Annotated in this window: 38 protein-coding genes (1 of these 38 running past the window's edge); 6 read left to right on the top strand and 32 right to left on the bottom strand. The window is 34.7% G+C overall.

The features are described from left to right. Together I5M32_RS11585 and I5M32_RS11580 are read right to left on the bottom strand one after the other, a co-directional pair. A protein-coding gene (locus I5M32_RS11585) for a glycoside hydrolase family 3 N-terminal domain-containing protein (protein ID WP_200586465.1) crosses the window boundary here: on the bottom strand, positions 1-1,792 show its 5' portion. It extends 494 nt beyond the left edge of the window; the window shows 1,792 of its 2,286 coding nt (coding positions 1-1,792); the start codon lies at positions 1,790-1,792; its stop codon lies off the left edge, out of view. Positions 1,793-1,968: 176 nt separating this feature from the next. Beyond that, positions 1,969-6,099 (bottom strand): hybrid sensor histidine kinase/response regulator transcription factor, encoded by a 4,131-nt coding sequence (locus I5M32_RS11580; protein ID WP_200586463.1) that lies wholly within the window; start codon positions 6,097-6,099, stop codon positions 1,969-1,971. A gap of 379 nt (positions 6,100-6,478) precedes the next feature. Between I5M32_RS11580 and I5M32_RS11575 the strand changes: the two genes are divergently transcribed. The 3 genes from I5M32_RS11575 (at position 6,479) to I5M32_RS11570 (ending at position 8,859) form a co-directional block, all read left to right on the top strand. Continuing rightward, positions 6,479-7,249, top strand: coding sequence for a DUF1961 family protein (locus I5M32_RS11575; RefSeq protein ID WP_200586461.1), 771 nt, complete (start codon positions 6,479-6,481; stop codon positions 7,247-7,249). A gap of 380 nt (positions 7,250-7,629) precedes the next feature. Further along, on the top strand, positions 7,630-7,797 hold the full coding sequence (locus I5M32_RS16945; protein ID WP_317193130.1) for an Arm DNA-binding domain-containing protein: 168 nt from the start codon (positions 7,630-7,632) through the stop codon (positions 7,795-7,797). Positions 7,798-7,962: 165 nt separating this feature from the next. Further along, positions 7,963-8,859 carry a site-specific integrase gene (locus tag I5M32_RS11570; RefSeq protein ID WP_317193129.1) on the top strand — a complete coding sequence of 299 codons (897 nt, stop codon included), beginning with the start codon at positions 7,963-7,965 and terminating at the stop codon, positions 8,857-8,859. Positions 8,860-8,950: 91 nt separating this feature from the next. Here I5M32_RS11570 and mobC read toward each other — a convergent pair whose 3' ends face one another. The 3 genes from mobC to I5M32_RS11555 are packed head-to-tail and all read right to left on the bottom strand — an operon-like array spanning position 8,951 to position 12,525. Next, on the bottom strand, positions 8,951-10,870 hold the full coding sequence (gene mobC / locus I5M32_RS11565) for a conjugal transfer protein MobC (RefSeq protein ID WP_200586459.1): 1,920 nt from the start codon (positions 10,868-10,870) through the stop codon (positions 8,951-8,953). Positions 10,871-10,885: 15 nt separating this feature from the next. Continuing rightward, positions 10,886-12,145 (bottom strand): relaxase/mobilization nuclease domain-containing protein, encoded by a 1,260-nt coding sequence (locus I5M32_RS11560; protein ID WP_200586451.1) that lies wholly within the window; start codon positions 12,143-12,145, stop codon positions 10,886-10,888. Beyond that, positions 12,133-12,525 carry a plasmid mobilization protein gene (locus tag I5M32_RS11555; protein WP_200586445.1) on the bottom strand — a complete coding sequence of 131 codons (393 nt, stop codon included), beginning with the start codon at positions 12,523-12,525 and terminating at the stop codon, positions 12,133-12,135. The genes I5M32_RS11560 and I5M32_RS11555 overlap by 13 nt, the downstream gene beginning before the upstream one ends. Before the next feature lie 346 nt (positions 12,526-12,871). Here I5M32_RS11555 and I5M32_RS11550 point away from each other — a divergent pair, with 346 nt between their 5' ends. Further along, entirely contained in the window at positions 12,872-13,870 is a 999-nt protein-coding gene (locus tag I5M32_RS11550; protein WP_200586444.1) for a transposase, read from the top strand. 318 nt (positions 13,871-14,188) lie between these two features. On the opposite strand, the gene I5M32_RS11545 is transcribed toward I5M32_RS11550, so the two are convergent. Together I5M32_RS11545 and I5M32_RS11540 are read right to left on the bottom strand one after the other, a co-directional pair. After that, positions 14,189-14,479: a hypothetical protein gene (locus tag I5M32_RS11545; RefSeq protein ID WP_200586443.1), complete on the bottom strand. Its 291-nt coding sequence runs from the start codon at positions 14,477-14,479 to the stop codon at positions 14,189-14,191. Beyond that, the gene (locus I5M32_RS11540; RefSeq protein ID WP_317193128.1) at positions 14,469-14,756 is read right to left on the bottom strand and encodes a helix-turn-helix domain-containing protein; all 288 of its coding nucleotides are present in this window, start codon (positions 14,754-14,756) and stop codon (positions 14,469-14,471) included. Before I5M32_RS11540 ends, I5M32_RS11545 begins: the two co-directional genes overlap by 11 nt. Positions 14,757-15,172: 416 nt before the next feature. On the opposite strand from I5M32_RS11540, the gene I5M32_RS11535 reads away from it, so the two are divergent. Continuing rightward, the gene (locus I5M32_RS11535; protein ID WP_200586442.1) at positions 15,173-16,537 is read left to right on the top strand and encodes an SGNH/GDSL hydrolase family protein; all 1,365 of its coding nucleotides are present in this window, start codon (positions 15,173-15,175) and stop codon (positions 16,535-16,537) included. Between the two features lie 98 nt (positions 16,538-16,635). On the opposite strand, the gene I5M32_RS11530 is transcribed toward I5M32_RS11535, so the two are convergent. The 18 genes from I5M32_RS11530 to I5M32_RS11445 form a co-directional block, all read right to left on the bottom strand. Further along, positions 16,636-19,953, bottom strand: coding sequence for a DUF5107 domain-containing protein (locus I5M32_RS11530; RefSeq protein WP_200586441.1), 3,318 nt, complete (start codon positions 19,951-19,953; stop codon positions 16,636-16,638). Positions 19,954-20,165: 212 nt separating this feature from the next. Continuing rightward, positions 20,166-20,471, bottom strand: coding sequence for a hypothetical protein (locus tag I5M32_RS11525; RefSeq protein WP_200586440.1), 306 nt, complete (start codon positions 20,469-20,471; stop codon positions 20,166-20,168). A gap of 19 nt (positions 20,472-20,490) precedes the next feature. Further along, entirely contained in the window at positions 20,491-21,501 is a 1,011-nt protein-coding gene (locus I5M32_RS11520; protein ID WP_200586438.1) for a family 43 glycosylhydrolase, read from the bottom strand. Positions 21,502-21,516: 15 nt separating this feature from the next. After that, complete coding sequence (locus I5M32_RS11515; RefSeq protein WP_200586436.1) at positions 21,517-23,058, bottom strand: sialate O-acetylesterase; 1,542 nt, start codon at positions 23,056-23,058, stop codon at positions 21,517-21,519. Further along, complete coding sequence (locus I5M32_RS11510; RefSeq protein ID WP_200586434.1) at positions 23,025-24,344, bottom strand: acetylxylan esterase; 1,320 nt, start codon at positions 24,342-24,344, stop codon at positions 23,025-23,027. The genes I5M32_RS11515 and I5M32_RS11510 overlap by 34 nt, the downstream gene beginning before the upstream one ends. A 170-nt stretch (positions 24,345-24,514) precedes the next feature. Continuing rightward, positions 24,515-26,590, bottom strand: a complete 2,076-nt coding sequence (locus tag I5M32_RS11505; protein WP_200586432.1) for a T9SS type A sorting domain-containing protein — start codon at positions 26,588-26,590, stop codon at positions 24,515-24,517. 25 nt (positions 26,591-26,615) lie between these two features. Next, on the bottom strand, positions 26,616-28,058 hold the full coding sequence (locus I5M32_RS11500) for a hypothetical protein (protein WP_200586430.1): 1,443 nt from the start codon (positions 28,056-28,058) through the stop codon (positions 26,616-26,618). A gap of 79 nt (positions 28,059-28,137) precedes the next feature. Continuing rightward, on the bottom strand, positions 28,138-29,661 hold the full coding sequence (locus I5M32_RS11495; RefSeq protein ID WP_200586428.1) for a CBM96 family carbohydrate-binding protein: 1,524 nt from the start codon (positions 29,659-29,661) through the stop codon (positions 28,138-28,140). Positions 29,662-29,669: 8 nt separating this feature from the next. After that, positions 29,670-31,214, bottom strand: a complete 1,545-nt coding sequence (locus I5M32_RS11490; protein WP_200586418.1) for a RagB/SusD family nutrient uptake outer membrane protein — start codon at positions 31,212-31,214, stop codon at positions 29,670-29,672. Between the two features lie 3 nt (positions 31,215-31,217). Next, a complete protein-coding gene (locus tag I5M32_RS11485) occupies positions 31,218-34,295 on the bottom strand; it encodes a SusC/RagA family TonB-linked outer membrane protein (protein WP_200586416.1) in 3,078 nt (1,025 codons plus the stop codon). Between the two features lie 517 nt (positions 34,296-34,812). Beyond that, positions 34,813-37,155 carry a hypothetical protein gene (locus tag I5M32_RS11480; RefSeq protein WP_200586415.1) on the bottom strand — a complete coding sequence of 781 codons (2,343 nt, stop codon included), beginning with the start codon at positions 37,153-37,155 and terminating at the stop codon, positions 34,813-34,815. A 234-nt stretch (positions 37,156-37,389) separates the two neighbouring features. Further along, complete coding sequence (locus I5M32_RS11475; protein WP_200586414.1) at positions 37,390-38,193, bottom strand: glycoside hydrolase family 16 protein; 804 nt, start codon at positions 38,191-38,193, stop codon at positions 37,390-37,392. Further along, positions 38,193-39,257, bottom strand: a complete 1,065-nt coding sequence (locus tag I5M32_RS11470; RefSeq protein ID WP_200586413.1) for a family 43 glycosylhydrolase — start codon at positions 39,255-39,257, stop codon at positions 38,193-38,195. The genes I5M32_RS11475 and I5M32_RS11470 overlap by 1 nt, the downstream gene beginning before the upstream one ends. Then, positions 39,257-41,869 carry a glycosyl hydrolase gene (locus I5M32_RS11465; protein WP_200586412.1) on the bottom strand — a complete coding sequence of 871 codons (2,613 nt, stop codon included), beginning with the start codon at positions 41,867-41,869 and terminating at the stop codon, positions 39,257-39,259. The genes I5M32_RS11470 and I5M32_RS11465 overlap by 1 nt, the downstream gene beginning before the upstream one ends. A 2-nt stretch (positions 41,870-41,871) precedes the next feature. Then, positions 41,872-44,835 carry a glycosyl hydrolase gene (locus I5M32_RS11460; RefSeq protein ID WP_200586410.1) on the bottom strand — a complete coding sequence of 988 codons (2,964 nt, stop codon included), beginning with the start codon at positions 44,833-44,835 and terminating at the stop codon, positions 41,872-41,874. A 51-nt stretch (positions 44,836-44,886) separates the two neighbouring features. Continuing rightward, complete coding sequence (locus tag I5M32_RS11455) at positions 44,887-45,522, bottom strand: hypothetical protein (RefSeq protein WP_200586404.1); 636 nt, start codon at positions 45,520-45,522, stop codon at positions 44,887-44,889. 150 nt (positions 45,523-45,672) lie between these two features. After that, positions 45,673-48,219: a glycoside hydrolase family 2 protein gene (locus I5M32_RS11450; protein WP_200586402.1), complete on the bottom strand. Its 2,547-nt coding sequence runs from the start codon at positions 48,217-48,219 to the stop codon at positions 45,673-45,675. 20 nt (positions 48,220-48,239) lie between these two features. Further along, entirely contained in the window at positions 48,240-50,522 is a 2,283-nt protein-coding gene (locus tag I5M32_RS11445) for an FAD-dependent oxidoreductase (RefSeq protein ID WP_200586400.1), read from the bottom strand. Positions 50,523-50,905: 383 nt separating this feature from the next. Here I5M32_RS11445 and I5M32_RS11440 point away from each other — a divergent pair, with 383 nt between their 5' ends. Then, positions 50,906-51,544, top strand: a complete 639-nt coding sequence (locus I5M32_RS11440) for a DUF6266 family protein (protein WP_200586398.1) — start codon at positions 50,906-50,908, stop codon at positions 51,542-51,544. A 189-nt stretch (positions 51,545-51,733) separates the two neighbouring features. Here I5M32_RS11440 and I5M32_RS11435 read toward each other — a convergent pair whose 3' ends face one another. The 7 genes from I5M32_RS11435 to I5M32_RS11405 form a co-directional block, all read right to left on the bottom strand. Next, entirely contained in the window at positions 51,734-52,654 is a 921-nt protein-coding gene (locus I5M32_RS11435) for a M23 family metallopeptidase (protein WP_200586396.1), read from the bottom strand. Positions 52,655-53,038: 384 nt separating this feature from the next. Beyond that, positions 53,039-53,524: a hypothetical protein gene (locus I5M32_RS11430; protein ID WP_200586392.1), complete on the bottom strand. Its 486-nt coding sequence runs from the start codon at positions 53,522-53,524 to the stop codon at positions 53,039-53,041. 100 nt (positions 53,525-53,624) lie between these two features. Beyond that, the gene (locus tag I5M32_RS11425; RefSeq protein WP_200586391.1) at positions 53,625-54,110 is read right to left on the bottom strand and encodes a hypothetical protein; all 486 of its coding nucleotides are present in this window, start codon (positions 54,108-54,110) and stop codon (positions 53,625-53,627) included. Between the two features lie 11 nt (positions 54,111-54,121). Next, positions 54,122-55,198 (bottom strand): hypothetical protein, encoded by a 1,077-nt coding sequence (locus I5M32_RS11420; RefSeq protein WP_200586390.1) that lies wholly within the window; start codon positions 55,196-55,198, stop codon positions 54,122-54,124. Then, entirely contained in the window at positions 55,198-55,563 is a 366-nt protein-coding gene (locus I5M32_RS16870; RefSeq protein ID WP_262895600.1) for a T9SS type A sorting domain-containing protein, read from the bottom strand. The genes I5M32_RS11420 and I5M32_RS16870 overlap by 1 nt, the downstream gene beginning before the upstream one ends. 23 nt (positions 55,564-55,586) lie before the next feature. Then, positions 55,587-56,519: a hypothetical protein gene (locus I5M32_RS11410; RefSeq protein ID WP_200586386.1), complete on the bottom strand. Its 933-nt coding sequence runs from the start codon at positions 56,517-56,519 to the stop codon at positions 55,587-55,589. A gap of 11 nt (positions 56,520-56,530) precedes the next feature. Continuing rightward, entirely contained in the window at positions 56,531-57,451 is a 921-nt protein-coding gene (locus I5M32_RS11405; protein WP_200586384.1) for a hypothetical protein, read from the bottom strand. Between the last annotated feature and the right edge of the window lie 220 nt (positions 57,452-57,671).

The raw sequence follows: 57,671 nt of genomic DNA, 5'->3' as shown, positions 1-57,671 counted from the left end.
ATTTTCCTGATGGATTGATTAGCCCGAAAATTGCTTTAGCAATGGCTTCGTCCCCAAATTCGCTAGCATCCCAACAATCTAAAATGGCATCTGCAGTTTTAGAAATTTCATTGATAGACAACGTTCTTCTGTGTTTTAAAACTACAATTATTGGTTTACCCAGTGCTTTAACCTGTCTAATCAGTTCGTCTTGTGGGGCAACCGGATCAATGCTAGCCCTATCGCCTAATGCGTTATTAAAAAAACCCTCTTTTGCGGTAAATTCGTCTCCTCCTAAAAACAGCACACATAAATCTGCCTGCTTTGCCATTGCTATCAATTTATCGAAGCCTGGTTTTGTATTGGTATTTAATTTAGGGACATCACCTTCCCTATTGGTTAGATCAAATCCTTTTTCTGCGCTAAAAACAAAACGGTTACCGGCAATTTTTTCAAAATCAGCTTTTGCGCCATCAGTTAAAACTGGGCCTAAAAGTGCAATCTTATTGTATTTTGTGTTAGATAAGCCTATGGGTAGAATTGAGGAGCTATCGGCCGATTTATTTTTTAATAATATCATAGACTCTTCGTCCATTTTTTTTGCGATCGCAAGCGCTTTATCTGTTCTTACATTTTCTTTTACACTTTCTAAATTGACGTAGGGACTATCAAACAATCCCAATATAAATTTGGTCCTTAGCATTCGAGATGCGGCTGCATCAATATATTTTATTAGCTCGGGGTGGGTTTTAACCAATTTAGGCAATAAGGCATAAGCTTCATCACTATACAGATCCACATCCATCCCAGCTTTTAAAGCCATCATTGCGGCATCTTCTGGTGTTTCGGCTACTTTCATAAAAAAATTTAACCGGGCAATATCATTAGCATCAGAAACTACGTAGCCCTTAAAACCCCATTGGTTTTTTAAAACTTTGGTCAATAAATCGTAATTGGCATGACTGGCAATTCCGTTTAGATCGCCGTGTGAAGCCATAATTCCTAACGTTTTAGCTTGTTGCACCGCTGCTTTAAAAGGTGGGTAAATTTCATCGATCAAGGTGCGGGGCGAAATCTCTATCGCTGCAAAGTTTGTACCGCCTAAAACCTGCCCATAACCCGCAAAGTGCTTTGTTACCGCACCAATATGTGTACTTTTTAATCCTTTAAAGTCTCCCTGAACGCCAGTTACGGCACTTATTATCATTTGAGAGGTTAGATAAGTATCTTCTCCAAACTCTTCGCTCATACGCCCAAACCGTGGATCGCGAGATAAGTCTGCCTCTGGCGAATGGCACATGTGCAACCCTCTGATTCTTGCCTCCCTACCAATAATATCCCAAGTTTGATGTACCAAATCGCGATTAAAACTAGCAGCCATGTTTATAGGCCGGGCAAATTTTGTACAGCCTTGCGCATCTACACCATTGTAAGATTCTGTGATAAATAATGCTGGGATGCCTAGCCTATTATGCGTTACTATATATTTTTGCAATTGATTATTGAGCAATGCAGCTTTCACAGGCTCTAAAAATTCTCCTGGATTTTTGATCCCCGCTATGCCATATCTTAGTCTTTCCGCAATTCCGCTTTTTAACTCCAATTTATTATCGGTACCTAAAGCGATCCCCAAATTGGCATGGAAAATACGCATCTGCGCTACCTTTTCTTCAAGGTTCATACGTGAGAGCAAATCTTTTACGCGAGCATCTGTAGAAGCATTTTTATTTTTATAAACTAGTTTTACAGACTGCGCAAAAGTTATATTGATCAACAGGCAAAACCCGACTGTGCTTAAATATATTTTATTCATTCTAACGTAGGTTTTTATGATCTAAACCTTAGAAAAGGTTTGGTTAGTAATAATTGGTTATTGTTTTATTTAAGACCTAAAATTATGGAAATGGGAAAGCAGAATAGTCCAAGAGACTGGTAATATAGTTTATTTTAAAAAACCCGAATTGATATAATAAACTATCAATCAATATATTAGCAATTTTTAAATTTCTCTGAATATATTTTCGGGCTAATGTTTAAATGTTTTTTAAAAATCTTGGAGAAATAGCTTGGGTCTTTAAAACCCACTTTATACCCAATTTCTGCTATGCTGTACCTGCCTTGTTCGATCATCTTTGCGGCGTGTTTCATGCGGATGCTCAAAATAAATTCATTAGGTGTTTGGTTAGCCCAGGCTTTTATTTTAGTAAATAGTAAAGATCTGCTCAGGCCCAGCTGTTCGCTAAATTGATCTATCCCAAAAAATTCATTAGAGATGTTTTTATTTACAACTTCATAGGCTTTATACCTTAAGGTTTCATCTAAGGTGTTATTTGAAGGGTCTGAAATAGTGATATTTGAATTAAGAAATCTTTCTTTTAAGTGATGATAAGTGCTAAGAATGTTTTTACATTTCAGGATCAGTTCGTTAACCTCAAAAGGCTTAAACAGGTAATCATCGGCACCAGATTTTAACCCGTCAAATTTATAGACTAAGGATGTTCTGGCAGATAATAAGATAAAAGGTATGTGGCTGGTTCTGATGTCGTTTTTGATTTTTTGGCAAAACTCTAAACCATCCATTTCGGGCATCATCATATCGCTAACTATTAAAGATGGTTGCTTAATAATGGCATTTTGAAAACCTAATACCCCGTTTTCTGCCAACACAACATTATAATAATCAGAAAGTATGTTTTGAATAAATTTTCCTACTTCCAAGTTGTCCTCAACCACCAAAACACATTCTTTATCAATATCTTCTTCCCACTCAAACTCCTTAATAATTTTGCTGCTTAAAGGTTCTGTTATGCTATATAATGAAAGATCATTTTCTTTAAATTCTGTTACTATTTCACTTTCTGAGAGATGGTTTTTACCCAGTGGTAAATAAGTGATAAAAACACTTCCTTTACCGCCTTGGCTACTAACTTTTATTTTCCCTTTATGCAGATCAATAACGCTTTTAACAATAGCTAAACCAATACCCGATCCGTATCTAAAGTGCCCGTAATGTTTTTGCCCTTGTATTTCATAAAACTGATCAAATATTTTTTCTAATTCTTCAGCTTTCATTCCATCACCGGTATCTTTTACAGAAACTACTACCTCGTTTTCTTTTTTTGAGATTTCTAAACAAATGCTGCCCTTTTCTGGCGTATGTTTGAAAGCGTTAGAAATTAAATTGTAAAATACTTTTTCTAGTTTATCTGGATCAAAATAGACCAAAATATTTTCTTCCTCTGCCTTAAAATTGTAGGTATAATTATTGAGTTTTGCCTGCGGTAAAAAAGACAGAAATATCTCTTTTAAAAATTCAACGATATTACCCTCAGCAGCTTTTAGAGCGAGGCGGTGATCTTCGAATTTCCTAAAATCAAGCAATTCATTGATCAATTTAGTAAGCTGATCGGTATTTTTTTTAATGGTTATCAGCGGCGCATAATATTGATAGGGGCCTTTATAATCTTCGATAAGTTTTTGTAAAGGCCCAGAAATAAGTGTTAAGGGTGTTCTAAATTCATGAGATACATTTGTAAAAAACTGAAGCTTTTGTTGATTCAGTTTTTGCTGATTGTCTAACTCTATGGTCTCTAAATTTAATTTATGCTGTAATATAAGCTTCGATTGAAAAAAATAAATAAATAAGCCAAAAGCACCCAAAATAATCATCATATAAAAAAGATATGCCCACCAAGTTTTCCATGGCGCACTGTTAACCACAATTTCTAAGGCGGTAGTACCTGCGGTTTTATAACCGTCACCGTTTATACCTTTAACCTCAAAAATATAAGTGCCGCCTTGCTGTATGGTAAATGAAACAGACGGATTATTAGTTGTTGCCCACTTATCATCTAACCCTTTTAAGCGGTATTGATACACCTTTTTACCATGGATAATATAATTTGGCATCGAAAAATTGATGGTAAAAATATTTTGGTCATAATCCAGCTTAATCTTTTTTGTATCTGCTATACTTTTTTTAAGGATTGCTGTACTATCGCCAACTTCGATATCTTTATCAAATAATTTAAAGTTTGTAATAACAATGTTGGGGGCATATTTATTTATGGTTCCTAATTCTTTTGGATTAAATGAAGTTACCCCAGAGGCTCCGCCGAAATATATCCGCCCGTCTTTTGAAAACAATTTTGAACCTCTTGCAAAAGCATTTGCAGCAATACCATCATTAAGGTTGTAAATTTTTGAGCTTGCTTTTTTGGGGTCGTATCTTAATATACCTTTGTCTGTACTTAACCAAAGCTTGCCATCATGATCTTCGAGAACAGAAAAAACAGCTATATCTTTATCAATGGCAGCATTGTAGAGCTTGCCGTTTTTCAAATACAACAGCCCCATATTTAGGGTAGCAACCCATATTTGCCCATTGCTCGCTTTCAGAATATCTTGTACGCTTACCTTCTGTTTGTTTTGCTGATTAAAAAGTGGGAGTTTATCAAATATAAATTTACCGTTTGCTGTTTGGTTGGCTTTTTTAACCATGTAAAAATTAACAGGCGTACCCATGTAAACATCGCCGTTATCATCTACCAATAAATCTCTAATGGTGTTGCTTGGGATAGAAGTACCATCGGCATCGTTATGTTGTAACCTTATAACTCTTCCTGTATTAGTATCTAATATATTTAAACCCGAATTTAAAGTACCGGCCAAAATTTTACCGTTAGAAATTTTTGCAATAGAAATAATTTTGTTAGAACTCAAAGAATGATCATCATCTGGCCGTGATTTATAAACTATACTCGCTTTGCTTTTAACGTTATAAAAAATAAGGCCCGAGTTAAATGTCCCGATCCAGATGTTATCCTTTCCACTAAAGCACATGGTTTTAATTGCACCAATCTTCTCATTGCTATTAAGCTTATTAACGTATTGGTATTTATTGGTTTTAGCATCCAAAACAGAAATTCCCTCGCCCTCTGTTCCAAAATAAATCTTTTCAGCCCCGTCTTGCAAGATTGAGCTTACCACTTTAAAACCTAATTTATGGCCATTGCCTTCGTCTATTTTAGAAAAATTGAGCTGTTTTTCGTTCCAATAGTTTATCCCCCCATAATAACTCCCTATCCAAACAGAACCATACTTGTCACTATATAAAAACTTTATTTTGTTATCCACTAAACTTAAAGGAGAATCTGGATCGTGTTTGATATGGTTGGTCACTCTAAAAGAATCTATCAACGTAATACCATCATAAGTACCTACCCATAAACGCTGATTTTTATCTATGGTTAAAGCTCTGATAACATTATTGGTAAGGTTTTTATTGAAATGTATAAATTGATTTTTTTTAATATCGAAATAATCAAGGCCGGCCTGTGTACCCACCCATAAATTACCAGCCTTATCTTCCAACAAAACATTAATATCATTACTTATGATGCTTTTATTGTTGCTTGTACTGTTAAAAAAAGCCTGTACTTTAATTCTATCGTTCTGTTTATCAATAAGTTTATACAAGCCCGAATTTGTACCTATCCAAATAGCCCCATCCTTTTTCTGATATAAACAATTGATAGAATTTAAACTGAAGAGAACTTTATTTGAGACTTCGGTAAGCTTTTTTTTCTTTGGATCATATATCCGTATCCCAATGTTTGTACCTAACCATACCTCGCCGTTAGCCATTTCTTTTACGCATTTAACAAATGTTAAAGGAGTGGCATTGGTTTCATTTTCAAAAAATTTTTCGGCACTATCTAAAACGGGGTCGTAAATCCAAACCCCTTTATCGGCAGCGATCCATATTTTCCCGTAGCTATCAATATTAATATCGTTTATATTGCCTGTTTCTTTTGGATTTATGTTCTTAAATTTCGATTGAATAGTTTTAAGCTCTATCCCATCAAACCTGATCAATCCCTTTGCCGTACCAAACCACATCATCCCTTTTTTATCTTGCGCTATAGATGTTACCGAGTTAAGGAAAAACTGGTTAGATGTGGAAATATGACTGAATTTATTAATCACATAATCTTGTGCAAACCCTTCGTTTACAACAGATGATAAGCATAATATCAAGCATGCCAATATCCTTACTTTAAAGAATTTTGGGATGGCAGTAAATGATAATTGATTTGCGATTTTGTAAAAAGAAATCATCAATGTTTAGCTTTTTGGTTATAATGGTACTTAAAATTAAGATTTTAATTCTATTTTATGGGTACTGTTTTTTATAAGATTTATTCTTTAACCAAATGTTGCCCATATTTGCCTAATTAATTGATAAATAAAACTAAACCATAAAGAAACATTATATTGATAATTAAGCTTACTACTACTTCATTAGGATAATAATTTAATTACTGATCGCCTCAATATAGCCCAATGAATGTTATTTGCTCTGCTAGAACAGTTACTTATCCAAAAATTTTTATTAGTTTATATGGCATCTTTCTTAAGGTTTAAATGCAAAATTAAAAGATAAGATCATCTCTTTTAATTAACTTTAGGAAGCTTAATAAAATTAGAAAAATATAGGATGCTTTCACGTATTAAATTTGTAAAATCAATTTTAGGGGCAGGTATAGGCTCTGTATTATTGCCTAAATTATCTTTTGCGGCCACCGCTGATAACAAAGAAATTTATACCAGTAAGTTAATTTATGAAAACGAACTTGCCTCTGAAAAAGATGTAGCCAATTTTATAATGGAGGGACAAGCAAAAGTGAGTTTCCCGAACGGCAAAATGCAAATGGAGAATAAATTGGACCCTAGTTTGGGGCAAAAAAGTAATTTCGTTTTTTGGTGTGATAAAGATTTCCCCGCAAATATTTCTATTACATGGGAATTTAAACCTTTGAAAGAGCCTGGTTTGTGTATGTTTTTTTTTGCCGCACAAGGTAAAAACGAACATAGTATTTTTGATAAATCTTTAAAGCAAAGAGCAGGAGAATATGGAGATTACCACCATGGCGACATTAACACTTATCACCTTTCTTACTTCCGCAGAAAACAACCTAACGAGCGGGTTTTTAATCTATGCAACCTCAGGAAAAGTTATGGTTTCCACATGGTAGCCCAAGGTGCCGATCCAATTCCATGTGTGGATAATGTGGTTGATCCTTATCAATTAAAACTCATTAAATTCGATAATAAAATTTCTTTTTTTATTAATGATTTGTCTATTTTATCTTACACAGATGATGGTAAAACTTTCGGTTCGATTTTAAATGGCGGTAAAATTGGGTTTAGGCAAATGGCGCCTTTGATTGGCGAGTACAGTAATTTGAGGGTTTATACTTTGAGTTAAGGCGGAAAGCTGAGGGCAAAAAGCCTACAAACTCGCTGTAGGGAATGTTAAGCGTAGCGCATCCCGAACAGGCTATAACTGCGGATTTGCAATCCGCATGTATCATTAACTCGACATGACCTTTCGGGTCCACTTCCAAAACATCAAAATCAACTAAAAACCTGCAAATCAAATGATTGCAGGTTTTTTTTATTTGTCAAAAAATATCAAAAAAAGCATATTTTATGATGTTTTGGTGAGTGAGCTGGTGAGTTAAATAAGATTTTCAAATAACTCACCAAAACACTATCAACACACTGAATATCAACTAGTTTAACCATTAAACATCTTGACTAAAAGTCGCTGTTACGCTAAATTTGTAAACTATTTAGTGAATCATTATGAAAACGAACTTCAGCTTACTTTTTTTTGTAAAAAAGCCAAAAAACTATCAATCAGGTCCTGCCCCAATTTATACTAGAATTAAATTAAACGGGCAACGTTCAGAAACCAGTACCGGTCAATATTGCGATCCAAAACATTGGAATTCCAGTTTTGGAAGAATGTAAGGCAAAAAGGATAATATTAAAGTCAAATCGCTAAACGCAAGTCTCGACGAAATACAGAATAAAATTTATTCTGCTTTCAAATTTTTAGAGGACAGCAATCAAGAAATTACCGCAGAAAACATAAGGAATCAATATATTGGAAAGCCTACTAGTCGTCCGATTACTTTGGTTGAAGTTTTTAACGACCATAATGAGAAAATGAGAGCTTTGATTGGTAAAGAATACACTAAAGGAACCCACCTTCGCTATGAAACATCTCTGAGACATACTTTATCCTTCCTTAAATGGAAATTCAAAATAAAAGATATAGAACTGAATCGCATAGATCATTCTTTCATTATGGATTATGAATTTTATTTAAGATCAGTTCGCAATTGTGCAAATAATTCAGCTGTAAAGTATATTCGAAACTTCGGCAAAATCATCCATATATGTGTGGCTAATCAATGGATTAACCACGACCCGTTTCTCTCCTATAAGAGTAAGTTTAAAAAAGTGGAAAGAATATTTTTAACCAAGGAAGAACTCCAAAAGATGGCGGATAAAGAGTTTGAGTTTAATCGATTGGAATATGTAAGAGATGTGTTCTTATTTTGTTGTTTTACCGGCTTGGCCTATGTGGATGTTAAACAACTAAGAAAACAAGATATCATAACAGGGATAGATGGAGAAAAATGGATCTCTATTAAAAGACAAAAAACAAATGTTCCTTCTAAAATCCCCATACTACCAACGGCAATTAAGCTCCTTAACAAATATCAAAATCATCCTCAGTGCGAGGAAAGTGAGGCTGTTCTACCAGTTCTAAGCAACCAAAAAATGAATGCATATCTGAAAGAAGTTACTGACTTATGTGGCGTACATAAAAACGTAACATTCCATATTGCGAGACATACGTTTGCTACCACAGTAACACTTTTAAATGGTGTTCCTATTGAAACTGTGTCCAAGATGCTAGGTCATACGAATATCAAAACAACCCAACATTACGCAAAAATATTAGACATTAAGGTAAGTGCCGATATGAAAGCACTTAAAGAAAGAATAGAAATGGACTATTAAATATAAATAGACCTGTTATATTCAGGATAACTGAGTTAGCCTGAATTAATTTCGATTGTGGATTTAGATTACTTGTAATTCCAAATACTAACTATAAAATATCGCCAACCTCATTCTTGATTCTTAAATAATTCCCTTCCACAACTCCTGCATTTATCTTCCTTATCTGAGGAATCTCCACATAACCATCTGTTTCTCTTTTCAAAGCCTTGTGATCATTCAAAATCTCGTTATGAAAAGCTTTCAGTCCTATCTTATTCTGTGGATCATCGGCAACCATTCCGACAAACTGCCCAGAACTCAAAGCGGAGATTTTTGATGCCGGAACTGCCGCTTCTAATTGTTTTGACCTACTGATAGAAGTGTCGCCACTGTTAATTGAAATACTCTCCCGGTCCTGCATAATTCGACCTACTCTGTCGGAAAGTTGCTTCGCTGTATCGCCAGTAACCTGTCCCGAAATCACATTCCCGACTATTCCCATGATGACATCTGCCTGCTCTCTTCCGTAGTCTTTTCTTAGCTGGCTCAAATCCTGAATACCCAATGTTGTGCTCACTTTATTACTTCTTGCAGTGGCTATCAAGCTATCGATTCCGTTCAAATAAATAGTAGGGAACTCATCAAAAATCAAACTGCTTTTAAGCTTGTTCTTTTGGTTCACCAGCTTTGCCAAACGGTTGACGTATAAAGATAAAACGGCGCCATATATCTGAATCTTCTGCGGATTGTTTCCCATACAAACCAATTTCGGCTTTTCAGGATCATTAATATCCAAACTGAAATCATTTCCCGAAAGAACGTAGTATAACTGAGGTGAAGACAATTTTGCCATTGCTACTTTGGCAGAAGCAATCTGCCCTTCCAATTGTTCCATGGCCTCATTTTTATACGCATTAATGAAAGGATTTATCAGTACCTCTATCTCTTTTTCTGATTGCAGTAACACAAAAAGTTTTTCATATTCTACCTGCATCAGTTCGATGACATGCGGAAGTGTACAATATTTCCCACCTTCATATTTCTTCAAGAACCAGATGATAGCGGTCACAAAATTGATGGCGGATTCTATAAAGAAATCGCCTTGCTTTTTTATCCATTCCCTGTTCAATCCAATCAAAATTGTTCTCGCTGATTCTGCAGCATCTGTAATATCCGTCATTGCTTTGGAGTCCAGGGGATTGCAACGATGGGTACGACTTAGGTCATCGAAATTGATGACGTAGAATGATGGTTCGACAGGATAAAGATGTTTGTATTTAAGCCAAGTATTGTAAACAATGATTGAAAGATCGGGCAGTTTGAAATCATAAACAAACATGGAAAAACCTTTCTGTATATGTTGGGTAATGACATGCCTGATGACGAAATAACTCTTTCCAGAGCCCGGCGTTCCCATCACCAAGTTTCCTCTAAAAGGGTTGATAACATTTACCCAACTTTTTCGATACTTTCCCTTTAAAAGATATTTTGCTGATAGATTTATGGAGTATTCGTTTTCTAAATGACGCTCTTCCTGCGGGAAAGTTTCCTGCGCTGTGTTGAAAATATCAGGTTTCAATTTAGATTTTATAACCCTTGTCAACAGTGTTGCTCCACTAATAATCAGGAGAAAACCACCACTGGTAATAGCCATATACAAAACAGAAGTCACATGTGAATCATGGCTTGCATTCCATAAAATGTTGCTGAAAAAATATAGAATCAATCCCGTAACTATATATGCGAAAGCAGGTTTAAACGATAGCTTATCATCTTTTTTACCTTTTATTCCCATCGATGAAATCATTAAAAAAAGCAGTGCCCAGTATTTGGAATAATTGAATTTTTCAAACAACCCGGTATTCCCGATATGGCGGAGTAGCTTATCTGTAAATGGCACTGTCAGCCCCCAACTTATAAATGTTCCATAGCAGTAAAAATAGAAATGGAGCATCAATAAGATAATCGCGATAAAGCGGCTCATGTCTGAAATTTTCCGTAAGGCCTGTTCGTTTTCTCCTGTTTGCATGGCAGTAATTTTAGGTTATAGACGTGTATTCTGTTTCTTTCTCCGCTTCTTTCTTCTTGTTTTCTTTAACTGAAATGGCAATGGATCGTAGTAGTTTTCAGCCTGAAGCAGTACCTCTACGAAGGTGTTTTTAAAATAATCAGGGGAAGAGACAAGTGGTTCTAAATGTATTTTCCCACCTGATAAAACTTCTTCTTTTGATCTGGATAGTTGACGTAAAGGCATGGATTCAAACCTTTCCTGCACAGCTTTTGCGCTGTAGCTTTTTCCTAATTTGCTTCCGTTGAACACATATTTATTCTGATGGTCTATATATGTTAATCCGTATATAATACCGTCCGGATTTATTCTGCATATCAGCTGAATATTCTCTTTTTCGAGCCTTTCCTTTAGCTCATGAATCGACTGGATAGTGTTACTTTTCAGTAGGTCGTCTATCCTTGATTTCAGCAAAGTTCGGTAGGCATTTCTGAATTTTTCATTCTGGGTAAACTGCTTCTCTAAAAACTTAAGTCCGGGGTTTTGTTGGAATAAACTTGCCTTAATTGGTGTGCATATTTTGTTTCCCTGTTTATCTAACAGCCGATAATAAAGTCCATTTTTTTGATAAACTCTCGACTGTTCCGTCCCTCTATCTGCGACAATATGATAGTTTTTTAATACTGCATTCAGCTCTGGAATAGAGGTGTAATTGTAAGTGTCCAGTACTGCATTTAGTACTTTGGCAATTGCATTTTTTGTCTCTAATTTTGTCGCTCCTTCTCCGATCAAATCCATTGGTTTTAATGGATTTTCTTGTTTCTTTTGTTTTTCAGCCTCCACCAGATTGTACTTTTTTTCGATTGCCTTCCGGGCCGGTTCACTCCTGTTTTTACCGATGTTCTGGGTGTCGATCCGTGACCCATCTGCTTGAATTTTAGTGGTAATTATATGGATGTGGGGGTGCGATGCGTCGTTGTGCTGATAAACCAAAAAAGGCTGTTCACCAAAGCCGATTGTTTCCATATATTCACTGGCAATTGCCTTCAGATTATTTTCACTTATGTTCTCCCCAACTGCAAAATTCAAGGAAATATGGATGCTGTTCCGCTTGACATTCTCATTTAGTTTTGCTTGGTTTAGCAAGCGGTTCAGCTTATGGGCAAGGGTCAGCTCTTCCGTATCCATCGGATAATTTGATGCCAGGATAAATTTTGCCACTCCCGCTTTTACCTTGTTCTCGTTATAATTGAAGATATTATGAAGTGATCTTCCTGAATTGATTACCGCAACCATTCCGCCCCGAGTTTGTTTGTCATTTTCCGCATCTCCTCCACTTTTTCAAACAGGATTTTACGCTCTTTTTCGTAGTGCTTTAGCAGGCTCTCTAAAGACAGTCCGTGATCCAAAGTATGGAGCTTGTGGACAGTTTGATTGAAGTTATTCGCCAGACCGTTCAAATCCTTTCTAAGTTTTATGAGCTCGTTCATCAGGTCATCTATAGAGGCATTTCTGTAACTTGCGATCATTGGTTTGCCTAGCAATATCTTTCTGGCGTAGTCGCTTAATTTTCTTTGGGTAGTTTTTAAAAATGACTTATGAATCTGTAGTTTTTCCTTCTCGGTCAGTCTTAAATGCAACCAATGGTCTCTACTTTGTTTTTTCTCATTTTCCATTCTCTCTTTTCCTTCTTTTTTTACCGCTTCCAGCGCCCACGACTTCGGAGTATTGGGCGCAATAAAAAATCGGGTGTGATACAACCGGACATCTTGCCGTTAACTTCGATGTTAACTTTTAGCACAAACTCCGAATAGTCAATATCATACTTCGGGGATTATTTATAAACTTTGGTGTAACGGCAACAAGGTGAACTTTACATCTTGCTAGATGACAGATCTGTAATCGGTATGAGTCCTTGTTGCCAGCACCATGTTGCTCTGAGACCATTTAGAATTTTAGGCTTTAAGGCCTGTTAACGGTTATAGTCGGTACAACTTTTTTATTTACTTAATTATCAACGTTATGACACAAACAACTTTTGTTGGTATTGGTGTCTCTAAGGCCACTATTGATGCATTTATCAATGGCTTTAATGAGCACAAGGTTTTCACCAATACCTTCAGGGGCTATGACGCCCTGTTAAACTGGATCGGAAAGCATGTTCCCGATTCTGGATGTAAAGAACTCAGAGTATGTTTTGAGCATACTGGACTTTATTCCATTCCTCTTGCCACCTATCTTGCAAAAGCCTCTATCCCTTTCTGCATGATATCTGCGCTACAGATTAAAAGGTCTCTTGGTATTGCCAGGGGGAAAACGGATCGGATAGATACCAAAATAATAGCTGATTATGCTTATACTTTTAGAGAAAAACTGATCTTAACAAAGCTCCCTGATAGAGAGATTATGCAGTTACATCTCTTACTTTCCTTACGTGACCGCTTGGTAAAGACCAGAGCTGGTTTCGAAGCTCCCAAAGATGAGCAAAAACGATTTCTCATGCATAGCGATGTTTTGGATTTCTCTCCTGTTTACAGTACTCTTATTGAGCAGATAAAGGTTCAGGAAAAACAAATAGATAAAACTATCCAGCTTATCATCTCCAGAACACCGGAACTTAAAACCACATTTGACCTAATTACAAGCATCAAAGGTGTTGGTAAGATTGTGGGAGCTTATATGATTGTTTACACTCACAATTTTACCCGTTTTAGTACATGGAGGAAGTTTGCTTGTTTTGCCGGGACTGCCCCATTCCAGAATGAATCTGGAACAACTTATCGAGGCAAGACCAAGGTAAGTAGCCTTGCAAATAAAAAGATAAAAAAAATGCTCCATATTTCATCTTTATGTGCTTCACGTTATGACACAGAACTAAGTGCTTATTACCACAAAAGGGTTCAAGTTGGAAAGAGTAAGATGGCTACGCTTAACATTCTTAGAAATAAGATTTTGGCAAGAATATTTGCAGTTGCGACACGAAGGTCGGCATATGTTGATCTGAACAAATACGCAGCCTGAGGCAGCCTATATAATAAAGGTTTCCTGAATGCGACCATTACTGATTGCATGGGTGGTGTATATTGCCTAAATTGTCCAGAGATTGTTACTTGAAATTTATTTTTCATAAATGTTGATTTTCTCTTAGAATACTGATTGCTTCAACGAGGCTGTCCTCTTTCCTAATCAATTCTTAAAACAGGGCAAGTTCACTATCTATTTTAAGCGTTCAGGATTGAAGTGACATCCTTTTTTGATTTTTAAAAAAAAATAACACGGAAAGCCTGTTAAAACGCCCGAGAAAAAAATATCTTAAGATTTTCTTCTAATATTCTCAACTTATCCAATCAATTGCTCAGTCAAAAAAACCTCACTTCTTTTTAAAGGAGGGTAAGAAGGTTCATATAAAATGTAGCCTAGATTGACCAACTCTTTTATACATTTATGGTATGTGGCTATTGAATGTATTTTAGCTAAAGCCATTAATTTCCTTCTCGAGATTTGAAACGGCATGATATAATTTTGTTTCTGATAGACAATAAATAGTGCAATGAGAATAAAACCATGAGAAGGATATAATTTTTGGTCTTCAGAAATTCTCAACAACAATGGACTCAATTCAATTTTCATTTCCACCCTCCATTAATTTGTTAATGTCTTCGGTTTTATAGAACAGCGTATCTCCTATTTTTGAATATTGTATAGTTCCGCTGATACGTAGATTTTGAAGAGTCCCTTGAGAGATAGAAAGTAATTTGCATACTTCCGAACTTTTCAACCAAACAGATTGTGTTGTTTGATTTGGTGTAATTATGGTCTTGATTTCCGACAGTAGCTCACTCTTAAATTGAATAAGATCTGCTTTTGTGAGATTTCTATTTCCATGTCTGTAAATTTTGTTTAGCACAAAACTGGAAATAGCAAAAATAGAAACATCACAACCTGAACCTTAGTTGTGATATTTTTTGGGGTAAAACTTTGAAAGGTGATTTTTTAAGTTATTCTGTTAATTTAAACTTTTAACAATATCCTGAGAACCAATTTTTAAATTAAATAAATATAGCAAGTTGGTAAACGTCTCATATTGTTGACACTTATAGCTTTATTAAAAATTAAGCTCGTCATGCTAAATCATTCATGTTTTATATTGGGAACGATACCATTAAAAGGGAACATTCCCAAAAATTATTTCTAAAATTTGAAAATCATTATACACCTTAATTCTATATTTTAACAAGACGATATTTTTAAAGAAAAAACTCACTTTACTTATTATTGAATTCAAACTATATCAGAACAAATATTGGCGCTAAATTTCAAATTATGAAAAAATTATCATCTCTTAAATTCTTACTTTTTATCATTTTTTATTTATTAATACAAATTAGTGTTCAAGGGCAAACCAATAAAGAAGCACTTATTTCTGCTAGCCAGGCAGGAGCTATGCCCTTGTATTTTAATGTTAAAGAGTCTTCTACTCCAATTTTAGATACAGGGACTGTAAATTATAAGGAGGAGTTTATCATAAGAACAGGTTTGCCTAATTTTTTTTACAAAGCTCGCCTTAAAGATTCTTTAAGAATTGGATTTATTGGAGGCAGTATCACTAGAGGAGACAATATGTATAGAAACCAAACAGCAAAGTATATTCAAAGTCTTTTTCCAAAAACACCTATGATTGGCTTAAATGCCGGCATATCAGGAACCGGATCTGACCTTGGGGCTTGTAGAGTTCATGATCAATTACTTGTTTATAAACCTGATTTGGTTTTTATTGAGTTTGCTGTTAACGGAGCTAATCCGCAAGGAATAGAAGGGATAATTAGACAGATTAGAAAATTTGACGCTACAATTGATATTTGCTTGATTTATACAATAAGCGAGGGTCAAGCTGAACAATATTTTTCGGGAAATATGCCAAAGAGCGTTGAAAGATTAGAAAAAATCGCCAATCATTATGAAATCCCTTCTGTTCATTTAGGTTTAAGTATAGGTTTTCTTCAAGCCAATTATAGTTTAATTTGGAAAGGAAATCCCGATAATGCTAAAGATGTTATTGTGTTTTCTAAGGATGGCTTACATCCAACCACCGCAGGAGGTACTTTATACGCAGCAGCTATTGCAAGAGCTATGAATGCCATGAAAACTCAGAAGAGCACTTCAATTATTAAATGTAATATTCCAAATCCTTTATATGAAGATAATTGGGAAGACGCAAAAATGTTGGACCCAAAAGCTTTCGCTGTATTTGATGATAAATGGAGCATTATTGATCCTATTAAAACCAAAAATATTAACGAGTTTAAACCTTGGTTTCCTTATGTGATAAAGGCTGACCAGGCAGGAGCTTCGTTTTCATTTAAATTTAAAGGTACTGTATTTGGGATTTTTGATATAGGAGGCCCAGAAGTTGGGCAACTTGTTATAACTATAGATGGAGAGAAACAAGTTTGCAATAGGTTTAATAAATATTGTAATAATCGATATCGTGGTCAATACATCACTTTCAAAGTACCTGATGGTGAACATGAAATAAAATTTGAAATCGATTCTAAAATTCCTGATAAAGCAGAAATTTTAGGAGAAAACCAACTAATTGATCTTCAAAAAAATAAAGAAAAGTATAATCAATCTGTTATTTATCTGGGTAAGATTTTGATTAAAGGTTCATCCCTTAAATCCAATTAGAGTAATAAACGCTATCTAAAATATCTTTAAACCTAAATTTGACGTATATACACAACAAATCTGAGCTATGTTTTTGCAATAATCTTATAGGAATGATTTTAATATAAAATCATGTTAATATGAACTTGCGCTCCCTGATGATTTATATTTTTAACTAGCACCTGCTTAAAATAATCATGGGCTATGGAATAGTTATTCAATCCAAGTTCGCCTAAACCTGTCATATAAAGACAATGTAATTGATTTTTAAGATTTAAATCCTGGTCGAAAACCATTAAGTCTGGTAAGGAAACCGCAAAATAATCTATTTTAATGTGATCATCTATATGTTTCTTTCCAAAGGAGATCAAATTATTGAAGACGTCTTTTCCTTTTTCGGGAGCATTAAGTTTAATCCATGCTAAACCCTGATAAAAAATCTTATCTGGTTGTGCATCATTATAAAAAATTGCCTGCACAGGCTCAGCATTACCTCGACTGGCTTTCTCAAAAAAAGCTTGAGCTTTTTCTGGCAATGATAAACCTTCATAGGCACATCCCTTTAAATAATCAATGTCATTTTCTGGGGTACCAAATAGTTTACCTTCACCAAAATTTTCCGGATAAATATCCAATTCAGCTAACAGGCTTAATGCCTGATCGTAATTTTGCTTAAGAATAGCTCTCTTTGCTAATTCAAGATTTGCCAATAAAAATTGGGAAACAACTTTACCTTCCCCACCCTCCCATGGATGAAATTTTCTTACTGCGAGTAAGTTTTTTGCCTCCTGGTAATGTCCGATTTGATTTAATAAAGTTATTTTCTCCAGATAAAGATCATCACGGTAATTAGTTAGAACGGGATAATCGATTAACCGTTTTAATCGATTAACCAGCGGATAATTCAATATTTTATAGAGCTGGTCTAATTCCATTAAAACCCTGCCATCTGCAGGATCTAAAGAAAATGCTTTTTCTAATGAAAATAAAGATTTCTGAGCGTCCTTATTTTTATTAAAATAGGCTAAAGCTAAATTTCTGTGAGCTGTTGGAAATTCTGAATCAAGGTTGATTGATCTTTCCCAGCAATAAATTGCATCCTGGTATTGCTTTTTATCGAACCAAAAATTACCTAAATAATAATGAGCTTTAGCATCATTTGGGCATAATTTTATAACATCTTCTAATATCATTTTCTCTTCAATCTTGTGTGGAAAACAATAATCGGAAGATTGATTTTTAGCATTAACATAACTTCCTATAGCCTTTTCTATATTTTCCATTTTAGAAAAACACCAACCTATAGTATAATTTATCATAGGATTACTATGATGGTTTAATGATTTAAAAAGATTTAATAACTCGATAGACTCCCGATAACAACCTGCATGAATATAATCAAAAGCATATTCTAAATAATTATGCTCATTATTTCTCATGATTAATTGCATCTTTTTTAAGATACTGTCCGATTTTTCTTGTTCATTTTTTTGTTTAAAAAGCAGGTATTGTTCAAAATAACAGCCGTAATTAAAAAGATCTATGATTAATGAATCCTTGGCGAACGCTAAAGCCTCATCAGTTTTATTGCATTTTCTTAAAATGATAACCTTTAGGTGTCTTGCAGTATGACTATGAAAGTTTCTAATAATGGATTTATCTATCAGATATAATGCCTCATCAAATTGCCCTAATTTGCAGGTAATTCTTGCCAAAGATAGATAACCAGTATGTTGACAAGCATTATTCCATACACATTTATAGAAATAATTATATGCTTCCTCATCTTTGTTCTGGAGCAACAAACTCCATCCTAAATTGTATAGTGGTTCACCCTGGTTTGGATTAGGGTTTCTTTGCATCATAGCCTTTACTGCAGTTCTAAAAAGCTTTTCAGCATCCTGAAATTTCCCCCGTCTTAAAAGCAATGAACCTTTAGCATTGTTACATCTAATATCATGAGGTTCTCTTTTCAAACCTTCTTCATAGTAATCAAGTGGATTATAAGTAGCATGTCTGTATTGTTCTAAATGTAAGCCATTTAAAAATAGTTCTTCTACAGTTAAGATTTCTGATGGATGCTTTGCTGCAGAAGCAGGCAATGGCATCTCCTTTTGATCATATTTCTTTGGGCGGTAAGAAACAAGTTGTTTTTCTTCAGCAGATTTTACTATTACTTCAATTTCTTCTAGCTTAATAGTACTACTAATTCGAATCTCCTGACAAAATATTTTTGACGGACATAGATTTGCTTTAAAGGTTTCGTGTGGTTGATCATCAATAAAAATAGAAATGTTTGCATCTACATACTTAGCAGTTGCATACACCTGAACTTTGATAATACCATCTATTACTTCCAGATTAACCATGGCTTCTTTGGTAGCATTTTTCACCTCGCCTATTTCTGCATAGGGCATAAAATATTGCTCAAAAGTCTTTTCTTCATAAGGTTGCAACCATGAAAAATCGGGTTGGTTATCAGTAAACATCCCAGTCATCAACTCTATGTAAGGGCCATCTTCATCGGTAAGATTCCTATCCCATGCTTTTCCAAAATCACCATTTCCCCAAGTCCATTGTTTTTTTCCAGGCGATACATGATGATTTGCAACATGTAACATTCCAGCTTTGGTATCATGTTCATAACAGCCCATAAAATCAAATTCAGATTGGATGGCCATATAAGAAGTAGGCACCGGAATATTTTTATACCTGGATATATCTGTTCCTGGAGAATAATCTACTTTATAATATGTTTTTGTAGCTATTGGAAAATCAGAAACGTCTCTTTTCCCATGATCAAAGACTGCATAAACATCTGGTGGAAAAATGGATTGATAATAATCATTAACTTTTACTGCTGGATTTGCCCACCATAAAAACGTTTGTGGAAATGGCGTTCTGTTATACAATAAGCCTTTAATTTCTAAATATGCTTTATCAGTATATAAGGTAAACCCTGCCCTTCCTTTTGTTCTGAACATTTTCTCTATTTCATTAACCCATACCGTTTTACTGCCATCTTCATGCTCTTCTATATCAAAATCTATGGGATCAAAAGTGCTTGGGCGATGATGCTGAGGCCAGTTAAACTCGATGCCACCAGATATCCATGGACCTGTAAGTCCCACTAATGCAGGCTTTATTACCTGATTATAATAGATAAAATCTCTTTTTTTTACTTTATCGTAAGCTCTATGTATTCTTCCGCCGAGTTCTGGCAAAATCATAATTTTTAGATACTCATTTTCTAAAAATACAGCTTGATAAATTTTATCTACTTTTTCATCCAACAACTTTTCTACTACTGGATGTGGATAAACAGCTCCGCTACTTCCTTGGTAAACTCTTTTTTCTAAAAAAATTGGATTTTTTTCTGCTTTACCTAAACTGTAGGTGGGAAGGGTGATGTTTTCAACCCATGCTGTTGTTCTCATTATATATTATAAAATAATTTTGAAATTATTACTATTATCTGCTATAGCTTATTATTTGATTATTTAATAAATTAACAAAATAAGTAAACAAGCATTAGGATCTCATTGAAATATGCTTAAACACAATCAAAATTCTTTATTTATATAAGTTTTTCAATTCCAATAATGCATATTTATAGGTGATAATAGTTTAAACACCAACTTAATATAGTTTACCAACAAATAAAAGTTGTATTGTCTTCTAGCCAATCAATAAAGTCATAACTTAACTGGTTAAAATGAGCCTCATTAATAATTAATGGCTGAATATCATCTTTATAATCCTTCAACTGATTTGGAAGGATTACGAAATACTTTTCTAGCTTTTCAGAATAAGCCATATTTGAGTAAAATTTGTTTAGATAATTTAATAAATCAGCTAAATAAAAATTAACACCATAAGGGTGCAGAATATCCGATTCATCAATCTTTAAAAGATTAAAAACAACTTCGCTATTTTTAATTTCTTTAGAATCCAATTTCTTAAACTATTATATCTTAATTTACTAAAGGCCTAATGTGTCCATGTTCATCAAACTCTACTCTTAAAATACCCGGTCGTTCTTTAAATGGAGCCCCTTTTTCATTTCCAAAAAAAGTTGACCACCAGTTACCTTCAAAATCTTGAAAAAACACATTATGTCCTCCATGCGGAATGGCTATGTAACGATCACCATATGGTCCATACAGATGGTCGGCGGACGCTACAAAACAGGTATATTTACCATTAACGAAATCAGCGGCGGACATATAATATTTACCTTTTGTTTTAAAAAGGAAAGCACCCTCGAAACCAATTCTACTGAAATTTGATGGTTTAACCGTAGTGCTTGCGCCGGCAACCCCACTTAAATCATCTTTTAAAGGTGTAATTACCCCACCGCCAGAAACTGAGTAAACTTTACCATCATCATCAAGAAATAAAGAAGCATCAATTTGATTATTTATTGGAACATTTGGTTCGAAGGCACTTACATAAGGACCTTCTGCTTTACCAGAGGTACTTTTTAATATTCCATTCCCTAACTGCGGGAAACAATAGGTCAGCCAAAATGTCCCTTTAAAATAGTGTATTTCTGGCGCCCATAAAGGTCTAAATTTAACACCTTTACGTTCAACAATTTTTTGTTGCCATGCCACCCCTTCCCTATCTACATTCCAAACCGTAGCTCTTTCTCTTTCTCCACTAATTATTGGAACCCAATGTTTAAGGTCTTTAGATTTCCATATTTTAATTTCTGAAGTTACAGACCACCAGTCGGGATCTCCAGTTGTTCCGGTCATGTAATATGTACTGTCTGGACCGGTACAAATAGAAACATCTCGTATTGGGTAATTAAAAAGTGGTTTGAAATTACTAGGTAGTTTTAAAGCTATTTCTTCGTCTGTAAGATGTAACTCTACATGATATTTATCGAAGTATTTTGTTGCTTCTTGCGCAAACGATATTATTGGCAATATGCCTATTATAAGTAATGTGATGATTTTTTCAAGAGTTATTTTAAACATCTCCTTATGATTAAATTATTTAGAATTCGGTCTTTCATAAGGTAAATGATCTGTTCTAAAGGGTAAGGCAGGGAAACCAGCCTCATTAAAAAGATTCACTAAATCTATATTGTTAAAGCAGTACCTGATGGCTTTGACCTGATTAACCTGGTTGGCATTGACAATCACTTTATTTTGATGAACAGTTGCCATTGCTGGATAAAATTTTACGCCATCTTCACTCAGTTCAAAGCCGTTTAAACTTTCCCCCTTAACTACTAAGCCAGAACCAATATTTTTGTAGGTAATAGTTGCTGTGTTGCCCTCTAAAGAAATCTTATCCACATCGGGTCCATTAACAAAATCAATTTTTTTCTTATAAACTTCTTTTAAAGCAAGTAGTGAAAGGCGATAGCCAACATCTTGTTTATTACGATAATGAATGTACTTAATATCTCCTACATCACCCGTTCTGGCCATGTCTACATGAGGAGTAGATAAGGTTTTTGTTTGTTGTTCTACCAAATAGCCTAAAGAATTTTTTGTTCCGGAAAACCATTGCTTTGGTCTTCCTAAATAATTAAATGGAGCTATTTGAACATATAAAAACGGTAAATTTTCATCTTTAAAATCATTACGCCATCCGCTAATTAAATGAGTCATCCTGTCCGCGTAGTCACGAGGATCATTAATACTGTTTTCTCCCTGACACCAAATAACACCTTTTATTTTGTAATTAGTTATAGGAGCTATCATGCCATTATATAGTACCGAGGGATAATTCTCATTCACTTTGACCGTATCAAAGGTGATTTTTTTTAGTTTTATTAAATCAGAATCAAAAGTTCGTAAGTCCTTTGCACCCATCCATGAACCAATTGAAGTCCCTCCCCAGCTCGAATTAATGATTCCGATAGGTACATTTAATCCTTTATAAAGATCTCTGGCAAAAAAATAGGCTAAGGCAGAATATTTTTTGGCGTTAGAAGATTCGCAAAGCACCCACTCTCCTTTTATGCTTTCTTTTTCTATTCTACCAATTACCCCTCTAACTAAAAACTGTCTAATCATCGGATAGTTAGCGTTTTTAATCTCTTCTTTAAAATTAACCGGTCCGTTATATCCTTTGGAAGTACTGTCTAAAGGGAACTGCATATTAGATTGCCCTGATGCTAACCAAACTTCCCCCAAGTAAATATCATTTAAATCAATTTGGCCCTGCTTACCTTTGACTTGCAATTGAAACGGCCCTCCAAAAGCGGGCGTTTTTAATTCGATTACCCAATTTCCATCCTTATCTGAAATACTTTTAAAGTTTCCTTTTAAAAAAGAACCAGTGATTTTGATTTCTTCATTCGGATTAGCCTTGCCCCAGATCTTAATATTGGCATTTTGTTGTAATACCATATGATTTCCAAAAATGGGACTAACGGTTACCTGTCCATCTACTTTTAACGTATTTAGCATCGTTAAAATAAACAGAACAGAAAGTACAACTTTCGAAAATTTTTTCTTTAACATCTCAACAATTTTGTTTTTATGAATTAGTCTACCTGTTTTAATTTTTTTAAAAGCCATTCATTGATATCAATATACTGTTGTGGATAAACCCAATGTCCGGTATCTTTAAAAATCTTTAATTCTTTAGGAGCACTTATACCGTTATATGCAGCATAGGTATTAGTAGGCGGGCAAGTTGTATCGTTAAATCCCCAAGTATAGAAGCCAGGTGTTTTAAGTAACTTAGCAAAGTTCACTACGTCAAAATATTTACTGGTAGCAATCTTATCAGGCTTATTGTTGAAATTTTTGTACTTACCGGAAAATAAATTTGGCCATGAGGCAGGACGCCCTTGTAATTGACCAACTTCATCACAAAGTGCAGGATGTGTTGATGAGAGATATTTTATCCTTGGATCTAAAGCAGCAGTTATAATTGCCAAAGCACCGCCCTGACTTCCTCCTTTTACCGCTATATTGTATCCATCAAATTCGGGTAAACTATAAATATAATCAACAGCTCTAACACAGCCTAAATAAACTCTTTTAAAATAATACTCGTCTCTATCATCCAAATTAAAAGTTGCATATAAATCCAATGCTCCGGCTCTTAGATCAGTGTAAACAATCGGGTCTAATGTTACCGGAATTCCGTGTATTTCTATATTAAAAGTAATAACACCTCGTTCGGCCAATGCTACATTTCCTGCAATAGGCTTAACTCCTGCACTTGGGACTTCTAAAATAGCGGGATATTTACCAGGCGCCTTAGGTATACAAACTATACCATAAATACGGGAGTTGAGCTTATAGTTTTGAACATTTACTTCATAAACGTTTATCTTTTCGGTGCACTTTTCAGGTAATAATCTTACGTGTGCATCCAAAGGAATTTTAGAAGCAACTGTTTTTGCGGTATCCCAAAACTCTTTAAAATCATTGGGCATATCCACAATCGGTTTAATGGATAGTGGGTCGAAACCAACAGTTACGAGGCCATAATACCATTTTCCATCAACTTGGGCATTACCACTAAATCTTAAAAAACCGGGTTCTTTTAAACCTTTTACAGTCAACTCAGCTTTACCATTTTGAAGAGTTAAATTCCCCGAAAGGGTAGGATTCATTTTCTCTGGGCCAATTTTATAATCCATTTTAAGATTTAAAATTGGCTGATCTTTTAAGTCTACAGCAGAAACGGTGAACTTAACATCTTCTCCAACTTTATATAACCAGTCCTGATGATTTGGTGTGATTATGATAGTAACCAATTGTTTTTTTGGAACCTGACCAAAAGCGATAATAGAGGTAAAAAGTAATATACCAAGTGCGATGATTTTACTTATAAACTTGATTTCTTTCATTATTTTGAATTATTGTATCATAGTTATTGATTTGATAAAGCAGAGAAATATTCATTAAATCAGGATTGTGTATGGTTATACCTAATGCAAATATGTTTAAACTTCAAATTATGCTTTAAATCTTGCTTTTCAATACAGAAAAGCAAGATTAAACAATACTAAAATCAAGTTTATTTTAATATTTTAACACTAGTTTTACCCCCAGCATTGTTAAATTCTAAAACATAAATTCCCTTTTTAAGCGAGCTTAAATCTATTAAGCTTTGTGTTGAACCCACTTCTATTGTAGAATTAAATACTACTTTACCTTCTACAGAAACAACCTTAACTTTTGCTCCCTCCTTTGCAGGCGAATGCTTAATGGTTAAAATATCAACTAATGGATTAGGATAAACTGACAAGGAGATTTCATTTAGTGATTTGAAATTTACTTGTTTTACGCCCAGGTTATTAACCTTTCCATCATTATCTACCTGCTCTAATTGATAGTAATTAGCGCCGTTTAATGGTGTTGAATGTATGTAAGTATAAATATGATCTGCATTGGCCTTAACTGTAGCTATGATTTCCCAATTCAAACCATCAGTACTATATTTAATGTTAAAATGGTCATTGTTAATTTCAGTTGCTGTATTCCATTTTAATAAAACTTGATCCTGGCTTTTACTAGCCGTATAATTTAGCAATGTTACAGGCAGTACTGTTGGAGATTCGTAAGCACCAATACTTGGGGTAGAGAATCTTGTCATACCAGTAATATCCGTGGTGATACCGGCAATGGTCACACCCGCTTTATAATTACCTGCTTGTGGTCTTAAATTCGTAGCAGAAGTGAAATTTGGATTTACTGAAAAAGAGTTTAAATCGTTTGCTAAACCATTACCGCTGGTAGCGGTATTTTGCCAGCCCGCAAGGGTTTGGTTATCTAATGTTCCACCGTTTCCAACGGTGCCTACAAAAGTTGTTAAAAGATTTGTTGCTGAAGGAGCGTCAACATATAAATTATTATTATTACTGGTAATGTTAGCACCCGAAGCTCTCACATTTAATACCCTAGTTACACCGCTTCCCAAAGAGAAATTAGCAAAATTGTTGTTTTTCAAATTAACGGTGGATGCCGTATTAATCAATAGCACATCTCCGTCTGATGTACTACTTACAGGTAAACTTAATCTTGCAGAATTAAAATACACATTATAATTACCCGTATTATTTAAGTGTATACATTCCCTTCCAATATTATAAATAACGTTATTATAAACATCGGTTGTACCTGCACCATCTAACCTTATTCCGGCATTACCTCCATTAGCAGCTAAACTATAAATATCATGAACAATATTATTATATACTTTATTTACTGAGGTGCCCGATGAGCTAGCAGAGAAAATCCCCAAACTACTTGCGGAAGATGTGCTAAATTCAACGTTTCTTACTTCTGTGTTAAAAACTGTAAAATTATCCTGATAAACCATTCTTATCCCCGCAGCACCGGAAGCATTTGCATTACCAATGTCGGAAGCTGAACTTGATCCAATAACACTTACACCACCATTTATAGTCCCAATAGTATTGTTTAAATCTCTGAAAGTTGTTGGAGAACCAACCTTTCCTTGTAAATAGATGCCTACGTAGCCACAATTTTCAATCGTAAAATTATAATAAGAATTGTAGGAATTAGCTGAAGCCGCACTAGCGGCTACCGCAGCTTGATTTTGGTTAATCCCAACAGATGCTGTATTTGTTTTATCCATAACAATTTTGCAATTTTTTATGGTATTGTTTTGTGCACCATCCGTGGTTGTATTTCTATTCCTAAGATAATAGCCAAATTCCACAGAAGCATCTGCCACAGCAATATCAATTCCGTCAAAGGTGATATACTTACCACCATTTATAACAATTACCCCGTCAACTGTCCCTGTTCCTCCTGTACCTATAATTTTAGGATTTGCTCCTACTGTTGCTGGATCCTTTTTAAAAATAATTTGATTGTCAACTGTACCGGCAGAAGTATAATTGATCTGTAAATCAGTACCTGAAGCAGTTGTATAGGTATAATCCGCAGGTAAAAGAAAAGTAACGCCCCCTGTCCCGGCACCTTTTAGGTTCAAATCATCAATTGCTGTTTTAATGCTAACGTAGTCACCAGTTGGCCCGATAGTTTTGTTCCCAGTCAAGGCTTGGGAAAATGCTCCTGCACAGAAGAAGAAGCAAAGTGATAAAAGAGTAAAAATCTGTTTCATAATATTTAATTTAATTGATTAACATTTATTTTAAATGGCTGTCGAAATAATTTACTAAAGAATAGACTTTGTCATTCAATGCTTTGATATAACCAGTCATTGAGGAATAAATCTTATAGTCCCAAGTCACAATACCTTTGTTTGCATCTTTGTTAGATGCATCAGCGATGCCTGTTGGGTCGTTATCTAAATATTTAAACCATTGCCAGCCCACGCAATTCTTGTTAGCTAATAATGCTAAAGCAAAGTTTTGATAATATTTCCCTCTATCTTCTTGAGTCTTTACTGTCCAACCCCATCCTGTTTCATTAGGCATACCGCTATCCATTCCTTTGGCATACCATTCAGTAATCATAAAAGGTTTATTTGCTTGTTGTACCCACATCTCTGTTATATCCTTTTCAGGATACCAAGATTTGTAATAATTAAAACTGATAATGTCTGAATATTTTCCTGCGGCTTTAAAAACTATTGCTCTATTTTTATCACCTCCATGCAAACGGCTGCTTAAAAAAAGATGATTAGGATCGGCAGTTTTTATTGCCTTAGCAACTACTCTATAATATTCATCAACATAGTGGGCTAAAAAAAGATCCTGATTGGCTTTAGAAATATTAGAAATATCTATCTGATTTTCCGTTGCCCATTTTTTTACCTCTTGGTAATTGGGGTTTTCCTCTGGCAGTTTCAAGAAACGATTAAGTGCATCTCCCGCGAAATTCAACTCGTTATCAGAAAAATAGCCTACCAACCATGAATCTTTTTTATATTTCTCTACTTTCTCAGCAACATAAGCAATAGAAAAGGACTCAAAATCAGGATCAAAAACAGGCATTACTCCTTCATTAAAACTGGTATGCCCAACGCCTTGGTAAGCCACTTTTTTATCATGCCCAAAAGCCGACATAATATCTAAGACCAAAGAATAAGGAAGTTTATTGCCAACCGGCAAGTTTGTTTCTTGAATTTTAGACCATGCTCCAGCAGAATTGAAACCTAATGATTTTATATAGGTACTGGTTTTTAATCCCCAATTATTAATATTTTGAAAAGAATCTCTTAAAACTTTTTTTCCTCTATCAGAATTGTTTGGCGTAACTGCAACTAAACCTTTGCTATACCATTTATTTCCTTCGGGATCAATAATCCACCATCTATCACCAATTTTTTTAGTGTAGAAAAAACCTGTTGCTTTAATTTTTGAATCACTGATTATTCCGCCAAACTTATCTTCGGTAAAATTGGGTTTTGAAGGTTCAAAATCTTTTAAATTCTCTAATAAAAATGTTTCTCTACTTACCCATTTTTTATCGGATGGAAAAAATTTTGTTTCCACCTGTTCCGTTGTTTTAAAAAGATTTTGAAAGCCATTAGCTAGTGGCAAAGCAGCCTGCTTATCAACAGCTTGCTGTGCTTTTGTAGCATAGCTTATAAATGTTATAAAAAATAAAAAGCAGAGTTTTTTCATCTACGTTTTGAATAAAAGATTCCTGTAGTGAGCTAATTTTCTTTAGCTCACTTTAGAAATAACCTATAAATTGATTTAATTATTGAATTTGTATGGGTACGGTAATTATTGGACTAAAATAACCTCCTTGAAAATCCTTAACCTCGAGTGTAAAACTATCCGTACCGGCTACATTACCCGTGTATAAATATTTAATAAGCCCTCTCTGAATATCATCTTGTTTAAAACTGTTGTTTACATCTAAAGGAATATCATTTTTGGTGATGAAACCATTAGCCGGTAAGGTTTTAATAATATATATAATATTCTTATTTGATGCCCCGCTAAAACTAAGTTCATCTAGGGCTATTGTTTTGAAACCTAGTTTAACATCTATATTTATTTTGTTATTATTTACCTTAGTTAAAATGCTGGGTGGTGTACCCGTTAAAACAATGTATGATTTGTTTTTTCCAGAACTGACTTCTTTTGGTCTAATCCCAATTAAATCAGATGTTCCTCCAAAAGCGCCTAAATTTATAAACGTTTTATTCTGGTTGATATAGCTTTGGATGATTGGAGTTATATCCGTAGCCAAATATTTATTAACAGAAACCGGAGAGACAGTAACGGGACTGGTTCCAACAATGGTTTGTCCAAAAGCTGGTGCATTTATCCATTTTAAATTGGTCTCTACCCAATCAATATTCTCGTCTTCATAAAAATTTAAGGTAGTTCCCTTTGTTCCATCAAGTCTGGTAATGTAATCCACTACCTTGGCGGAACCTATTCTGCCTGTAAAACTAGGTTGCCTTATCGGAAACTGGAATAATATACGTCGTTCAAAAGTACTATCTGTACCTGTTCTGGTTTTTGTCCATAAATCTGCTGTCTGAGAAAAAACAGAATTTCTAGCTGCAATTGTTCCATTTTGTATAAACGCATCTTTTGCAACAAAAAAGGTATCAGTTGGCAAACTTACTGTAGCATTATCAGATAAAGTACTTGCCTTTTCATAAATTGGCAGTGTAATTACCACATTGGCCACACCATTTTTAAATTCCAGATTCTGATTTCTAATTGCAACTCTTGTTGACGTGGTTGTTGATGCCGATTTGTTGATGTAAAATAGATATTGGTCTGTTGCTGAACTTTCTCTAGTGAAAAATATCGAATCGGTATTCAGTGAGGCAAAGCCCCGAGTCTCGCCGACTGCAAGATCAAAACTTCTAACCCTACTCCCCGAAAGGATATTGTTAAGCAACATATTTTTTATCAAGATTGGTGGAATGTCAGTTAAGGATTTATTAGCATAGCCAAGTTTTGCAAACAATAACTGCATTGCCGCATCATTTAACAATACAACGGTGTAGTCCCCCGGACTATTGAATAGGTCCTTTAAGCCGGCATATTCAATGGCTTTCCCAAATAAACCTATTTTGGTTAAGTCATGTTCATGGAAATTATCCTGAGCAACATATTCCCAGATGGTCATATTTTTTAAGTTATCTCCAGCGGGTGTAGGTTTTAAGCTTTCGTTCTTTATCAACGGAAATTTATCGCAGGCCGAGAATCCTAAAACAACTAATATCAATAGGATAGTTTTATTGAAAATACTTTTCATATCATTAATTATTTATAGTAAGAATTCTGTTCTATTAAAGGATTTTGTTTGATAACGCTGATGGCGATTGGCCATAGAATATTTGCAGGGTCCGTAATTCCTTTGGCTACGAGAACGTTGTTTTTATAACGGTCTTTCATTACGCTATATACTCTGCCTGTACGTACCAGATCATACCACCTTTTCCCTTCAAAACACAATTCTCTAGCTCTTTCATCCAATAAAACATCCTCGGCTTCACTTGTTGATATTGCCATAAATTGGTCTTGTTCGTTAGTTCCAGTTGGTCCTAAAACCGGGTCATTACTTATATTGGTAATTATTGATGGGCCAAAAGTCCTTTCTCTTATTTTCTTTAATAAGGTCCAAGCTTCTGCTCTTCTCCCTTTTGCATTTAAAGCCTCAGCTCTCATCAAAATAATATCTGCCAAACGGTAAAGCATTACATTTTTATCATTTTCGGTGACCCTGTCATAAGTACCTTTTGGGAAATATTTATATACCTGTACAGATGATCTTAAACTTGCCAATACCCTACCATCCCTCTCGAACCTTCCGAATTTTACCAGCATCCTCGGGCTTGCTACGAACAGTGCGACACCAACACCACCACCATAGATTCCAGAAATGCCGGAACTGGTCCTTTCCAAATAGTTATAGTCAATTTCGAATATGCTCTCTGTCGAATATCCATTGATGAACATTCTGGCATAATCCGTATTATCTATTGCATTTGCCGGTGTGCCCGATGCAAATAAATCAACATCCGAACTATATAATCCTGCTAATTTATATTGAGTAGTATTAGAAATTACATTTTGAGAAAATACTAACGCACTATCAATATTATTTCTCCACATATAATAATCGGTTAGGATAGCATCAATACCACCCTTGGTAAGCGTGATCCTTGTTTTTGTGGCATCGCTATAAGAAGCCGGCAACAGCTGTCTTGCTGAATATAAATCGTTTGCAACTACTTTATAAACTTCCAGAGTATCTGTTCTTGGAGTTTTAAATGAGGTAATATCAGTAGTATTGGTAATCGGTTCCGTAATCAGAGGGACATCTCCCCAGATTCTGGTCATATAGAAGTAGCACATTCCCCTTAATCCGTATGCTTGGCCTAATACTCTGTTATATTCAGCTGTATTGGAACTGTTGTAATATCCCTTGTCCTTCATCAACTTGATGTTTGCGATAATCAGGTTTGCCTGTTTTATGACACTGTAAAAACCGCCCCAATCGGCAAAGTTTACATTAGGGCTTAGTGCATTTGTATTTACAGAAATGGCAGAGATGTCATTAGCTGTTAATAGAGAATCTATATCAGCCCGTCCTTCTCCATAGTACATAAATTCTGTATTCAGAGTAGTTTGCAACGATTTATAAGCTCCAGTTAATGCCGCTGAGGCTTGCGCTGGTTCTTGCCAAAAATTACTGCTGGCATATTCTGTTATTGGTGTTTTATCCAATAAAGAATTGCAGGAAACTACTAAAGTGCCCAGAAGTAGTAATAGGGTGAGTTTTGTTAAAATTAAACTATATTTCATGTCTTAAAATTTTAAGTTAAGCGTAGCGTTGTAGGATGTTGTTCTTGGGAAAGCGCCATTATCGACACCGAATGAAAGTGCGGTATTACCCGAGCTTACTTCTGGATCATATCCTTGATAAGTTCCAAAAGTTAGTAAATTCTGTACGCTCAGTCCTAAGTTTATTGCACTGAAGCCAAATTTCTTTATTGTTTTTGATGGCAGTTTATAACTTAAAGAGATGTTTTGAAGCCTGATGAACGAGCCGTCTTCGATAAAATGGGTTGAGATTGCATTGTTTTCCATAGGATCACCCTTAACTAATTTTGGAACATCTGTTACATCTCCTTGTTGCCTCCATCTTCTTAAAACGTCGGTAGTATAATTGGTATCATATATCCCACCATCCGTATCTTTTCTCAATTTGTTATAAATATCATTACCTACTACATAATTGATGAAAAAACTAAAATTGAAGTTTTTATAATTAAAAGTATTTTGAAAGCCACCAAAAAAATCAGGAGTCGGGTCTCCTATGATCTGCTGGTCTTCCAGACCGATAATTCCATCTCCGTTTACATCTTGGAAAATAGAATCTCCTCCTTTATAGATTGGACCGTTACTAGAACCTTTGCGATAAGGTATCACACTTCCATCAGGATTTGTTTTATAAACATTATCTGCATCTTTTGCATATACACCCAATGATCGGTATCCATAAAAAACGCCAACAGGTTGTCCTACTCTAGCCAAACTATATCCATTTGGGTTATAATCCTCATTATTAGGCAGCGAGGTGACTTTGTTCCTGTTTAAACCAAATGTGAAAGTGGATTTCCAGCTTAAAGCCTTATCTAAAATAATACCGGATAATTCTAGGTCAATCCCTTTATTTGTTAGGCTACCAAAATTATAGGGGATACTGCCATAGCCGGTTTGTGATGGTATTTGAACGTTGAACAACAAGTCATAAGAGTTTTTAATATAGAAATCAGCAGTAAGGTTAATCCTTGATTCCAGAAAACTCAAATCAACGCCAGTATCAAACTGCTTTGTCCTCTCCCATTTCAAATCCTTATTAGGTAAAGTGGTATTCGTTATACCGTAGTCAAGCCCATAAGTACCCGCCTTTGCATATATTCCCTGACTTGAATAATTTCCGATATTTTGGTTACCAGTTATTCCATAACCAACTCTCAATTTTCCATCAGATAGCCATTTTGATTTGTTCTTAAAATAATTTTCTTTAGTAAAACGCCAAGCACCCGATATAGATGGAAAATAAGCAGTTCTATTATTACTACCAAACCGAGAAGAAGCATCAGCCCTTAAAACACCTGAAAATATATATTTGTACTTATAGTTATAGTTTGCTCTTCCAAAAAGTGAAGCCAATGCATATTGAGATTCTGTTTGGCTAAAACTTGAAAGTGTAGTATAACCACCCACTGTTGTTATGGTGTTATCTATAGGATTTATACCATATAAATAAAGATATTTTGTATCGAATTCCTGATAGGATTCCCCCAAAAGCAAGTTGATGTTGTGATTTTTATTAATTGTTTTTGTATAATTTAACGTATTCTCATTAACAAATGAAGTGTTCTTGGAAGGACTATAACTTCCTCCCGGGGCAGAATTGCTCCCAACCAGCAGTTTTGGAGGAACATTATACTGTGACTCCGTAAAACTATAATCGTAAGACGCTTTGGTTTTAAACTCTAAGCCTTTTGTGATTTTAAAACTCAGGTTCTGCGTCAGCAGGTATCTTGTCCTGTCGATATCGTTTGTGGAATACTCTGCCACCGCTAGCGGGTTCAATCTTCCGCCAGGATAGGTAACCACCAGATCTCCAGTATATGGATCATAAGGATTATACACGGGAAACAGCCTAATATAAGTACCTATTATATTTGAGTTTTGCCTTGAATAATTATTGTTACTTACGTTTAGGTTGGATGATCCTGATATTGTTTTATTTAGTTTGTAGTTAACCTTTGCCGATCCACTGGCCTGCGTATAATTAGTTCCAACTACCACCGGGTTCAGATTTCTATAGCTTCCGCTGATATAATAATCCATACTCTTATCTACCGATGCACCGCTCACGCTCAGATCGGCCTTGTACTGTAAGGTGTTCTGGTAGGCGAGGTTCTGCCAGTCGATAGAATTACGGTAATAGGGATGTAAGGAATCGATCAACGGGATCTGGGTGGTATAGTTCCCCGTCGCGTTGACTATCGCGTCGGTATAGGCGGACCTGAACTCCGGTCCGTTGAGTACCCCGATCGTACGGGTGATATTCACCATGCTACTGTTCAACGAAACATTGAACTGCGCTTTAGTAGAAACACCTCTTTTAGTGGTTATCAATATCACCCCATTTGATGCTCTAGAACCATAAATTGAAGCAGATGCAGCATCCTTGAGCACCTCAATAGATTCTATATCCGAAGGATTTAAATCATTTAAAGGGCTAAAGCCCGCGTTATCAATCGGTGCTGTATAAGGATCGTTATTTACCGGGACGCCGTCAATGATAATTAAAGGCTCACTGGCGCCGTTAATAGAAGACAAACCCCTCAACGTGATACTTGCGCCCGCTCCTGGCTCCCCGGAAATAGTAGTTACCTGCAAACCAGCAATTTTACCTTGTAAACTTGTAATTACTGATCCCCCAGAAAATTTATCCATCTGATCTGCTCCTATTATCCCAATTGAACCAGTAAGCTCACTTTTTCTTTGCTGTCCATATCCTACATTAACAACTACTTCCTCTAATCGTGTTGAACTGATACTAAGTGAAATATTGAGAACCCCGTTTTTAGCTTGAGAGATGGGTACCGTCTTGTCAGAATATCCTATATAAGTAATAATCAAAGCGTCACTAGGTTTCAACCCATTTAAATTAAATTTACCATCAATATCTGAAATTGTTGTAATTTTCCCGTCTTTAACCCTAATTGAAGCCCCAGGAATAGTTTCGCCACTGGCTTCTTCTCTAATTACACCTCTTATACTAACAACTTGTGCATCACATGTTAAATGGCAGAATACCATACTAAATAAGATAAACAAACTTCTTTTATAAAATTGCTTCATATTTTTAATTATTGGTTTTGGTTTAACTTCAAATAATTACTGATTTTAAATGAAGTTTATATTAATTTTTATAACCGGTTATCCAAATGTAATATAGAGTGCCCAATAATTAGCCTATAAGAAAAAGTATATTAAATTGGGAGCATTCCCAAAATTGGGAATGCTCCCAAAAATCAATTCCATGATTTATTTTATTTCAATATCTATCATTTAAATAAAATATTTGAGATCAATAATTTCTATAAAATAGCATAAAAGAATTATTGCTGCTTTTTACAAATACACTACGGAAATGAATTAATCTGATATCTAGAAAAGTTTCAAGATTTATAAGTAAAATTGGTTATCCTAAATCTGTCATAAAAATAAAATATGAAGAAAATGGATGAATCCATGGCTAGTTTTAGAGTTAATATAGCCCAAGGATTAATCCTTGGGCTATATTAAATTTTTGCCAAGGAACCGTTTTAACGGTTTAAATTCATTTATGAATCTTTACTGATATTAGTAGTGAACATTATTCGTAATTAAGCCAAGCCGTTGCTTTACAATCATCACATGAAACAAATCTTATCCATCGAGCTTGAAAACCATCAGGGAATGTATAATTAAAAGTTTTACCTGGTTGAACTTCTACTTCTTTGTATAACATCCAAGGACCATGTCCAATTGGCTCCACTTCTATTTTAAATTTCACAACTTTATCTGAATGGTGTGAAATAGATACACTTCTCTTATCATAAAAACCTATCAAATAAGGATCAGAGGGAATATTTTTAGTTACTTGGCTATCTTTCCATGGACCACCATGACCCATAGGCTTACCCAACTGCCATAAATCATCTATTGCGCCTACCCAAACTTTGGCTTTTCCATCGTTTGAAGTAATGATATGCTCGGCATTTTTTGAAATGTTTTTAATACCTGTTAGTACCAGCATCCCTCTATAAGAAGCATAATCATATATTGCAAGATTGTGAGAAGTTATCGGTCTTATTTTAGCGAAACCATCTGCATTTTCCGCAGGTAGTTCATAAAATGTACCTTGCAAATTCATCAAATCTCTCTCAGTAGAAACTTCGCGGCAGACCCTGCTTAAGCCGTTTTTTGTTAAATCTGTAAAAGTACTTTCACCTAACGGTAATCTCCAGCGTCTATTTTTATCGTCAACTATTAAAATTGAAGATTCTTCGACAGAAAAATTATTTTTAGGAAAAGTAAATTTATCTCTGATGAAATCTGCTGTTTTAGTATCATCCTTTCTCACCAGTTGCATTTGCTCATTTAGCTCATAATAACCATTTTCTTTGAAAACATCTTTTGTAATCTCTCCTGATAGAACACCTAAAATTCTGCGATTATCACCTAAACTATATAACAGACCTGCCTTATAATTACTATTCGCTACAGTTTCAATTCCATTAAAAATGGATGATATTTTATTATTAAATCTACTCAAGTCTGTATAGGACAAATGGAATGTCAGTATAGATGCTTTATCTGAAATAGCCCTTATCCATTCTCCTTTTTGCTTAGCCTCAAAAAGTATATTTATCGCTTTCCCAGGCTCTGCTTTTAAAGTTTGTAAAAGCTCCCAGTTATTGTCTCCATTAATATCAACTTCAATTTTCAAAGTAACTGACTCATTTCCTTCATTTAAAACCCAAGTATTTCTGTTTTCCCAACCGGCAAACAAAAAAGGTTCTGAAGGTTTATTGGCTTCTACATTTTCTTTTAACCAAATTGCGCCTTCTGCTGTATTTGGTCCCAATTTTTGGGTTTGATCTAAAGAAGTAAACCAGAGATTAGAATTAGACTGGCCTGGACCGGTAGTAATTCCTTTAATTTTTCTTTTATTTAAGAATTCGTTTTTTGCGGCATCATCGCAACCGAAAACTAATTGATTCTGCCAGCGGGTAAAATCACCAATTACTTTTAAATAAGCAGATTGAGGCCTTATTCCAGCGCTTAAATTTGATGAAAAATTACCAGGAAAAGTCCAAAACATTCCATGCATAGTCATTAAATAATCAGGTTTTTTAGATGTACCAACATCTCGGATTCTTGGCCATTCTGTATTCCAGCCATGTGCGCCGTCATAACTATGGCTGGCTTTAGGTAATCGGAAAAAAGACCAGCCTTTTTTATAATCTCGTACACCCAGTAAAATAGACTTATTATCCCATCCTGTGGCCCAAATCGGATCGATTTCTGGATGCTTGTTTCCATAAATACCACCCGGACCAGTTACCTCAACAAACTGATTTCTTCTAATTACCTTCCAATCTTTACCGTTCCATTCTGCTAAAACCCCTGATGGTATGTCAAACTGGCTGTAAGCTTTTGCATCAGCATCTCCATTATTAGAGTAAACCATTACTCCCTGACCAGAATATAAACCTTTACCATGAGCTCCCGGTAACAATTCACTAAAGTCTTTAGTTTTGTTTCTTTCCTTAAGAATGTTCCCGTCTTCATATAAGGTGTTTGTTTTTAAAGAATTTACATCAACTTCATAAAAACCTTCTTCCATAGTGGCTATGTATAATTTTTCTGAAGGATTGGTTAAATGACGAGCCGTACCGGTAAATCTACCTGGCACTTCTTTTGGATTTAAAACACGAACGTTTCTATTTGTGTCTATAAAATATGGGCCAATGTTTAGTTGCATAGATTCTCTATGAATCATGCGATTTGCAGAGGTTCCTCCTACACTTTCTTCTCTTACAATTTGTTTTAAATCATTGGCTATCTCATAAAGCTTATCAGAAGAACCGAAGGGTTTGTGCGGACCATAACTTATAACCCATAACCTATTAGCCCAACGGCACAACAGCACCTGTGCCACATTCGCCTTCATTGTTATAATAAGCTAAATGGGAATAAATACCGCTAAAAGATGGTTTATTTGTTTTTATTACTGCCATCTTTGGAGTATTACAAGCAATAAGTAATGCTGCAATGTATATGAATCTTAAAGATTTTAAAAAAGGGATATTTCTAAATTTTCGAAAAAACACATACCTATTTTTAATGCTCGTTTTTATAAATGACATAACTATTTTAATAATAACCTAATTGTTTATAATAAATTTTAATTGCTTTTTGAATAAAATCTGACGTAATCAAAGTAGCATGCTGTATTTTCTGCTGCTGTATTTCTTGCAATCATAGATAGAAAAATAGCCGTTTCATCATGCAAATATTTATCTTCAGGATAAGAAATGGTATTGGTTAACACTCCATCTACATAAAACTTGACTGAGCTTTCTTCCCAAAGCATCCCGTATATATGGTAATCTTTTGATGGGTCAAACTCTAAAGGAAGTTTTATGCTTCCCTTTAAAGTAATTGGTTTGCCAGAGGAATGCTGAATTACGTTTTGGCGGATTTTAACAATTCCATCTGGAATGTCATACTGGGAATCACGTTCAAAAATATCTATTTCTGTTGCTTTTTTGGTGTCTTTTGTATTATAGGTCCAGAAGGATGAATGCCAAAAAGCACCACTTTGAGTTTTTACGCGAGCTTCATAATAACCATACTTGAAATGAGGTATAGAAATTACCCCTCCACCAGAATTAGAGCCTTCTGCTTTTGGATCTTTATATACACCTCTAACTATTAATTTCCCATCTGCCAAATACACATTTTCTTCTATTTCTTTAGAAGCATAACCACCACCGCTCTTCACACCAAGTCTATATTTCCATTTTTTTAAATCGAGAACAAGCTGATCAAATTCATCATTAAATTCTAATTGATATCCAACTGGTATATACTTAGAATGTACTATAGTATTAATTTTACTTTCCTTTTGCTTTAAAGTCCTCTTTGAACAACCCTGCAACATCATAAGGAAAAACAGACAGCTAATTATTGTTTTTATTTGCATCATTATTTAAAAAATGATAAATCCCATTTATCTTTCCAAACAATCTCTGGTTTACCATCTTTGAAAGTCAACGGCAACCAGATATATAGTCCATTAATGGGTTCATTAGGTTTCCAAACATCAAACATGGCTATATACGCATCTTTTTTTCCTTGAACTGGAATGATATATGATATCTGACCTCCAAAAGTTTTTTCTGCACCCAAATTATTATATGGGTTAATCCCCGAAGTAGGATTTCCTGTATCAGTATACAAACCATTAACAGAATCAGCCACAAAAGACCGGGCAGCGTTTGGGTCCCAACTGCTAGAACCAGAACCTATTAAATAATATTTTCCATTACGTGAAATTAGCGCTGGCGCTTCTGTATGTGGCTCTATCCCTTTAGCTAAGAAGTAACTTTTAGATCGGGCAAACAAATAATCGTCCTCGAGTTTGCCAATTACAAAAGTTTTATCTGGCTTTCTTACAGTAAAATGGTACACGGTATTATCTTGATCTTTAAACATGGCAAAATCCCCGGAACCAAAATCAGAATCGGCACCTAAAAATTTATGCTGATAGATAAAAGGTCCGTTTGGCTTATCAGCTGTAGCAACACCTATATAACCTTTCAAATAGCCTGTTCCTTTCGGATAAAGTTTAAAAAATGCATTGAACTTTTTTGTCTGACTATTATAAATAACTTTCGGACGTTCTAAAATACATCCATAAGCAATATCGCTTTTACTATCATCGTATTTTACAGATAAAACCAGGCCTTCATCTTTCCAATTCAATAAGTCTTTAGAGGAATAGCAATGTATACCACCATCTGCCATTTCTAATTCAGATTTGCCGGGCAATTTATGCTCCCCATACCAATAGTAAATTCCATTATAAAAAATAACGCCTCCTCCATGTGCATTAATAGGAATCCCATGGTTATCTAGCCATGGCAAACCAGGCTTGAATTGTTTACTTTTTACTTCAGCGTTTTTATTTGATTGTGCCAAAGTTTTACAGGCATTCGTGAATAATACTATTAAACCGATATAAAAGATATAACTGACTTTTTTTAACATTAGTTTTTTATAAATTTTAAGCTTTTTGATGTAGACGAATTATTATAAATAACTATATAGTAGCCACTTTTTAAGTTGGAAACATCAACTTTTTTAAAGATACTCTCTTTTAAAAGCGGATATTCAGCATATAGCTTCCCATCTGTCCCATATATTCTCAACAAACTATTAGCGGTTGCAGGCGGATAAGAAACGGTAACTTCTGAAATTGCAGGATTAGGATATAAACTTATGGATTGATCTTCAGCACCAACTATCGGTTGCTGAGCGATGATATAACTATAAACTATGGTTCCGTCATTATCCACCATTTTAAGACGGTAGTATTGTGTATCAAAAGATTTAAACTCATCTGTAAAGCTATATTTACCTCCCGTGGAGAATCCAGAAGAATTTGCCCGGTAAATTTCTTCAAAATCACCACTACCCTGTTTTCTTTCTAAAATAAAATGGTTAAAATTCATTTCTGAAGAAGTTGTCCATTGGATATCAACAAATTCATTTCTTCTTTTGGCAGAAAAAGAGGAAAGCTTAACAGGCAATAATGTGCTGACAAAGCCTTTAAAACCAAATGAAATTCCATTAGACAGGTTATCTCCTAAATAAAACTGTCCGTAACTAGCGTCTGTAGCACCATAAGGAACGATTCGGAAGTTTATACTTCTCCCAGGGGCTATATTTTGAAGTTCTGATATACCCGAAAGGTCTACATTAGGAAAGGTAAAAGCCTTTGTAGCTGTACCTGCTGTACGCACTAACGGAATTGTTAAAGTGGCAATGTCTTTATAATCGCTATTTAAAGCGTATTGAATGGTGTATTCATCAGGTCCAAGCCTAGAAATCATAGCAATAAAAGGGTTAATTTCTGTAAATGAAACCAATTTATCTGCCTGTGTTTGAAAACTAAAGGTTAAATATTTCCTATTTCTTACAGCAGAATCAATAATTGAAAAACCTGGTTTTGATGCAGAGGTATGCCAGGCTCTTCCGCCCCAAACTTTTGAATAGGTGATTTCATCAGTCTTAATGCCCGAACCTTTAGTTAAACCGGTTGCAACGAGTGCTGAATTTAACAAGGTAGGCAACATATTCTGACGGCCATTAAGTACCTCATCCTTAAAGTTCCACGAAGCTAAATCTACTGCTGTTGTTGTTCCAGAAGATTCAAAAGACTTAATATTTCCTTCAATAGCTAAACAGTTTTCGTCTAAACGATTTCCAAAATAAAACTGCCCGGCAGATGATGTTGCATTATAAGGAATTAGCCTAAATTTAATTGTTTTTCCGTAAGGAATATTCTGCAAATCTGGCAGAAAAGAAAGGTCGATATTCTCCAATTGAAAAACTGTAGTGGTTGACGGCCTATTAACAGACCAGGTAGTAATTCCTTTATACTCACCTTCATTAATAGCATATTGCAGTCTGTAGTAAATAGGGCCTGTGGAAGATATTATAATTTTAAAATCACCAATTTTGCTTAAAGAAAGTACTTTGCCCTGCTTAGGACTAATGCTGAATTCTACAAACTGACTATCTGCTATAGCAGTATTGATTTTAGTTTTATCAAGCGACCAACCTGTTGCGCCCCATAAATTATTATTTGCAGTGAGCATGGTGATGCCGTTGCCCTTAGTAAAACCAACACTTTCTAAAGATGAGTTTAATGTTTTGGGTGCTAACCCTTGTAAACCAGACTGACTTTGATTAAATACATTCCAAGCAACCAATGGGTTAACTGTAGGCGTTTTAGTATTTATTTCTTTAAAATTAGAATAGTATTGCCCAATAGGAGTTAATGCGCCGTCATAATCATATAAGGAGGAACGCCCTAAAGACCAATCATCAGGTGGTGAATTAGAAAACCAAAAATACCGCTGTACAAATGAATAATTAGGATTTTCAAGACTATCTAAAACCGCTTTCATGAAGCTGAATGATTGAGCTTCTGTGTACTTATTTACTATTCCTGCAGCTTTATCTGAATCACCATCTGCAGGTGAAAATTCAGTAATCCATACCGGTTTATGGTACTCATTATGAACAGCTTTTACATGATTTAAAAAAGTACTAACACTTGGAGGCCCATACCAATGTATGGGAACAAAATCGACCCTATAATTCTTCTGTTGTACCGAGGTCATAAACTGTTTCATCCAGCTACCCAGTGCATTTGTACCTGCAGGACTACCCAAAATCAGCCCATTTTCCATTAATTTTGGCCAGAACATCAAGGCACTATCCACACTCATGTGGCCTTGTTTTCCTGGAGGGGCATCTGGCTCATTATAACCCAATAGATGGGTAAAGCTGGATTTATTAGTGTTCAAATAATCAAAGTCTGCTTGAGTCGGAGCCGGTCTTCCCACAATCATTGGGACATAGGGAATGCCTTCAGGTTCGTTAGGATCTAGTTTAAGATCCCATCTGTAATGAGATTTAGCATTTAACTGTTGGATTTGATAAATCCATTTTCCATCTGTCCTTGTAGTTATCATGCACACCCCTTTTTTGCTAGATTGTGCATTTGACAAATTAAAACTAAGCATAAATAGGATACTTAAAACAAGTTTAAGTATCCTATTATACCACCTAAATTCAGTGATATTTTCCATTATTATTGTTTAATGAATTTAACCGACTGTTGACCCTTACTACCTTGATAAATTACAATATAAAAACCTGTCTGTAAATCACTTACATCTAAACGTGTTAATTGAGATCCAATTGGCGTTTTTTGTAACTTAATAAGTTGGCCGTTTAAATTAACAATTTTAATAGTCCCCTCACTTGTACTGGCTAAGTGTGATATATACAATACATCTTTTACTGGATTTGGATATACATAAATAGCAGAAGCGTTGGTGTTTAAATGCTGATAATCAAAATTTTGCATGTCTTTTGTAGCAGACATTTGGTTACCTAAAGGTCCCTCATCTACTATTCCCTTTACCACAAAATCATAACTACTTGTTAAATCTCCGATTAAGAATTTTTGATATTCTGGTGATTCATCTCTTACTTCGTAAGGAAGCAATTTAAAAGTAACCGATTTCTCCTGACTTAAATTTTGAAGCTTCGGGAACTTACTTAAGTCTATGGTATCAAGCGTGTCCTGCAAAAAGAAAGAACCCCCTGATCTGCTCAATGACATGCTATCTAAATCTTCAAAAGGTGCATTTCCAATAGCATATTGAATTAAAAGCTTTTTTGGAGCGTAATTATTTTGTCTGATTACGATAGGACTTATACTAGTAAATGAAACTGTTTTGTCTGCCTTTGGAGTAATGGTAAAGCTGATGTTTTTATTTTGCGATTTTACCGTAGCAGTATCTGTCGCAGTTGAAAATTGTCTCCCGCCCCAAACATTTGCATCAGTAGTATTTACAACATTTGCACTCCGTACCAAACCTGTGCTTATGACGTTTGCATTTACCAAGCTTGCCGCTAAAGTTGCATTGTTGCCATTGGCACCTTGAGTGTCCCATGCGGCTAAAATTACGTCTGTGGGTGGAATAATTGAATTCACCGTACCCACAAATGAAAGTGCATGGACGCCTGAAGTTGTACCATCTCCAAAATAAAAATGACCAGTACCATTAGCAGCATGATAAGGAATCATTCTGAAATTAATGATTCTTCCTGGAGCAATGTCTTGAAATTCTGAATTTCCTGTCAGATTAATACTATCAAGTAATAGAGCAACTCTGGTGCCTGATGTTGGTCTTGTATAGGATAAGGTATCCAGATTTTTAAAATTGTTTCCATCGAATGCATATTGAACTAGAATGGTATCTGGACTGGAATTATTTGCAAAAATAGTGATGGGCTTTATCTTTGCTATAGATACCATTTTATTATCCTGAACTTTAAAACTAAAAGTCAGATATCTTTTTGCTCTAATTGCGGAATCTATCAAAGAAGCATCATCCACCGCTTTTTGCATTACATGCCATTTGGTCCCGCCCCAAACGTTATTCTGTGGAACCACATCAGCAACTATTCCTGCTCCACGAACTAACCCCGCATCTGTAGCTAGTGCTGCATCAATATTTGTCGCCGCTAAGTTATTAGCCCCATTGTTAGTTTGTCCGCTTAGGTTCCAATAGGCCAATTCTACCGAAGAACTATTAGTTGTAAAAGATTTAATATTGCCTTCCAGACCGAAACAATTCTCATTAGCATCACTACCAAAATATACTGCGCCATCTGAAGTATTATCTAAATTAGCATTGTATGGTATCAATCTGAATTCAATTGTTTTACCATAGGCAATATTTTGAAGGTCAGGAATTTTGGATAGATCAAAATTCTCCAAGGTAAAAACTGTTGTTGCTGTAGGTCTATTTACAAACCATGTAGTTAGTCCTTTATAAGTTCCATTATTTATTCGGTATTGTAATCTGTAATAAATAGGTCCATTTTTTGCCAATTTAATTTTGAAATCCCCAATTTTTTTTAATGACAAGACTTTTCCTTCTTTTGGTGACACAGAAAATTTTATATATTTCCCACTATTGATAGCACTATCTATAACTTCTTTATCTTTTGACCAGCCGTAAGCTCCCCACAAATTATGATTAGTACCCATCATGGTCACATTTGCTAAGGTACCAATTTCAAAACCTGTACTGGAAATTGATGCATTTAATGTTTGAGCAGGCACACCTTGTTGTGTGGGGTCTGATTGTCCATAAACGTTCCATGCTATCAAAGGATTTACCAATGGTATTTTTGTATTCACTTCCTTAAAGTTTGCATAGAACTGACCTAATGGTGTTAATCCCCCGTCATAATCAAATAAAGAAGATTTCCCCAAAGCTTTATCATTAGGTGGTGAATTAGAAAACCATGCATAACGCTGAACAAAACTGTATTCAGGTGTTTCCATAGCTTCAAGAACTGTTTTCATGAAGCCTAAAACTTGAGCTTGTGTATAGATATTCTTTATCCCATTTTTAGCATTCCAGTCTGCTACTGCAAATTCAGTAATCCAAATAGGTTTATTGTACGCTGTGTGTACGTCCCTTAGCAACTTTAGAAATCCGGTGGCATCAGGACCAGGATAGGTATGTATTGTTACAAAATCTACCCGATAATTGAGCGAATCGGTTTTCCTCATAAAATCTTTCATGTATTTTGATAAAGGATTTATTGAAGCTGGACTGCCTAAAGTTAAACCCGAAGCCATTAACTGAGGCCAAAACATAAGAGCGCTATCCAAGCTCATATGGCCTTGTGTTCCAGGGAGGTTATCTGGCTCATTATAACCCAACAAATAATTAAATTGTTGTTTATTGTCATTTATATAGTCAAAATCAGCAGTAGTAGGAGCAGGTCTTCCATAAACCATAGGCACATAATCAATTCCAGAAGGCTCTCTAACGTCCTTTCTTAAATCCCACCTGTAATGCCAGTTTACATTTAGTTGTGGGAGCTGTTGAATCCACTTAGCATCGGTTTTGGTAGTAATCATACCTATTCCTTTCTTTAGAGATTGTGCCTGCGTTTCACTTAAAAGAAATAGCAAACATATAATTACCATCAAACGATAACTATAATTGTGTAGTAATCTTTTCATAACATTAATTTTTAATTGGTTTATAATTTGGTTTTTTTAAAGCGATAGGAATTATTTAAAACTTCCTAGAATACTTATGGATGGCACATCGTACTGGGAGCCAAAATAAAAGTCGTTATAGGCTTCTTTAGTAGCACCCCAAGGAACTATCCTGAAGTAAACTGTTTTACCCTGACCTATATTTTGAAGATCTTTTACTGTAGATAGATCAACAGCTCCTAACAATAAATCAGATTGCTTTTCTGGCCTATCCATCTTTAGGGTAGTGATATCTTTATAAGTATTGCCATCAAATGAATATTGAAGTAATAAGTGATTTGGACCTACGGAAAAGATTCTTATTTTAAGAGGCTTAATCTCTTTTAGCGATAGTGATTTAGAAGAGTTACTGGTAATTGAAAAAGTTATATATTTATTGTTTAAAATTGCTTCTTCAGGCCCTGTTTGGCTAAGAGAAAACCCTTTAGCACCCCAATAATTTTTCAATTTTTCCATACCCATGGTTAAGCCTGAACCTTTGGTAATACCGCCAGATGATAAATCTGAACTTATAGAAGTTGGGGCAAATTTATCCGCCGCCCCGGCTGTTTGCCCATAAAAGTTCCACGAAATTACGGTAGTCGACTTCTGTGCAAAACAATACATTGTGCACATTAAAAATACGAATTGAATTAATACTTTTTTCATGATTTTTATTGATTTAATTAATTGGTTATTAGTTTATTAACTGTAATTTTTATTTATTTTTTTGGTTAAAAAAACAGCATAAGAACCTCTTTGATATAAAATATCTTTATATCGAATAAATCTTATTTTAAAGTTTACTAGTTATTTATGCTATAATGGTTTTATTTCAATTTCATTAGTCCAAGTACTTGCAAATCCCCATTGCATTAATCTTCTCAATCTAAAAAAATAGGTTTTATCACTATCTAAATTTGGAATTTGGAGTACACCGTGATTATCAAAAGTCAAACATTTAAAATAGTTGCCTTTTTGCGTACCATATTCCACTTCATATCTATAATCTAATGGGTCCGAAGAAAAAGATATAAAAAACCCATTTTTAACTGCTACCGCATCCCAGATTATAGGTGGCAGTTCGTCCTCATTTAATATAAAATTTGAAGAAACTGAGGCGTTACTTCCCTTGTTGTTATGGGCAACTACTTGAAACTGATAATTTATTTTACTTTTTAAGCCTTTTATTTCTATAAAATTATTTATGGTTGCCGAACTCTCATTCTCCAATTTACCATTACCATATTTTAGCGTGTAATAAGATGCTAAAGAACTAGGATCAAAAACAACTCTTACTGTATTTTCGCTGGTATTTACAGCTTTAATATGCACACTTTGGGGTTCTTTTAAATAAATGAGGGTATCAAACCTTGAAAAATTTTGTGCGTCTGATAATGAAAATTTAATAGCTGTTAATAAAGACGGATGATTTTTTATATTGAATTCAAATGTTTTGGATCCATCTCCAGGGTTTAATATAGGCAGCTTAATAACTGCACTATCAATAATTTTTTGATTATCAAGCGTTTGCACTGCAATTTTATAACCGCTTAATTGATAAGCTGGAAAATCAAGCTTTTTATTTATTTTTAAGTCTATTTGACCAAATATATAATCATTATGTTGTGTAGCAGTAAGGTTGGTGATGCTTAATGGTAGAAAAACTTTTTGGACCTCAAAATAGCTTCTTTTTTTCTGTAAAAAACTATTTACAACCCCCCAGGCTCTGTTTTGTGAAGGAGGAGTTTCCCATGATTTTTTTGGAGACCAGTAACTGCTCCTGTAATCATTAAACGTCCATAACGAAGCACCAATGATATAATCCTTACCTTTTAAACTGTCTAACATTTTGCCAAAATCTAAATGAGAATCATTTGGGTCTTCTGTATTTAAACTCTCTCCGAACTCAGAAAAAAATATGGGTTTATCAGGGAAATTATGGTGCGCTTTCTCGGCAGCCTTTGCCCAGTTCCCATAACTATTTAGCATGATTATATCACTATAGATTGCCGCATCATCAGGTTGCACCTGAGCAGAATTTGAAATATATACCGCTAAACGATTAGGATCTAATTTCTTTGCATTCTCTATCGCTGATTTAATATATTGATTGGCTAACGGGTTTTTATCTAACAAACCTATTTCGTTACCAACACTCCACCCTATAATGCTTGGATGGTTATACTCCTGATGAATTAATTTCTGCAACCAAATTTTTGGTATAGGGTTATCTGGATCTACCATAACATCTTTTCCCCATAAAGAAACCTCTTCAAATGTCATAATTCCCTTTTCATCCAAATAATCTAAAAATTCTTTAGGTAAGGATAAATGACTGATTCTGGCCATATTAGCGCCCGCCTCTTTCATCATATCTACCATTTTCTTAATATGTTCAAAGGGTAATGTATTTCCAGTGATGCGATCTTCTGGAACAAGGTTAAAACCCACAGGTCTGATTTCTTTTCCGTTAAGTTTTAATTTTAAGCCCTCTACTTCAATCTTTCTTATACCAAACTTATCTTCCTGCAAATGCAGTAATTTCTTGTTGTTATACACAGCTATTTTGGCCGTATAAAGATTTGGAAAATCAAAGCTCCATAAATGGGTATCTGCTTTGTTTAAATGAATGTTATGGGTTAAAAGCACACTGTCTGCACCTTTTAAAGTTATAGCTCTTTGCTGTCCCGAATAATAAATACGTTTGCTTTTATAAAACAGCTCTACAGCGTAGGATAAATCTATTTTATTTGACGAATAGTTTACGACTTCTGCATTGAGATTTACTATTGAACTTTGTTTTTTTAAGTCAGGCTTTGATGTAATTGATAGATTGTTGATTCTAGTCTGGTCAGTTATTTCTAACCAAACTGGTCTTCTTATACCTCCCCAGTTCCAGATTGCGCCTCTTTTAAAAACGTTGTTGACTTTCACAACAATTTCATTTTTTTGTCCGTATATAAGATAATTAGATAGGTCAAATTGAAATTGTAGAAAGCCAAAATGATTTTCCCCAATTTTATTCCCATTAAGCCAAACCTCTGCATCGTTATAAACAGATTGAAATATCAGTCTAACGTTTTTATTTCTCCATACATCTTTGACATCAAACTTTACACTATACCAAGCATCACCTTTATAATCAGCATATTCATTATGCAAGTCCCAATTTCCCGGTACTTCCATTGAATCCCAGCCCGCTTTATCAAAACTAGTTTTATACCATTGTTGTTCGTCTCCAGTTTTGTATAAATCTGTTCTAAATTTCCACATCCCGTTCAAAGAGATGGTATCTGCTATAGCGGCATAAACATTGCACTTTAACACTACAATTAATAAAAATATATTTAAAAATTTCCTCATATTTTGCTGATAAAAGATTTTTATGAATAAATTAAAATCTGATAAATCGCCGCAGGCACATTCCCTGAGGGTCTTTTTAGTTCTAATATTAACTCTTTAGTGTTTAATGGCTCACTTAATATTATTTTATTAATGGTTTGGTAATTATCTTCTTTTGTATAAACAGCAGTCGATTTACATTTTTTTAAGCTATAATCTCTAACACAGAACGGTAAAACATCCTCGGGATGACCATACAATGATGACTCTAAGGGATGATCAAAATCATTATCCAACATCAACACAATTTCATTTATAGTTACTTGATGTTCCCAATTCAATTTTATAGTCGGATTTTCATCATCTAAAGCAGAAACCCAAGCATTTGGTTTTTCATACGGGCGTAAGAATCCATTTTTTATATTCTGAATCTCAAAACAAGAAATAGAAGGACTAATTTTAAAAGCTAAGTTTTGACATCTGGGTCTTCTGTAAGGTGTCCAAAATTCAAAAGTATCTACCCCTATATCACTTGGTGGATCTTGGCGCCCAAAATTTGATACTGCTTTATTTGTTTTATTTAATACCGATAAAATACCCGTAACTTTAGTCTGGCTACATTTAACTTGCAGATCATTGTTTTTCATAAAACATAAGAATACATATTGATCTTCTTTTAAAACTTCCTTTAAAGAAATTTTAACGTTCCTTTTACCTTTATTTAAAAAAACAAGGTGTTCTTCAAGCATTACGTCTGGCGTATGATTTTGCATTTTACTGCTTGTCCTCAATTCGAAACGAAGTGTAGTATCATTGAGCACCTTAAATGGAAATTCTAAGGTATACAATTCACCTTTTTTAAATGGCAACATCTGTGCAGTAGAAAATTCAAGCTCTATCCATTCTCCGTCAGCAGGAAAACCTTCTAATGACAATGATGATGATGAATCTAGGGTTGCAGCGTTTAAAAGATTATCACTATCAGCTAACGGAACAAAAGGAATACTTTGACCTATTTTATTTAGCTCCAGTTGTAATTTTATAAGGTTTTCACCAGATGAGAAATCTCTAGGCTTTAAACTTGATTTTATGGCTAATGAAGCAGCAAGGCCTACCGCTTGCCCGCCCATAGCGCAGGTTGCCATTACACGCGTTGAACTAAAAGCGACATGAGAGACACTAATTATCCTACCTGCCAAAAATAAATTATCTATGTCTTTACTATAAAAACATCTGTAGGGAATCTGGTAAACCCCTTTAGAATGCCACTGAGTGCATCCATTTTTATCACTAAAGACCCCGTCTGCAGGATGTAAATCCATTGCCCAACCGCCAAATGCAACAGCGTCATCATGTCTTTTTTGTTCTACAATATCTTGTTGAACCAGTATATAATCTCCTTCAAAACGCCGACTTTCTCTTTTACCAGGTATAGTACCTACCCATTCTAAAGTCAGATTTTCTGCTTCTGGAAACTTACCGCTGTTTTTTACGTAATCCCATAATCCATAAATTACTTTCCAAAGTTCAAATTTAATATCTTCTGATTGATGGATAGTATCTAACCTACCGCCATATTCTACCCACCATAATCTACAGCCATATTCCGGTAATTTATAGTTACGAATTCTAGGCAAAGAACCCACGTCCTTTTTGGCATAACTTGGTGCAACATATTTAATTGGCGCTCCGGTATCTTTTGTATAGAAATAAATGGAATGACCGAGTAATTCCCCATAATCTTTTACATCTGGCGCAAATCCTTCTCCAAACTCTTGTTTGGTTTCTGCTCCCATTCTGAAAGATGCACCCGCTAAAAATGCAATCACACCGTCTCCCGAGGCGTCGCAAAACAAATTGGCATAGATATCATACATCGTAGAATTTTGGCTACAGAAAGCTTTTACATTACTAATATTTTTATCATCTGATTTGTTTACTTCAAATGCCGATGTATTTAGTAAGAGCTGAATATTTGCTTCTTCATAGATTTTTTCAAGTAAAATAGTATCAAATATTAGTGGATTACCCTCTCTATTACGATATAAATTTTCTACTAAAATTTCGTCGATGATTCCTCCTTCTCTTGCCCAACGGTTGTTGTTTCCCATATGGGAGGTAGCTCCTAATATCCATAATCTCACTTCACTAGATGCATTCCCTCCTAAAACCGGACGATCTTGTACCAAAACTACCCTAATGCCGGATCTTGCGGCAACTATGGCTGTACATACACCTGATATCCCCCCTCCCACAATTAAAAAATCTGTAACTATTTTCTGAGTTTTTAATGTTCTTTTTAAACTAAAATTTTCTTTCAACATATAATATAAGGCAAATTATAAATTACCATATTGGTATAAACAATGGACTTTTTAGGTTTCCTATATTGGTTTTATATCAAAAATAAAGGGTATTATTAAATCCTAAGCTTAAATAGCTATCGATTTTTATTGGGAATGTTCCCGTTTATTGGGAGTGCTCCCAATAAAAAGATGCCTTAGGAATATGGTAAGAACAGAAGTTAATTCACAGATTTCATCCTAAAGTTGTTTTTTTAATTTTATACAAACATTACAGGGACTTTACAGGGATAAAATAGGTATATTACCCTAATATTATTTGTTTAATATTCCCATAATCTACCTATTTTTAGTTATTTATTTACTAATTTATAATTTTATTATATTGTTTAAAATTTATAAAAATGGCAAAGTATCAATATGGTATAAATGGTCCTTTTTCTGGTAAGGTGGGGGCAGTAGTTGGGTGTACTTGGAAAGGAATTCCTTATATGCGTAGCCTTCCTAAAAAAAGAACCGGTAAAGTATCAGAAGCTGAGAAAGTTAACCGTAATAAGTTTGCCATGGCACAAGAATGGCTTAAACCTCTCACACCATTCTTAAGAGTTGGCTTTAAAGGTTATACAGAGCGTGTAGAAGGTTTTTTAGCAGCTAAATCCTATCTTTTGAAAAATGCAATCTTAATTGACGAAGGACAATTGACTATTGATCCTGAAAAAATGTTGGTCAGCTTTGGGTCTTTATTAGGACCTGAAAATGCAGAGATCAGCTTTCAAGAAGATGATACCATTAAATTCATTTGGAAAGCTTGTCCTGCCCATCACGTGAACGCACAAGATCAGACTTTGTTACTTATTTATTGTCGAGAAGCGAATGAATCGGTCTATCAAACTCATGGAGCATTTCGTAAAAATGGAATTGATGAGCTCCAGATCCCTGCAAATTTTAAAAATAAACATTTACTAATTTATATGGCTTTTGTATCCGCAAACCGTTTGAATCAGTCTAATAGTATTTTTCTAGGGAATATTTATTGGGGGTAATGATTTAATGCTCCTGCTGTTTGAAATATTAAGTGAAGCGCATCCCGAATTATTGATAAAAAGTTTGCAATCCAAATATAAAAAGATTGGGCCATAAGCTGATCACAGATCTTCGTAATTTAATTTGTATTATTTCATGTTAGTTAGCATAAAGCTTGCTTAAACAATGATTTCAGCGAAAGCTATTAATTATTTAAAAACCTTGAGTTCTTTTTTGTTCATTTCTTTTCTAATCATATCTGGCGTACTAAACGCTGTATATACTTCGTTTGGCTTTAGCACTAAATTGTTGTGATCCTGTGTAGCAAACTGTGGTGTTACGTAACCATACACGCTTTTATACGTTTTAAGGTTTTGGGTCTTTACGGTTTGAAGATCATTGGATACTAAATACATAATTGTTAATGACGACTTGTATGATGAGTTCCCTTTAGTATTTAATCCTAAAGAGTTCGCCGGGTAAACTGTTTGCCCGACTTTAACTAATATGCTTCCCTTTTTCAGATGACCATAGCGGGCAAATGTACCATCTGCATGTTCCACAATGATGCTATTTGTATTACTGGTAAATACTACATTAGATTCTTGATTTTCAAAGTCATTCTTGATTTCCACAACTAAACCTCTTCTGATGGCTGTAACGGTATCTTCCTTCTCTGTCAGGAAGAAATAGGATTTCCAGTCATCAGGTTTAGTATTTCCAAAATATTTGGCTTCTAAATTAATGGCTTCGTTCATCTTAACTTTTGTTCCATTTTTGTAAGGGAGTAAATACAGAAAATCGGATTGTATTTCGCAGTCTGTTTTACCCCTAACATATGTACAACTAAAAGAAAAACTAATGTCTTGGTTTGCATTATCTGGTTTTAAAGTATAAAATTTACCGGAGTAGCCACTAATAACTATTTCTGACCCTACTGGCGTAGCATTTTCTAAATTTTTAAAAGTAAGTAAGATGGTGAATGTGCCTGGATCTGCCTTATCAAAATTAAAGTCGATGGATTTATCTAAGTTTCTAGTAGTAGTGAATTTTATTAAGTTTTCTTGCGCTGTGGCTATTTTACAAATGGTGCATAAAAAGCACAAAGTTAAAAATTTGAGTGTTTTCATTTTTTATGGTTTATAACGCTTAAATTAAATATCGTAATGTGGATGACTTTTTTTTAATTTATTAGTTACAAATACAGACGGGAGCGCTCCCAATTTTCGGGAGCGCTCCCGTTAATAAATCATTTAATAAAAGGTAATAATAGTATATTGGAAATTTTACAAAGAAAGTTGAATTAAAAAAATAGAAAATCTCCAAAAATAAGCATGGTACAGACAAATATCGTCAGGATCATTGAACTTACATTTTTTACCAGTTTGGTATGATAATATTACAGATTAGGGATGCGCAAAAGCTAACATCCCGAATAGCGGGGGTATTGTATATGATGGCTCAATTAAATGAATTAAAATGCTTTAGAAATAATTTCAGCAACGGGTTTATCATTATTTATTAAAACTAAAATTTACTTTCCCTATATCTTTTACAATTTGCTTCCCAAAATATTCCTGCACTTCTGGTGTCCAGTTAGATTTATTCCTTATTGATAAGCTATCAACATATGAAGTTCGTAAAGGAGTTTGCCAGACGATTGTTATAATTATGGGGTCTTCTTTCTTTGTTATTTTTTTGTCTTTTTCGGTGTCATTATAAGGATATAAAGATATATGAGGGCTTTGATCTTTATGTCGAAACGTTACACCAGTTGTATAATGCACAATTGGAATAGCCAAGTCTTTAAGCAATACATTTAACTCCTTCCCTTTATAAAATTCTTTTCTGTTTAATATACTGTTCTGTACAAAGCTCAAAGTATCTCCTTTAAACTTTTCCAGCTTAATATATTTTTGCTGTTTGTTGTTAGATGACTGTTGCTTTAAAGTGCTACAGGCTGTTAAACTTAGCAACAGAATTATTAATAATTTATTCATGACCATTTCTTTTATAATTGAGCCATCTATTATTGACAAATGTTGGCTCAATTAAATGAATTAAAGCGCTTTAGAAAGTAATCATAGCAACTGGTTCTAATTACTTATTAAAACCAAAATTTACCTTCCCCACATCTTTTACTATTTGCTTCCCAAAGTATTCCTGAATTTCTGGTGTCCAATTTGGATACTTCCTTATTAAACTTATTACATCAGAAGTATTTAAAGGAGTTTGCCATACTACGGTTACAATAATGGGATCTTTCTTTTTAGCTATTTTTAAATCCTTCTCAGTATCGTTATAGAAATATAAAGAAATATCAGGGCTTTGATTTTTAGGTCTAAAGGATTGTCCCGTTGTATATCTTTTAATTGGTATTGCCAGATCTTTAAGCAATACATTTAACTCCTTCCCTTTATAAAATTCTTTTCTATTCAATATACTAGTTTGTATAAACTTTAAAGTATCTCCCTTAAATTTCTCCAGCTTAATATATTTTTGCTGTTTGGTGTTTGATGGCTGTTGTTTTAAAGTGCTACACGCACATATAGCCATACTAATGATAATAACAATGTATTTTTTCATGATTTTAACTATTAAGGACAATTTGATGTATTATAAATATTTTTTCCATTTGCATCTTTTGCATCCGTTCCATCAGGATTCTTCTTCTGGTCAGTATCAATCTTTTTAAATTCCTTTGAGTTTGGGTCTGCTTTTAATAGAGAAATACCAGATTCTTTTAAAACAAATGCCAAAGCCTTTTCATGAGCTTGATTTTCGGTGTTATTATTTTCAAGAAATGAATCTTTTATTTCTCTATATTTTGCTCCTAATGCAGTATTTACATCAAAATCATTAGTTCCTGCATCTGCAAAACCGGGATTGTTAGTCATAAATGCATTCATTTTAGATACATCATCTATATGCATGGCATACTTTGTACCATCTGCTGCAACAATGTATGAAGTTGAGTAATTAGCTGAATTATTGCGGAATACGTACATATTATACATATCTGTGGCTGATGGTGCCGATAGGCCATCGGCGGGATGTGTATGAACAATTACCTCTGTATCGCTTGTATAGACAATATTACCACCTGTACTTCCAGATTCTCTGACACATCCATCATTGTTGCAATAAATCTCAAGATCGCCATTCGAGTTTCTATACATATTAAAGTATTGTTCATTCTGATTGCTCCCAGGAGGCTCGAAGGCATCAAAATCCTCTACTTCATCATCTATACCATTATCATACTGCGATGTAACAGACACTCCCACAGCTTGATCTGCAGCATCACAAGGACTTTCAGGTTCTTCTGGTTGCTCATCACCTCCATTATCACCAGAACCGAAATTAATAGCATACCAGTTGAACACATCCTGTGAAGTGTCAAAGGTAAGACTTCCTGTCAACTGATTAAGTGCATCGTATATATCTACATTAAAATGATCGATATACGATGTAACCACAACTTCATTTAGCTGAATCACTATGGAAGTTATCCCCCCGTTTGGCAATGCATCCAGTTGGTTCGTAAATTCTGTCTCGTAATAGTCCTGGCTATATTCACTTCCATAGTCCTCCGCATAAACGCTGTTGCCAGACAGGCTTAAACCTAGTATAAACATACCCAGTAGCAATATTTTTTTTATGTGTTTCTCCATTACTGTTTGATTAAAACTGTAGATTTTGTCTGTTTGCCGTAAACCAGCGTGAGCACATAACTGCCAGGCTTTACCGATACGTTTATGTTCCGCCTTTGTGGCCCTGAGCTTACCTGTTCCCACTGCTCGGTATAAACCTGCCGGCCGCTCATATCCGCTAAACTTGCGGTTACATCTGCCTGCTGGGGCAAATTAAAACTGATGGTGAAGCTGTTGCTGAAAGGGTTGGGATAAAACCAGAAATTCCGATAAATTGTCCCACAAATTCGGGATGCGCAATTGCTAACATCCCGAATAGCAGGTAAATCTATTCCTGTCCGCTTCACTTTTACTGGATACAATTCGGGATGATCCAATGCTGACATCCGGAAAAGGAAATATAAAACCTTCACTTATTTTTTTTTATTTTAAGTTGGTATAAGGCAGATTGATAACTGCTTCCAACAATCCCATCTAGTATTCTTGGGACTGACTTTGTCGCAAAATATACTTCTGCAAGTATAGTTTTAAAAGTTCTTTGAAATTGCTGTTTGGTAGAATTATCACCGTAATTAACAATATTATATTCACCCTCTGCACAATCTGAAAAAACAATATGATCTGCTTGCAAATAACCAACCTTATCGTACATGAAATTCGTCGGTAAAGGAATTTTAATATTATTTATAAATGCCAACGGCTCTTCGTTAAGTTGCTTTAACTGATCATAACTTAAAGAATCATTAGCGTAAATTTGCCAAATTCCATATCCACCTTGCCGATAGTTTAAGATAGTAATTAATTTATCATCCTTAAGCACACGATAAGTTATTCCATTAGTATCTAGCTGATAATATTTCTTAATATTGGTTCCATTAACATATTCCACCACATTTGGGCTTAAATAATAAACAGGCAACTGTACCAGTTTACATTGTTTAAGCTTTTCTATATTGCCCAGCTTTCGTTCAATTATTTTTTTTTCTCTTTGATAATAAAACGAATTGGTCTTCAAACTTTCAATAAAAGAGGCAAGCACCCCATCTTTAACTGAGGTACCTTTTTGCATAAATCTTTTATACAAGGGATGATTATAATTGCCAGGACAACAAATATCATTAATATAATAAGGTTTAAAAAATGCTACTTTATTGGGATCCGGCCTGTATCCGAAATCATAGCCATCGGCTTTCAACAAGGTATCAAATGTAATACTGATGACCGAATCCATTTTGGGCACATTAACATAGCTTTGTCGCTTTGTTTCTTCAACGGCTTTTTTGCTTTTACAGGAGTAAAAGATAAAACCTATTGATAAGCATATTACTAATATTTTTCTCATATTTTAATTATTTAATAGGTGGTACAATTTGGGCCGTAGGCGGTATCCATAGTAGGTAAATCTATATCATGGCCTCCAGATACAGTTTGGTCATAAGTACGTACTACTTTTGGGAAATTTGAGATGCTACTTAAATCAATACTACTAGGCCCTTTTAATAAGGAATAATTTGTGGGACAATTAGTTAATGGTGGATGGGTATGAAAAAGTCCAACTGTCCAAATATAACCTATAAAGTTTGGACTAACATTACCAGTAGGTGACTGAATACCGGTTATTGAACTTAACTCAACAATATCACAATCTGATTGTGCTTGAAAGGATGTAGCTGTTGGAATACTACCATTAAAATTAACGATAAAGCCGTCTTCATATTTACCGGTACCTGCATTTGTCCTGCTTACAGTACTATTCCAAGCAGCATCCATATTACTCCCAAATTGGCTATTCAAATCACTCAAACAAAATTTAGAATTTGTACTTACCTCTTCTGATGTAATCTCCTTATCTTCTTGCCCGCATTTATAAGTAACTTTTACCCTAAACTTTATTGCCCCTAAAACCTTCATTTTATACTCCAAATTATTATTAACACAATTATTAGGATCTGATAATTCCCACCATTGATCACTATAATAAGCTTCATAAAAATATTTTAAATCACTAGGGCTACCCGTTTGCTGGATATTAGCAGTTAGTATAACACTACCACCAGGCACAATCTCTGAATCTATGCTACTTAGGGATACACTGAGGTTACAGGTCTCGTTATCATCATCATCGTTTGAAAAATTAATAAGATACCAATCATATAAAAGGTCTAAAGTAGGAAACAAGAGTGTTTGTGGCCCAGAAATATCAATGTATGTCAAATTGTAGCCACCATTAGCTTGGGCCGTAACTACTACTTCATTTAATGCTATACTTAACATACAATCACAATTAGGGTCATACGTAAAATCATCCCATATACTCGGTTGTTCACCTCCATAATCATCTGCATAAACGCTGGTTACTAGACAAGCTTAAACCAAGTATAAACATACCTAGTAGCAATATTTTTTTTATATGTTTTTCCATTATTGTTTGATTAAAATTAGTGACTTAATCTGTTTACCATTTACCAGTGTTAATACATAAGTACCAGACTTT

Origin of the sequence: Pedobacter segetis (assembly GCF_016623585.1) — a bacterium.
GTDB classification, from domain to species: Bacteria; Bacteroidota; Bacteroidia; order Sphingobacteriales; family Sphingobacteriaceae; genus Pseudopedobacter; species Pseudopedobacter segetis.
This window is presented reverse-complemented; position numbering and strand designations above follow the sequence as displayed.

Excerpts from the sequence above, each read along its gene's own strand:
- I5M32_RS11580 (WP_200586463.1), bottom strand. The coding sequence starts at position 6,099 with ATGATTTCTTTTTACAAAATCGCAAATCAATTATCATTTACTGCCATC.
- I5M32_RS11575 (WP_200586461.1), top strand. The coding sequence starts at position 6,479 with ATGCTTTCACGTATTAAATTTGTAAAATCAATTTTAGGGGCAGGTATA.
- I5M32_RS16945 (WP_317193130.1), top strand. The coding sequence starts at position 7,630 with ATGAAAACGAACTTCAGCTTACTTTTTTTTGTAAAAAAGCCAAAAAAC.
- mobC (WP_200586459.1), bottom strand. The coding sequence starts at position 10,870 with ATGCAAACAGGAGAAAACGAACAGGCCTTACGGAAAATTTCAGACATG.
- I5M32_RS11560 (WP_200586451.1), bottom strand. The coding sequence starts at position 12,145 with ATGGTTGCGGTAATCAATTCAGGAAGATCACTTCATAATATCTTCAAT.
- I5M32_RS11555 (WP_200586445.1), bottom strand. The coding sequence starts at position 12,525 with ATGGAAAATGAGAAAAAACAAAGTAGAGACCATTGGTTGCATTTAAGA.
- I5M32_RS11550 (WP_200586444.1), top strand. The coding sequence starts at position 12,872 with ATGACACAAACAACTTTTGTTGGTATTGGTGTCTCTAAGGCCACTATT.
- I5M32_RS11545 (WP_200586443.1), bottom strand. The coding sequence starts at position 14,479 with ATGAAAATTGAATTGAGTCCATTGTTGTTGAGAATTTCTGAAGACCAA.
- I5M32_RS11535 (WP_200586442.1), top strand. The coding sequence starts at position 15,173 with ATGAAAAAATTATCATCTCTTAAATTCTTACTTTTTATCATTTTTTAT.
- I5M32_RS11530 (WP_200586441.1), bottom strand. The coding sequence starts at position 19,953 with ATGAGAACAACAGCATGGGTTGAAAACATCACCCTTCCCACCTACAGT.
- I5M32_RS11520 (WP_200586438.1), bottom strand. The coding sequence starts at position 21,501 with ATGTTTAAAATAACTCTTGAAAAAATCATCACATTACTTATAATAGGC.
- I5M32_RS11515 (WP_200586436.1), bottom strand. The coding sequence starts at position 23,058 with ATGGCTTTTAAAAAAATTAAAACAGGTAGACTAATTCATAAAAACAAA.
- I5M32_RS11510 (WP_200586434.1), bottom strand. The coding sequence starts at position 24,344 with ATGAAAGAAATCAAGTTTATAAGTAAAATCATCGCACTTGGTATATTA.
- I5M32_RS11505 (WP_200586432.1), bottom strand. The coding sequence starts at position 26,590 with ATGAAACAGATTTTTACTCTTTTATCACTTTGCTTCTTCTTCTGTGCA.
- I5M32_RS11500 (WP_200586430.1), bottom strand. The coding sequence starts at position 28,058 with ATGAAAAAACTCTGCTTTTTATTTTTTATAACATTTATAAGCTATGCT.
- I5M32_RS11495 (WP_200586428.1), bottom strand. The coding sequence starts at position 29,661 with ATGAAAAGTATTTTCAATAAAACTATCCTATTGATATTAGTTGTTTTA.
- I5M32_RS11490 (WP_200586418.1), bottom strand. The coding sequence starts at position 31,214 with ATGAAATATAGTTTAATTTTAACAAAACTCACCCTATTACTACTTCTG.
- I5M32_RS11485 (WP_200586416.1), bottom strand. The coding sequence starts at position 34,295 with ATGAAGCAATTTTATAAAAGAAGTTTGTTTATCTTATTTAGTATGGTA.
- I5M32_RS11480 (WP_200586415.1), bottom strand. The coding sequence starts at position 37,155 with ATGAAGGCGAATGTGGCACAGGTGCTGTTGTGCCGTTGGGCTAATAGG.
- I5M32_RS11475 (WP_200586414.1), bottom strand. The coding sequence starts at position 38,193 with ATGATGCAAATAAAAACAATAATTAGCTGTCTGTTTTTCCTTATGATG.
- I5M32_RS11470 (WP_200586413.1), bottom strand. The coding sequence starts at position 39,257 with ATGTTAAAAAAAGTCAGTTATATCTTTTATATCGGTTTAATAGTATTA.
- I5M32_RS11465 (WP_200586412.1), bottom strand. The coding sequence starts at position 41,869 with ATGGAAAATATCACTGAATTTAGGTGGTATAATAGGATACTTAAACTT.
- I5M32_RS11460 (WP_200586410.1), bottom strand. The coding sequence starts at position 44,835 with ATGAAAAGATTACTACACAATTATAGTTATCGTTTGATGGTAATTATA.
- I5M32_RS11455 (WP_200586404.1), bottom strand. The coding sequence starts at position 45,522 with ATGAAAAAAGTATTAATTCAATTCGTATTTTTAATGTGCACAATGTAT.
- I5M32_RS11450 (WP_200586402.1), bottom strand. The coding sequence starts at position 48,219 with ATGAGGAAATTTTTAAATATATTTTTATTAATTGTAGTGTTAAAGTGC.
- I5M32_RS11445 (WP_200586400.1), bottom strand. The coding sequence starts at position 50,522 with ATGTTGAAAGAAAATTTTAGTTTAAAAAGAACATTAAAAACTCAGAAA.
- I5M32_RS11440 (WP_200586398.1), top strand. The coding sequence starts at position 50,906 with ATGGCAAAGTATCAATATGGTATAAATGGTCCTTTTTCTGGTAAGGTG.
- I5M32_RS11435 (WP_200586396.1), bottom strand. The coding sequence starts at position 52,654 with ATGAAAACACTCAAATTTTTAACTTTGTGCTTTTTATGCACCATTTGT.
- I5M32_RS11430 (WP_200586392.1), bottom strand. The coding sequence starts at position 53,524 with ATGAATAAATTATTAATAATTCTGTTGCTAAGTTTAACAGCCTGTAGC.
- I5M32_RS11425 (WP_200586391.1), bottom strand. The coding sequence starts at position 54,110 with ATGAAAAAATACATTGTTATTATCATTAGTATGGCTATATGTGCGTGT.
- I5M32_RS11420 (WP_200586390.1), bottom strand. The coding sequence starts at position 55,198 with ATGGAGAAACACATAAAAAAAATATTGCTACTGGGTATGTTTATACTA.
- I5M32_RS16870 (WP_262895600.1), bottom strand. The coding sequence starts at position 55,563 with ATGTCAGCATTGGATCATCCCGAATTGTATCCAGTAAAAGTGAAGCGG.
- I5M32_RS11410 (WP_200586386.1), bottom strand. The coding sequence starts at position 56,519 with ATGAGAAAAATATTAGTAATATGCTTATCAATAGGTTTTATCTTTTAC.
- I5M32_RS11405 (WP_200586384.1), bottom strand. The coding sequence starts at position 57,451 with ATGTTAAGTATAGCATTAAATGAAGTAGTAGTTACGGCCCAAGCTAAT.